Here is a 57,671-nt window from a genome sequence, read left to right on the forward strand (position 1 = left end):
AGCGCGGCCGAGCTCCCGCATCGCGTCTCGCAGAAATATGTCGAGGCGGTGCTGCGTCGCCATGCCGAACGGCTTCCAGGCATCACGCTGAACTATGGCCACCGGCTGGTCAGCTACGTCGAAAGCGACGACGGCATCGTCGGCGAGATCGAATGTCTTGACAACGGCAGCCGCTTTCAGGTCCGGGCCGACTTCCTCGTCGGGGCCGACGGGCCGCGCTCCCACGTCCGCCAGTCGCTCGGCATCGTCTATGGCGGCGAGACCGGGACGCAGCGCGACTTCATGGGCGGCCGCATGCTGGCTGTGTATCTCCGCTCGCCGGAGTTCTATGCGAGCATCCCGCACGCCAAGGCGTGGATGTACAATTGCTTCAATGGTGACCGCCGGGCCTTCATGGCCTCGGTGAACGGACGCGACGAATTCGCGTTTCACACCCAGCTGCGGCCGGGTGAAGACGAGAGTGCGATCACGGTCGACGAGGCCAGGGCCGCGTTCCAGCGCGCCTGCGGCGCTCCGATCGAATGCGAGGTGCTGTCCTTCCTGACCTGGACCGCAGGTCACGCGCTGGTCGCGAACGGCATGCAGCTGGGCAGGGTGTTCCTCGGCGGCGACGCGGCGCATCTGTTCACGCCGACCGGCGGGCTCGGCTACAACACTGCGATCGAGGACGCGGTCAATCTCGGCTGGAAGCTTGCAAGCGTCGTCAAGGGCGTAAGCCCGGTATCGATGCTCGACAGCTACGAGGTCGAGCGGCGTCCGGTGGCGCTCCGCAACACCGACTATGCCCGGCGCTTCGCGGACTCCCTTGGTCTCTTCGCGCCCGCGCCAGACATCGAGGACGCCACGGACGAAGGCAACGAAGCGCGGCGGACGGCAGGCATCTATCTCGAACAGCACGCCCGTGCCGAATTCAACATTCCCGGCGTCACCTTTGGCGGGCGTTACGACGGCTCTCCGATCATCGTCTCCGACGGCAGCCAGCCGCCGCCTGATGCTGCGAACGTCTACATTCCCAGCGCCTGTCCCGGTGGCCGCGCACCGCATGCGTGGCTGGAGAACGGTGTGTCCCTGTATGATTTGTTCGGATTCGAGTGGACGTTGCTCCAGTTCGGCGAGGTTGCGCCGGCGCCGGCTGCGGTCGCCGACACCGTCCGCGTGCTCGGGGCGGATGTGAAGCTAGTCACGCTGCCGGGATCCTTGCGCGAACTCTATGATGCCGACCTTGCTTTGATACGTCCCGACCAGATCGTGGCCTGGCGTGGCAGCGCGTCACAGGCCGGAACGATCGGGCGTGTCCTCGCCCGCGCGCTGGGGCACAGCGCAAGCGACGGCGCGCCGGCGGCTTCAGCCGGCGGTGTATGAACTGGTGCGCGGAGACTGAACGGCGGACGGAAGCTTGCTCGCGAAGGCGCGGGTCTTGGGCTGGACACGCGATCCGTCGATCACCTCGAGCCGGCCGCAGCGGTTCAGCGTGTGCAGCTTTCTGCCGGGCCACACCGGTCCGGGCTTCAAGGAATGGCGAACGATCTGCTTGAAGGCCGTCGGCGACAGCTCGATCACTTCCGCCAGCGCGAGCGCCGCACCGTATCCGTCGGCACAGTTCTGGACCGGGCGCCACAATTGGTCATTGATGGTCACGAAATTCCCCGCCGGCCGCGTGCTTGCACGGTCGATCAGGACCGGATTGCTGGCATGCGGCAACCAGGGTCCCAGGAGGTGCTCGGCGTAATAGATCGCCAGCGAGTCCGAATAGCCGCCGGTTCCGTCGCGCCAGGCGCCGAACAGATAATGCAGGCCCTTGTGCCGCGTGATCGTGACGTCGGCGAGCTCAAGGCCTGAAAGGAGCGTCGCGTGTCGTTCCCATTTGTCCGGGAACCGAACGCATTTGTAGAGGGCGACGTCCCCGTGGATCGAGCTCTCCGGGATCATCCACAAATCATCGCCGCCGTCTTCGATCAGGAAGGGATAGGAGAGGTGCCAGGGCTCCTCCAGCACGGGCACGACCTCGCCGGTCGGCCCATAGTCGCCGAACTCGATCGCCGAAATGATGCCTTTTCCGACCCGGTGATCGAGGTCTTCGAAGAAGACGAACGTTCGGCCCTGCCACGTGACGGGAAAGGGATCGGCGTAGAAGTGATTGCCGGGATCGGGAAGAATGTTCCAGCCTGGTCCAGACAGGTCGCCCGTCTGCCAGACGCCTGCGCCGTCGTTGAAACGCCATCCGACATGCCAATGCGGGGCGTAACAGCAGAGGCGATAAATCTCCTTGGCAATCGAGACGGCAAGGCCGCGCGCGACATAGCCTGCGGGACCCCGGCGCGGGCTATCTTCGGCGGGACGCGCCAGTTGCGGCACAATCCGCGGCCGTCCCGACAGGAGCGCCGACACCATGGTCAGCGTTCGCGCCATGACGGTTTCGAGTGCGCCGCTGAGGCCTGCGGCAATTTCTCCGGATGGATGGCCGCGATCGACGAGCGAGCCGTCGACTTCGTTGACGATGTCGATCACCGGCAGGTCGCCGGCCAGAATGGCGGCGAGCGCGGCGTTTTCGCCTGCAACCCCATTGAACAGCGGACGAAGATACAGCCGGGCGGAGCTGTTCGGATCGCGCGCGGCGCCGGTGAAGTCGACGACCACGTCGGCTGTCCCGGTGCGAACCTGCGTCTGTTCCGGAGCGATGTTCAGCCTGTTGGCGCCGCTGTGTTTGCCCTTGTGCAACACCAGGCGTTCGAGCTCGAACAGGGCGTCGAGACCTGTGGGGCGCGGCTCTGCCGTCGCCGCCCACGCGATTTGAACCGGAACCTGCCGGCCGTCGATCAACAGCGTCTCGCGGCCCATCCACCGCCGCGCATGCTCACGTTCACAGCGAAACTCGATGATCATGTCGAGCCAATCTATTCCAAGGTATCAGGTCAAATGACCTGGCCGAGAATCCGAACGTATTCCTCCACCATGGCATCTACCGAATAGCGCAGCCGCAGGCCTTTGGCGTTTTGTCGCAGTTCGTCGCTCAAATGTTGGTCCGTCAGCAGCCTGGAGACGGCTGCAGAAAGCTTCGCATGATCGGAGGCGTCGACGAACACTGCGGTCGGCTTTCCTTCGTAGGACAACACTTCGCGCAGGACGGGAAGATCGGTGACGACGGAGGGAACACCGGCGTTCGCAGCCTCGACCGCGGCCAGACCGAAGGTCTCGGCCTGTGTCGGGAATACGAACACGTCCAGGCAGGCCAGAAAGTCCGCCATCCGGCTGGGCGAGATTTCCCCGAGCAAATGCAGCCTGTCCGACACCTTCAATTCACTCGCCAGCAGCTTCAGCCGGGCCTCGTCGGCTCCCTGGCCGGCAAGCGCGAGGTGCCAGGACGGTTGATCCGGCAGCAGACGTATCGCCAGGTCGAGACGCTTGTGCGGATGCAGCCTCGCTGCGCAGCCGAGCAATATGCGATCCGGCGGCAGGTTGAACTTTTGTCGTGCGGCCTCCTTCGACAGGGTGAGGGCCTTGTCGTCGAAGCCGTGCGGGACATGCACCATGCGCGACCGGTAGGCCGCGGGGTAGCGCGAATATTCGCGCTCCATGTCCCGCGAATTGAGCGTGATGCGGTCGAAGAAGCCAAGGCTACCCATGACGATGTCGGCCGTGCGGACCGGCCAGCTCATCGACAGCGCAGATGAAACCTGATTGGCGACGACAGGTGCGCGGCTGACGAGGCGCGTCACGCCGCCGCCGATGACGTTGCCGAAATGCTGGAATGTCAGGACGGCGTCGGGCTTGATGGTGCTGATATGACGGCCGAGCGTCCACAGCATCCGCAGCAGTGCCACCGGATTGCCGGGCCGGCTCGGCGCGCAATAGAGCGTATCGGGCGGCTCGTCGAAGGAATCCGATTTACGGAAGAAGAAGAGATTGCTGACGCGGTAGCCGCGCGCGATCAGCCCGGCGCCAAGAAGCCTGGAGATCTCCTGCGCTCCGGCGTTCTCGGCCTGGGTTTGCGCGAGAAGCACGTGCAGCTTTCGTCCGCTGCGGTTCGACCGCGCGGGTGCCGTCGCGGTCGTCTCGCCCAATTCCTTATTCGGCTGATAGTGGAGCACCGATCCCGACCCGCTAAAGAAACGAAATCTTCACCTTCTTAACTCCGTACCTATCATGCGGGCATCGCGTGGACACCGACTAGCAACAAACGGAGTTAATGCCAGGCTTGGCAGTCGACATCGTTCCCGCAGCCATTTCACTGGTTCCCGAATGCTGCGCAGCGAGCGCGTTAACCAATCGATCTTGCGCGCGGCCAGCGCGAGGTCGCGGACCACAGGGCGACGGCGTGATTGAGGCCTAGTCGCTGGAGTCGGCGCCGCGCACTGCATAATTGCCGCGCTTCAAGGCGGAGAAGCGCAGCAGCACGAGGATCGAAGGATCCACCCCTGTTCGCCGGCGGCAGAGGACGTTCAGGGCAATGGTCGCGAGCGCCAGCGACACGGTCGCCGAAATCGCCGCGCCAAGCAGGCCGAGCCAGGGAATGAGGATGAGAAATCCCACGAGCCGCAGCGCGACATTGGCAGCAACGACCGGAACGTAGATCCGTTCGTGGCCGGTCAGCTGAAGGATTGCAGCAGACGGGCCGCCTGCGGCCTGGATGGCCGTCCCGATTGCGAGCACGATCAAGACCGAGTGCTGCGCGGTGAAATGAGGTCCGAACAGGTTGAGGAGATAGGGGCCGCCGATCCAGATCGTTGCGAGCCCGGCGACCACGCATAGCGCGGTCACCTCCGCCATCAGCTGCAAGGTTCGCTCGAACTCCTGGTGGTTCTTGCTGAAATACAGCGAGGGAAGCCGGCGGGCTCCGAACGTGTATAGCGCCGCAGACAGCATGGCGAAGATATTGGCAAGGCGCGATGCGGCAAAGTAGATACCGGCAGTCACCGGATCCAGCATCCAGTACACCAGAATGACGTCGAAATACTGGTTTGCGGCTTCAAGGATGGATGCAAGCCAGAAGTGCAGGGCGCTCGAGCGCCAGCGGGACGTTTCGGAGCGCGCCAGCGTACCGCGCAAATCCGGCAGCACGCGCGCGATCGAAACGATCTGCGCAACCAGGCCCACCGATATGGCAAGTGTCATCACCGCCATCAACTCGGCGGGATCGAGTTGCCGATGGCCCAGCAGCATGGCGAGCAGAAACAGGACGACGATGACTCGCCAGAAGAACTCGCGATTTCCTTCGCCCGTGAGAATGCTGACCAGCGAGCGTGCGATCTGGCTGCCGAGCATCACTCCGGCAGTCGCGGCCGTATAGGCCGACACCGCAAGTATGAGCAGCCACCCGTCGCCTCTCATGTCCGCCGCGATGGCGATCCCGATGATCACAATCAGCATTGCGACCGAGGTAATCTTGAAGCTCGATAGGAGGACACCTTTGGTGAGGTCCGGCCTGTCGCTGACCTGATACTCGTTCAGGAACCGCACCAGCAACGATTCCTGGCCGACCAGTCCCACGACGGCGGCGATCTGGGCAACCGAAAGCCAGGTCGCAAAGATACCGAAGCCATCGGGCGACATCGTTCGTGCCGCCAGCGAAAACAACGCAAACGCGAGCGCGCCGCTACCAACCTTGAGCAGGATGGTACCGACGACACCGCGCGTGACATCGCGCCGCATGAGCTGGAGGATAGATTTAATCATGGAAGTTTAAGGAGCTGCTCTCTCCTGAAGAGACATATTCCGAAATCGGTGACAACCTAGCATGCCGAAAAACCGCGAGTGTTAATGCGGCATCCAGGATATCGCCCCGCGACTCGATATCGCGATGACGCCTATTGCTCCACTGTGGAACATCGCCGTCCCCGTTGTCCCAAATAGAGCAGCGCCCAGCTCGGGCCGGTTGACGGCATTAGTGCCGCATCGACGGCCGATAATGGCGAGATCAGGCGCTTGAATGCGGAATGGCTCGCCGGGATCGACCGAAGAGTGCCGGAAGCCGGAATTTACCGAGAATCCCGAGCAAGAGGCGTGCCGACTTTCGTCTGGGCGGCCGGCTCCCCCGCTTCATTAACCTCGATACCGAGAAATGATCGCGTTTGGTCCTGCGATGCGACATCAGGCCGGAGAATTGCACGTGCGGCTTTGGTTGACCGTGGGAGCCTGGATCATGACGGCGGATAGAACTGTGACCGAGCCGATCGGCGCAGCTGGCTCTTCGACGATCGTTGCGGACATCGCGATCGTCGGTGGTGGCCTTGCAGGATCGCTTGCAGCGGCCGTGCTGGCGCGGGCAGGGCATCGCATCGCACTGATCGACAAGCGGGCGATCTATCCGGACGAGTTCCGGGTGGAAAAGATCGGCGGCCATCAATTGGCGATGCTCCGCAAGCTGGGCTTCCTCGACGCGCTCGAAAATGTCGCTTGTCGATATGATCAGGTGCTCAATATCCGGGAAGGCAAGGTGGTCGATGTCAGCGTCGGCCAGGCCTACGGATTTCCCTATGCCGATCTCGTCGCCATGGCGCGCAGCCGGATCCCCGATCCATCCGATCTGATCGTCGACGAGGTCACCGCGATCAGCTGCAGCGACGACATCCAGCATCTCGAACTGGCCTCCGGACGGCGCGTGACTGCGCGTCTCGTCGTTCTCGCCACGGGCATGGCGGCGGCTCTCGGTTATAAACTCGGTATCAAGCGGCAGATTCTGGCCGAACGCCATTCGGTTTCGTTCGGCTTCACGATCGCCCGCCGCGATGGCGCGCCGTTCGATTTCGAGGCGCTGACCTGCTATGGCGAGCGCACGGCCGACGGCATCGACTATCTCAGCCTGTTTCCGGTTCGCGCCGGCATGCGGGCCAATCTCTTCATGTTCCGCGACCCGACCGATCCGATCATGCGCGAGCTGCGTCGTGAGCCGGAAGCGACAGTTCTGCGTCTGCTGCCGGGATTGCGGCCCTATCTCGGCGATTTCCGCGTCACCGACCGTGTCCAGAACTGGGTGATGGATCTGACCGTCGTCGAGGGACATCTCCAGCCCGGCATCGTGCTCATCGGCGATGCGTTCCAGACCAATTGTCCTGCCGCCGGCACGGGCGTCGCGCGTCTGCTGGTGGACGTCGATCGTCTGTGCACCGAATATGCGCCGAAGTGGCTCGCGACCCCAGGCATGGACCAGGAGAAGATCACGCAGTTCTATTCCGATCGCGACAAGATCGCGGCGGATCAGCAGTCTCTGAAGATGGCGCGTTTCCGCCAGGCCCTGACGTCACGCAACGATATCGGCTGGGATGTTCGGCGCCGGCTGCACTTCCTGCGGCGCAGCCTGGCACACCGCGTCGATCAAATGCATCCCGGCTGGCTCGGGCGTGTTCGCGGGGCGTTGCGCGCCTGAGTTTCGCGGCCCTTCGCCTGCCGTCCTTCAGCGCGTGGGAGTTGGAGTGCGGGCGGGCAGGAGCCGCAAATCCGACAGCCGCTTGGCCGCCAGTTTGAGCCAGGGAGCCTGCTTTAGCGCGAACAGGGCGATGGCACCTGCGGTGCTGCCGGCTTTCGTGATCGCCCACATCGGCGAGGGCTGTCCGCCGAACAATTTCTTGTATGGCTCGTCACCAATGGTGAAATCGAGCATCTGATCGCCGCGCTCGATGCAATCCCGCGCTACCTGCTCGAACATCAGCGCGCCCAGGGACTGGCTCTTGTACCCGGCAATGTCGAAGGCGCTCATGATGATGAGGAAGCTGCCCTGATGGCAGAGGCCGAGCACGGCGGCGATCACTTCGCCGTCCATCTTCATGGCATAGAGACGCACAAAGGAGCCGAGACCACGAAGGGCCACGTCGGAATAGAAACCGAAATATTCGGGACGCTGGAGCAGATCTCCGTCGCCTTGCGCCTGAAAGCGCGGACCGCGAAACTTCCTCATCACATCCAGCGCTTCGAGCACGGAGGCGCTGTCGTTGCTGCATGAGAAGCTCAGCGCGCCCTTCTTCTGAAGCTGACGATATTTCTTTGCAAGCTCCTTCTGATAGGAGCGATCGATCGCACTGGCCCGCCATTGCTCGAACGGCGCGACGAGAACCGTCGCGTAGGCATTGGTGTCCATCGATACGCGGCGCGATGCGGCCAGGAGGTTCTCGATCGGAAGCCGCCCGTCGGGCAGCTTGGTCATCCGGAGCAGATCGAAAGGTCGAACGAGGCGCCGAATCTCCGCGCATGCGTCCGCGTCGTCGAGCAGTTGCGAAAACACTTTCTGGCTGCAAACCGGCGCCAGATAGTCGGAGACGCGGAGGTCGGCGAACTCGACGGTTCGGATCGGGCCGCGCCGGATCCGGAGCAAGGGCAGCACCATCGCAAGGGCGCCCGTCGCGCGGTGGCGGACCACGACGACCAGAGGTGTTGCACCCGCATCCGAAGCGAGCCTGGTGTAGAGGCTGTGCAGCCAGATCGGATGCTGGAACGCAGTGGCGGCCGAGCGATCAAACAGCTCGGCATATTCCGGAGACAGAAAGTCGAACGCCTGCTCGATGACGATGTCGAAGGTGTTGCTAAGCTTGTTCATGCGCAATCAGGGAAACCGGATAATTCGCGAAGTCGATCGAACCTGGCTCCGCTTTATAGCAGGGTCGTTACGGGCTAGACACCGGCGGTGTGCGATTTGCATTAACGCTCAACCACGTTCGTATCGTTACCAAATTCTTAAATCTCGGGGCCGTTTGGACTTGGTCTCGGGATGAGATTGTGCAGAGGCGGCCTGATGCCAGACAAGGCTCCGGGCAGCCGAAGTTCACTCGCCCCAACGAAACCGACAGCCGGCAGAGACATCCGTCGTTCGTGCGGCAAGCGACGATGCTCTCGGCCGGGCGTGGGCCTCCTGGCAGCTCGGCACGCAGCTTTCGACAGCGCCCAGGTCTGGAGACCGGACGTCAGGCGTGCCCTGGTGTCTCCGCCGCATCGAAGCGGTGCCCGCGGCTCGGCTGCATAGTTTTGCTGCACCACGATATGAATCGCGGCAGCTTTCGCTGCAATAACGCGCTTGACTTCACAACTGATCTCAACGACCGTATCACACAAGCGTTGGGCAGTTCGGCCCGTCAACGCAATGAGCTTCAACCATTTCCAACATCACGCCGGTTTCGCGTGCTCGGTTGGCGGCGAGGGCGCCCTCGGCTTAACAGCCGACGGGCGCCTTTTTATTTTGGAACGAGTGATGGCGCGGACGAACTATCGGATCGGCGTGATGCTGTCGACGACGGGATCCTACAGCGTCGTTGCGCGCTCGATGCTGAACGGGGCGCTGCTCGCCTTTCGCGAAATCAATGCGGGCCATGACGACATTGCGCTGGAGCCGGTCGTGGTCAATCCGGCCGGCGACCTTGCGAGCTATCGCTCGCTCAGCCTCCAGCTGCTCGGTTCCGGCGTCCGGCACGTGGTCGGCTGCTACACCTCGTCGAGCCGCAAGGAGGTGATTCCCTGCTTCGAGAAGTTCGACGGACTGCTTTGGTACCCGTCTCACTACGAAGGATTCGAGAGCTCCGACAACGTCATCTATACCGGCGCGGCGCCGAACCAGCACGTGCTGCCGCTCGTCGACTATCTGGCATCCCGCGTCGGCTCGCGCGCCTTCTGCGTCGGCTCCAATTACATCTGGGCCTGGGAAAACAATCGCATCTTCCGGGAGGCACTCGCCGCGCGCGGTGGCACCGTGCTTGCCGAGCGATATCTCTCGGTCGGCGACACCGAGGTCGACCAGGTGATCGCGGCGATCATCGATCAGCGTCCGGACTTCGTCTTCAACAATTTGATCGGCACCAGCGCTTACGCCTTCTTCCGGGCGTTCCGGGCCGCCTGCCGTGCGCGTGGCATCGATCAGGCGGCTGAAATCCCGGTCGCGAGTTGCACGCTGTCGGAGCCGGAATTGCCGGAGATCGGTCCGGATGCTGTCGATGGACATCTGTCCTCGAGTGTTTATTTCTCCTCGCTGAATTCGGCGGAAAACGGCGCCTTCATTCGCGCCTACACCTCGTCATTTCCGGATGGACCGGTCTCGTCGGCAGACGCCGAAGCATCCTACATCGCCGTCAAGCTGCTCGGCGCGGCCCTGTCACAAGCCGGCACCGACGACGCCCGCACGGTACGCGCCGCTGTGGCAGACCAGCGGCTGTGCGCTCCGCAAGGCGAGGTCCGCATCGACCGCCAGACCTTCCACGCCTGGCTCACGCCCCGGATTGGTCGGTCGACGGTCAGCGGGCAGTTCGAAGTCCTTCTGGAATCGCGCGAGCCGATCGCGCCAGATCCCTATCTCGTTCAGTCGTCGCCGCGCTTTGCCAGCGCCATGCGCTCTCCGCTTTTGAAGGTGGTGCAATCATGAGCTCCCGACTGTTACAGAACTTCAAGGGCGGCCGTGCCATCGTCGTTACCCGGCGAGGCGGATGGGAGAGCGCGCTCGAAACGACGCTGGCCAAGCTTGGCGTCTCCACCGAATATCCGGAGATCATCGACGGTCGTGCGCAGATTGATGTCGCAAGCCTTCAGGCCGAGCGGGACATCCTGTTCATCGACGGCGATCTCGAAGGCGCGGTAGCGATCGAGGTCAATCCCGGCTCGCGCTTGCCGCCGGTGCCGGTGATCGGCCTCGTCGGCGTCGAGGCGCCGAGCCGGCTCAAGGCGCTCGTCAATCTCGGCGCAACCTCGTTCCTGCGTAAGCCCGTGCACGGCGGCGCGGTCTACACGTCCCTGTTCATGGGCATCAACCAGTTCCTGCTGCGCGCCGAGATGTATGAGCGCCTTCAAGGCCTCGAGGAGCGCCGCCGCGGCCGGCGCGCGGTGATCCGGGCGGTCGTCCTGCTGATGCAGCAAGACGGCCTCGACGAGGAAGGAGCCTATTCCCAGCTCCGCCGCGACAGCATGCGCGCGCGGCAGAACATGGAACTCTATTGCGAGGAGTTTATGAGCAAGCGGGCGAAGCCGCCCGATACGTCCGGCCGCACAACCGGCATCACGCTGCAAGGCGGCAACAAGCAAGCCATCTAGGAGAAGCAAAAATGAGCAAGTCTGTATTGCGGGGGCTGCGTGCCGCAGCCCTCACGGGGACGCTTGTCCTCGGATCATCTCTGGCACTGGCGGCGGAAAATCCGATCAAGCTCGGCGTGCTTGAAGATCAGTCCGGCGATTTTGCCGCCGCGACGATCGGCAAGGTCCACGCCATCCAGCTCGCCACCGAAGAGATCAACAAGGCAGGCGGCATCATGGGGCGGCCGCTCGAGCTCGTCGCTTACGACACGCAATCCGACAACACCCGCTACCAGGAGTTCATGCGGCGCGTCCTCCAGCGCGACAAGGTCGACGTCGTGTTCGCGGGCTTCTCCTCGGCCTCGCGCGAGGCGTACCGTCCGATCGTCGACCAGTTCAATGGCTTCGCCTTCTACAACAATCAGTACGAAGGCGGTGTCTGCGACGGCCACATGATCGTGACAGGCGCGGTGCCCGAGCAGCAGTTCTCCACGCTCATCCCCTACATGATGGAGAAGTACGGCAAGAACGTCTACACGCTCGCTGCCGACTACAATTTCGGCCAGATCTCGGCGGAATGGGTGCGCAAGATCGTCAAGGAGAACGGGGGCAAGATGGCCGGCGAGGAGTTCATCCCGCTCGGCGTGTCGCAGTTCTCCCAGAGCATCCAGAATATCCAGAAGGCCAAGCCCGACTTCGTGGTCACCCTGCTGGTCGGCACCGCGCAGGCCTCCTATTACGAGCAGGCGGCCTCCGCCAACGTCAACCTGCCGATGGCCTCCTCGGTCAACGTCGGCCAGGGCTACGAGCACAAGCGCTTCAAGCCGCCGAGCCTGAAGGACATGTACGTCACCACCAACTACATCGAGGAGATCGACTCGCCGAAGAGCAAGGAATTCTACGCCAAGTTCAAGGCGAAATTCCCGAGCGAGCCCTATGTCAACCAGGAGGCGGAGAACTCCTATCTCGCCGTCTATCTCTACAAGCAGATGGTGGAGCGCGCGAAGTCGACCAAGCGCGAGGACATCCGCAAGGTGATCGCGCTCGGCGACGTCTGCATGGACGCGCCGGAGGGCAAGGTCTGCATCGACCCGAAGAGCCAGCACATGTCGCACACGATCTATCTCGCCAAGGTCGGCGCCGATCATTCGATCTCCTTCCCGAAGACCTGGGAGGACATCAAGCCGTACTGGCTGGGTGAGGCCGGCTGCGATCTGACCAAGAAGGATCCGATGGCCCAGTACACGCCGTCGAATCCTCCGCCGAAACCCTGACGGCGGCTGGTCGCTCCGGCGTTCCCCGCACGCCGGGGCGACCCTCGAACATCTGCGACGGCAATCTCGCGCCTTCCCACATTCTGGTTGTTTCATGAACCTTGCGACCCTCGTCTTCTCTGCGCTCTATCAATTCGGCGACGCTTTCGCGTTCCTGGTGCTCTCGGCCTGTGGGCTCGCGGTGATCTTCGGCATGATGGGCGTGATCAATCTCGCCCATGGCGAGTTCATCATGTGCGGTGCCTATGTGACGGCGGCCACCGTGCATGCCGGCCTGCCGTTGCCGCTCGGAATACTTGCCGGCACCATCGTGTCGGCGCTGGTCGGCGTCGTGGTGGAGCTGGTGGTCATCCGCCATCTCTACGACCGGCCGCTCGACACCATCGTCGCCACCTGGGGCCTCAGCCTGATCGCGACGCAGGGCACGCTGATCATGGTCGGTTCGACCATGGCGGGTGTCGGCACGCCGTTCGGCAGTTTTCAGGTCGGCGACTACTCCTATTCGATCTATCGCATCGTGCTGTTCTGCGCCGCGCTCGGTGTGCTGGCGGGGCTTTATGCACTGTTCAACTGGACGCGCTTCGGTGTGCTGGCGCGCGCCACCATTCAGGTCCCGCACATGGCCGCGGCGCTCGGGGTCGATACGCGTTTGATCTATAGCCTCACCTTCGCCTGCGGAGCGGGGCTCGCCGGCCTCGCCGGTGGTCTCTATGCCCCGACCATGACGCTGGTACCGACCATGGGAGCAACCTTCATCATGGAAGCGTTCGTCACCGTCGTGATCGGCGGCGCCGATGTCTTTCTCGGCACGGCGCCTGCAGGCGGCGTGCTTGCAATAGTGAAATCGGTGATGACGTCCTGGCAGGGACAGCTGTTCGGCCAGATCGGCCTCCTGGTTGCCGTCATCATCGTCGTTCGGGTGCTGCCGAAGGGCATTTCCGGCTTCGTGCTGCGCGAGCGCACCTGACGGGGGATGGCGTCGTGACCGGTTTTCTCTCGTTGTTTCGCCGTCTCGAAGGACCGCAGACCGTCGGTCGCGGTCCGGCCTTCTGGGGCTTGTTCGCCGTCGTGCTCGCAGTCGCACTGGTGTATCCGCTGGTGAGCGACGGCTACACCGTTGGCAACACGGTTTACTTCTTCGTCTGGGTCTTCATCGCTCTCAGCCTCTGCCTGATCTGGGGGTATGGCGGCTCGCTGTCCTTCGGCCAGACCGCCTTTTTCGGGATTGCGGGCTACGGCTATGGCATCCTCACCATCAATTTCGGCTCGGCCTACGGCTTCACGCTGGTGGCGCTGGTGGTGGCCGTCGCGATCGCTGCGCTGTTCGCGATCCTGCTCGGCTATTTCATGTTCTTCGGCCGCATCGCCGGTGTCTTCCTCGGCATCGTTACGCTGGCCGTGACGTTGATGCTGGAGCGATTCATGGCCCAGACCGCAGGGCCGGAGTGGCGTATCGGCAGCGCGCGACTGAACGGCTTCAACGGCATGAGCGCGATGCCGCCTCTGACCATCCCCTGGCCGGGTGAGCCGATCGTGCTGTTCGCGGACGTCGGCCTCTATTACTTCGTGCTCGGTCTTCTCATCTTCGTCTATCTGGGCCTGCGCATGCTGATGAACTCGTCGTTCGGCAACGTCATTGTCGCGATCCGGGAGAACCCGGAACGAGCGGAGATGCTGGGCTACGACGTGCGCAAATACCAGCTCATCACCTTCGTCATCGGCGCGGCGCTCGCAGGGCTCTCCGGCGTGCTCTACACGGTGTGGGGACAGTACATCACGCCCTCGAGCATGGGCATGACGGCGGCGGCGTTGCCGCTGATCTGGGTCGCCGTCGGGGGCCGCAGCGACCTGACTTCTACCGTGATCGGCACGCTGATGGTGCTGGCCGCGTTCCAGGCGCTCACGATCTATGGCAGCCAATATGCGCTGGTCTTCATGGGCGTGTTGCTGGTGCTCACGGTGCTGATCGCGCCGAACGGCCTCGTGCTCGGTGCGATGAACTGGCTCGGCAGGCTCGCCGCCCGCCTGACGCAGAGGATCGGCTGATGTCGCTGCTCGAACTGCGCAAGCTGAACAAGCATTTCGGCGGGTTACACGTCACTAACGCCGTCGACCTCACGCTTCAGACCGGCGAAATCCATTGCCTGATCGGCCCGAACGGCGCCGGCAAGAGCACGCTGTTCCGTCTGATTCTGGGTGAGCATCATCCCGGCAGCGGCGAAATTGTCTTCGCCGGCGAGAACATCACCTCTCTGAAATCCTTTGCGCGAATTCATCGCGGCCTCTCGGTCAAATTCCAGGTGCCCGGCGTATTCAAGGGTCTGTCGGTCCGCCAGAACCTCGAGATCGCACTTCAGATCCGTCATCGCGGCGCCGAGCTCGAAGCGGAGATCGACCGGCTGCTCGCCTTCCTCGGGCTCGGGTCCGAGCAGGCCCAGACTGCCGGCAATCTCAGCCATGGCCAGAAGCAATGGCTCGAGATCGGCATGGCGATCAGCCTGAAGCCGCGCCTGTTGCTGCTGGACGAGCCGACGGCCGGCATGTCGCCGGAGGAAACCCATCTGACCGGAGAGATGGTGCAGCGGCTCAATGCGGACGGCATGACGGTGCTCGCGATCGAGCACGACATGGCTTTTGTCCGCCAGGTCGCCCAGCGTGTCACGGTGCTGCATCTCGGCCAGGTCTTCGCGCAGGGCTCGATCGACGAGATCGTAGCGGATGAACGCGTGGCGGCGATTTATCTGGGGCAGGCCCATGCTTGATGTGCCACGCAAGGAGGTCATCCTCTCGACGCTTGCCTTGCGCGCCGGCTATGGTGGCAAGCCCGTGCTCCAGGGCCTCGAGATCGAGGTGCGGGAAGGCGAGATCGTCGCCGTCATCGGGCGCAACGGCGTCGGCAAATCCACGCTGATGAAAAGCCTGATCGGGCTCGTGCCGGCGATGAGCGGTTCGGTCGTCTATCGCGGCGAAGCGGTGGAATCCCTGCCGGCGCACAAACGGGCGCGCCTTGGCATGGGCTATGTGCCGCAGGGACGCGACGTATTTCCACGACTGACCGTCGGCGAGAACGTCGCGGTCGGCGCCGCGATCAAGGGCGGCGGCATTCCCGAAGCGGGCCGACGCAGGATCGTGGAGGCATTTCCGATCCTCGCCGAACGCTGGCACCAGCGCGCCGGCACCATGTCGGGCGGCCAGCAGCAGCAACTCGCGATCGGACGAGTCTTGATCGCGAACCCCAATCTCATCCTGCTCGATGAACCGTCGGAAGGTATCCAGCCCAACATCATCCAGGATATCGCGCGCAACATGGTCGAGCTCAACCGCAGCACGGGCGTGACCATCATTCTGGTCGAGCAGAACCTCGACATGATCCGCGCCATGGCGCAGCGCTGCTACGTCATGGACAAGGGCCGCATCGTCGCAAATCTCGACCGCGCAGCGCTCGACGACGAAGCGGAGATGCGGCGCCATCTCGCCGTTTGAACGCTGGCCTACGACAGAAGGAGAAAAGAAAATGTCCTGGCACAAAGATTCGATCATGGCTCGCAAGGGCGTGGCCAAGGGTGAGCGCGGCACTTCGCATACGATCACCGAAAGCGAGCAGGGCAAGTATCACTATGTCTACGGCCCCTACGTGAATCCGGTGCTGACCGTGGATCCTGGAGCGGTCGTCTCCGCCGAGACCCACGACGCCTTCGAGGGCGCCATCAAGCACGAAACCGACAGCCCGTCGAAGATTCTCAATTTTCCGTTCCTCAATCCGCAGAATGGACCGATCCACGTAAACGGGGCCGAGAAGGGCGACACGCTCGCGGTCTATATCGAGAGCATCGTGCCGCGCGGGCCGCAGCCATGCGGCACCACCGTGGTCATGCCGGACTTCGGCGGCCTCGTCAGCACGGGGCAGACCGCGCTGCTCAACCCGGCGCTGCCCGAACGGGTCAAGAAGCTGGAGATCGACGCCAAGACCGGCACCAAATGGAGCGACAAGATCACTTTGCCCTATGAGCCTTTCATCGGCACGATCGGAACGTCGCCGGAGATCGAGGCGATCTCCTCGCTCGTCCCCGATTATTACGGAGGCAACATGGACCTGCCGGACGTCGGCGTCGGCGCCATCGTCTATCTGCCGGTCAACACCAAGGGCGCGCTGCTCTATCTCGGCGACTGCCATGCCGCACAGGGGGACGGCGAGCTCTGCGGCGTCGCGATCGAGCATCCGACCGTGACCACGGTTCAGGTCGACCTCATCAAAGGCTGGACGATCGCCTGGCCACGGCTCGAGACCAAGGAGTTCATCATGACCATCGGCTCGGCGCGGCCGATGGAGGATGCAGCGCGCATCGCCTATCGCGAGCTGTGCCGCTGGATGGCGGCGGACTACGGTTTCGAGGAGATCGACGCCTACATGCTGTTGACCCAGGCCGGACGGGTGCGTCTCGGCAACATGGTCGATCCGAAATACACGCTCGGCGCCTCCATCAAGAAATCCTATCTGCGCTAACGGGGGACGTCGATCATGCCGTGCGTGCACAAGGTCGCCACTGTCCAGTTCGAGCCGACCATGTTCGAGAAGGAGCGCAACATCGCGCGCCTGCTCGAACTCTGCGAACAGGCGGCGGCAGCCGGCGCGAAGCTCATCGTCACGCCGGAAATGGGAACCACGGGCTATTGCTGGTTCGACCGCGCCGAGGTTCGGCCCTTTGTCGAGAAGATTCCCGGGCCGACCACCGACCGTTTTGCGGCGCTGGCGCGCAAGCACGACTGCTACCTCGTGGTCGGCATGCCCGAAGCCGACGTGGACGACATCTACTTCAACTCGGCCGTCTTGATCGGGCCCGATGGCATCGTCGGCCGCCACCGCAAGACCCATCCCTATATCTCGGAGCCGAAATGGGCGGCAGCGGGCGACCTGCACAACCAGGTGTTCGATACGCCGATCGGGCGGATTGCACTCCTCATTTGCATGGACATCCATTTTGTGGAAACCGCGCGGCTGATGGCGCTGGGGGGCGCGGATGTCATCTGCCATATCTCCAACTGGCTCGCGGAGCGAACGCCGGCGCCCTACTGGATCAGCCGAGCCTTCGAGAACGGTTGTTACGTGATCGAGAGCAATCGCTGGGGGTGCGAGCGCACCGTCCAGTTCAGCGGCGGGAGCTGTGTGATCGCGCCGGATGGCGGGGTGGTCACGGTCCTCGACAAGGGCGACGGGTTCGCCCTGGCCGAGATCGATCTCGACATCGCTCGTGTGCGCCGCGTGCTCGGCGAGCCGGTCTTCGTTCAGCGTCGGCCCGAGCTGTATCCGGAGTTGCTGACCGATACTTTCAGCTGGAATCCGCGCGAATTCTTCGGTCTCTATGGTCACGAGCCCTGGCCTGAAGGAATGCGCTCGCGCGTCAGCGTGGCCCAATTCGCGCCCGGCGACAGCGTTCCCGAAAATCTCGAGGCGATCGCGAATCTTGCCCGCCGGGCCAAAGCCGAGGGCGCGGATCTCGTGGTATTCCCGGAACTCGCGGTCACCGGCCTGGCAGGTCCGGCGAGATCGGCGCAGCCGATACCGGGACCTGCCACGGACAGCCTGCACGCGCTCGCTGCACAGCTCGAGATCTACATCGTTTGTGGGATGGCCGAACGCGCGGGCGATGCCGTTTACAACAGCGCCTGTCTGATCACGCCGGATGGAAGGATCACGCGTTATCGCAAGACGCATTTGACGGAAGAGGAGCGGAGCTGGGCCACGGCCGGTGATGACTGGGCTGTCGTCGATACGCCGATCGGGCGCATCGGCCTGCTGATCGGCCACGATGCGGCGTTTCCGGAAGCGGGGAGGGTGCTCGCACTTCGCGGCTGCGACGTCATCGCGTGCTGCGCAGCAGTCAAGGGCCCCTTCGGTTCGCCACATGCGGGGACGGCCGTTCTACAGTCGGCACCGATTCCGACCGGCGCCGATCCGCATCATTGGCATCACTTCCGCGTCCGCGCCGGCGAGAACAACGTGTTCCTGGCGTTTGCCAACGTGTTCAATCCCGGACGCGGCTATCCCGGGCTGAGCGGGGTGTTCGGCCCCGATACGTTCGAGTTTCCGCGCCGCGAGGCGATTGCAGCTGACGATACGGACCTTGCCACGGCGCTGGTCGACACTACCAATCTCGACAGCGTTTATCCGACCAATGTCGTGCGACGGAAGGATCTCGTTTCGATGCGGATGCCGCACAGCTACCGGGGATTGGTCAGGGCGGTGGCGAATAACTATTGAATGTGTGACACTAAAGAGAAGAAAAGGAGCCGATCATGGATCTAGGACTTTCGGGCGCCAAGGTTCTCGTCACCGGCAGTACCAAGGGGATCGGTCGCGCGATCGCCGAGACCTTTGCGGCGGAGGGCGCGAATGTCGGCATTTGTGCGCGCAATCAAGCGGATGTTGACAGCACTGTCGCAGCGCTCAAGAGCAAAGGCGTGGCCGCCTTTGGAGCCTCGGTCGACGTTGCCGATGGTGTGGCGCTCAAGGCCTGGGTGGTCGACATGGCGACCAAACTGGGCGGGATCGACGTCGTCGTGTCGAATGTGAGTGCGCTGGCTATCGGGCAGGACGATGAAAGCTGGGCAAGGGAATTTTCGACCGACATGATGGGCACGGTCCGGCTGGTCAATGCGGCCATGCCCTATCTGGAAAAGAGCGCCGCCGGTGCGATCGTCGCCATATCGAGCGTTTCCGGGCGGGAGGTCGATTTCGCGGCCGGCCCCTACGGCACCTTCAAGGCCGCCATCATCCACTACACGCAAGGTCTCGCCAATCAGCTTGCGCACAAGGGCATTCGCGCCAACACGGTCTCGCCGGGCAACACCTATTTCGAAGGCGGAGTCTGGAACACCATCAAGGACACCAATCCGGAGCTCTACAAGACGGCGCTTGCGCTCAATCCCACGGGCCGGATGGGGACCCCGCAGGAGATGGCCAACGCGGTCGTGTTTCTCGCAAGTCGTGCCGCGAGCTTCATCACGGGAACGAACCTCGTCGTCGACGGTGCCCTGACACGCGGTGTGCAGTTCTGAGATGTCACTGCCGCGTTGATCGCGGCGGTCGTCGCATGAATGTCAGGAGGCCGTCGGCCCGGATCGGCTCAGGCCAGATCCGGACCAAAGGCAGAGGCTTGTGCTTGCAAATCAGCCGCAGCTCAGCGGCAACGGCGCGTTGGGATGCAGGTAGTACCAGTCGTAGCAGTCGGGATAGGCGCCGTAGAATCCATACGCGGACCGATAGCGACCATACTGATGTAGTGCGTGGGGACTGAAGCCTGTGCCGCGGGAGGCGATGTGATCGCCGAGACCGAGATGGCCTCCGTCGAAGCGGTGTCCGCCACCGAACGCCGCGGTCCCGCCGGGATGAAATCCTCCGCCAAACCCGCCGGCATGTGCCATGCCGCCGAAATGCGCTCCCCCGCCAAAGCCCATATGTCCGCCGCCAAAGCCGCCGCCGCCAAAACCACCGTGGCCGCCTCCGCCACCGCCGCGCGCCTCGGCCACCCCGACAGTCAACGTCGAGGCAAGTGCCGCTGTGGCTAAAATCATCAATACTCGTTTCATGGGAGCACTCCTTTTCTATCGAGGTGCTCGGCGATCCCTGCAGTTCGCTTCAGCGTCGTGGTGTCGCCAAGCTTCGTGATGAAAGGAAGATAGGAACGGCGCTCGTCAATCCCACTAAATTCGGTTTCAGGAAGACAAGGGCCGATCGGCAAGGTGATGCGGTCGGCCGACCGAGGTGCCCGGTCGGCCGCAAAGCCGTAGCGATCAGAAGCTTCCGGTGCCCGGCTCACAAGGGACGTTGTCGCCGGTCCACGGCGCTGTCGCAAATGCGCCGACACGCGGCGCCGGAACGCAGGTGCGACCATCCCGATAGAGGGATGCGTTCGATGCGGCCGGATTGGCTTCCATGGAGGACGGTCGCACGACGGCGTGCCGTTCGCGTGCCATGACAGGTCCTCCCAGCATGGCGACTGCGATCAATCCGGTCGACAAGAGCTTGAGGGTAGACATTGTGGCTTCTCCTTTGATGACAGCAGGCAGACCAAGCCGGCTCGCGGAGGAGGTGCGAACGATCGCGACCCAACAAAACGCACGAAATGCTCACCGGAGTTCAACGGCCCGTGATCTCTATTCGCGTGGCAGCCACGATCGTGCGAATCCGCAATGTGCGCCGCAAAATCCCATCCTTGTGCGTAACAAGGACCCATCGAGAACATATCTATGGTGCATCGCGAGTCCCGGACGGAGATGGGAGATGACCACGACGACAGCACACCTTTCTGCTCACCCACCGTCGCTGGCCGCCCTCCCAGGCTTCCTGAATTGCTATTTAGTGGTGTTCCATCCTGAGCCGGACTATGTCACCGCAGGGCGAGCGGCTCATCGCATGCAGGCTCAGCGCGGCGCCTTCGGGCGCAATGGGCGTGGAATATGACGACAAGAGCCGCCGAGCCCATGCTTCGTCGCCGCAGGCCGAAGCGCCTCGCAGGAGGTGGGACCGGGACAATGACGCGGATTCTTCTGATCGAGGACGACGCCGAGACCGCCGAGTCGGTCATCGCCGAGCTTGCCGATCGTGGCTTCGAGGTTCAGTGGTCGCCCGATGGCATCGATGGTCTCGATCGGGCGCGCTCGTCATGTCCAGATGCCTTGATCGTCGATCGCATGCTGCCCGGAATGGACGGGCTGACCGTCATCGAGGCGCTGCGCAAGGACGAGGTCGGAACGCCCGTCCTGGTGCTGAGCGCTCTCGGCGCGGTCGATGACCGGGTGCGCGGCTTGCGCATGGGAGGAGACGACTATCTCACCAAGCCGTTCGCGCTCGTCGAGCTCGTCGCTCGGATAGAGGCATTGCTGCGCCGTCCGACCGACAGTCGAGAAACCACGCTGCGCGCCGGGCCGCTGGAGCTCGACCTGATCGACCGGACCGCGCGGCGCGGCGAGCGCGAGATCGATCTGCTGCCGCGAGAGTTCCGCCTGCTCGAATACATGATGCGTCGCAGCGACCAGTTGTTGACGCGCGCGATGCTGCTCGAGGAGGTCTGGAACTATAAATTCGTTCCTGCAACCACGAACCTGATCGACGTGCATATGGGCCGGCTCCGTCACAAGGTTGACGGCCCGGGGGAGGTGCAGCTCATCCATAACGTTCGGGGATCGGGATTCCTCCTGCGTGTGCGTCAATAGCCGCCGCGGCATCCCCAAATCGGGGAGCATGGTTTGCATGACTATCGAGCGTCGGATCGATGCGCCAGTTCCACTTCATTCGTTCGAACACGTTTCTCTGGGCCCTGGCGGTGGCGGCGGCCTTTGCGCTGTTCGTGGTCGGGCTGTTCGCGTTCATCTATTGGAAGATCGATGACTATCTGATCGTCCGGTCGGATCGGATGATCACGACCCAGATCGACTTCCTGGCCAGGCTGCCTTCGGCCCGCCGTGTCAACGCGATCACCGATCACCTCGAACAAGACTCCAGGGGCGTGCAGTACGCGGGACTGTTCGACGCCGCCGGAGCCCGGCTTGCCGGCAACATCGAGCGCGTGCCGCAGGAGCTCGAGCTCGACGGGGTGGTGCAGGGGGTGCGGCTCGATCGCATCACGCAATCGGCTGACCACGATCCGGTGATCAGAGCGGGGGCCAGGCGCCTGGAGGGCGGAGCCATCCTGGTCATGGGGAGAAATGTCGATGAGACGCGCGAGATATCGAGTGTCGTGGGGCAGGCTCTCGCGCTCGGCCTGCTGCCGGCGTTCTGCCTCTGCCTGCTGGCCGGAGCGGGGTTGAGCATCCGTGCCCAGAGGCGCGTGGAGGAAGTGAACCAGCGGGTCCGGCGGATCGTGGCCGGTGATCTGCGCGAGCGTTTACCACAGGACAATGTGGATGATCCGTTCGCGCGACTGGCCGGCATCGTCAATGGGATGCTCGACGAAATGGAGACGATGATCAACGCCCTGACCGGCGTCGGTAACGACATTGCTCATGATCTCAGGACACCGCTCACCCGTGCCCGGCTGGCGCTGGAGAGAGGCCGCACGCACGCGGCCACGCTGGAGCAACTCCATGAGGTCGTCGACAAGGCGGTCGCCGGGATCGATCAGTCGCTCGCAATCGTCACCGCGTTGCTGCGTCTGGCTGAGATCGAGAACAACCGCCGTATGGCCGGTTTCGGCGATGTCGCGCTCGACGAGATTCTGCGCGAGGTCTGCGACGTCTACGAGCCCATTGCCGAAGACAAGAACGTCGCGCTTGGCGTCGCCATCGATCGCAAGGTGCAGGTATGGGGCGATCGCGACCTGCTATTCGAGACGGTCGCCAATCTCGTGGACAATGCCGTCAAGTTCACGCCCGCGGGCGGAATGGTGAGGCTCGAGCTGGTGTCGGCCGACAAGACCGCGCTCGTGCGCGTGAGCGATACCGGACCTGGTATCAACGAGCAGGAGCGTGAGGCCGTGCTGCGACGCTTCTATCGCTCCGATAAGATGCGCCACACGCCCGGGGTTGGACTGGGACTGAGCCTGGTGGCTGCCATCGTCAAGCTTCACGGTTTCAGGCTGATCATTTGCCCGGCCCCCGGCGGGAGGGTCGAGATCCTTATCTCGACAGGAGCAACAAGGGACCGCGCCCCAGCACCTCAATCCCGGATCGCGCGTCACGCGAGGCTTGACCGGACGTGACGTCGGCGGTGATGCCCGACTCTCGGACCGCCTGAAAACGAATTCAGGATTCTCAAGTCCAATTTAGTGGCAGCTCCGCGGGAAGGCCTCTTACGCTTACTCGCCAAGTTCGAGCGCGGGAGCAGCGGATGCAAACTCGTCACGTGATCGTGAGAAACAAGACCTCGACGTTCGGCCGAACTCCGTCGGCAAGCGCGGTCAATGCCTACGCAGCAGCCATCAGGCGATACGATCTGCTGCAGCCTGATCAAGAGCAGCGGCTGGCACGTCGTTGGCAGGAAACGCGGGATCCAGACGCCGCCAACGTGCTCGTCACCAGTCACCTCCGCCTCGCAGCCAGGTTGGCGCGAGGTTACAGGGGATATGGCCTTCCGCTGGTTGATCTCATTTCTGAGGCAAATCTCGGGCTCGTGATCGCGGCCTCACGTTTCGAGGCCGACCGCGGCGCGCGGTTTTCCAGCTATGCAGTGTGGTGGGTCAAAGCGACCCTTCACGAGTACATCCTGCGGTCCTGGTCACTGGTCCGGATCGGTACAACGACGGCCCAGAGGAAGCTGTTCTTCAGGCTCCGCAGCGAGATGAGGAGAGCGACAGGCGGCGAGATGGCGGGCCTCACGCCGGAGGCGGCCAACATGATTGCCGGGAGGCTCGACGTTGCGACGCGCGACGTGATCGAGATGGACTCCCGCTTGAACGGCGACCTCTCGCTGAATGCGCGCGTTGGAGGCGACGAGGAGGGAGCCGAGTGGCAGAGCTTGCTGGTTGACGATGCAATCGACGCCGAGACGGTCATCGCCGAGCAGGAACAGACAGAGCGTCGCACCAACGCGCTACGCCTTGCACTCGATGTCCTTACGGAGCGCGAGCGGCGCGTATTGGAGGCGAGGCAGCTGGCTGAGAACCCCCGCACACTCGAACAGCTTGGTCGTGAACTCTCCATCTCGAGCGAGCGGGTCCGGCAGATCGAGATCTGCGCATTCGCAAGGGTCAGACGGGCCGCGGTACTGGCGGCGCAGAATGCGGCGCGTGCTTTCGGATCGAGTCGACGCGTATCTCCCGCGCGGTGCGATTATTCTCGTGGCGTTCCGGAATCCACTCTGGAAGAACTCACTTCTCTCTGAGCGATCGAGAACCGGTGATGGTCGCGGCCGAGCGCAGTCGTCCCGGCAAGAGGTGCTGAATTAGTTTTCATTTGAACAGATGCCGGCTCGTAATCATCTGTTCGAAGTCAGGCGCAATTGTCTTCAGGCAGAAGTCATCATGGGAATTGTTCGCTTCGCGCTGCGGTTTCCGCATACGTTCTACGTGCTTGCGGCGCTGATCCTGTTTCTCGGCGGCATCGCGATTTGGTCAATGCCGACGGACATCTTCCCCGAGATCCGCATTCCGGTCGTCACCGTCATCTGGAGCTACACCGGCCTCTCGACTCCGGAGATGGAGCAGCGTGTCAGCACGTACAGCCAGTATTCGATCAGCGCCAATGTCAGCGGCATCAAGAACATCGAGGCGCAAACGCTCAACGGCTTGTCGGTTCAGAAGATCTACTTCCAGCCGGACGTCAATCTCGATCTCGCGATCTCGCAGATCGTCTCGGCGACGAACGCCATCCGCGCGTTGATGCCGCCGGGTATTCAGCCGCCGGTCATCGTGCAGTTCAATGCCTCGAGCGTGCCGGTGCTGCAGCTCAGCCTCGAGTCCGACAAATTGAACGAACAGCAATTATACGATTTCGGCATCTACCGGATCCGGCAGCAGCTGGCTCCCGTCCCCGGGGTGACGCTGCCAACGCCTGCGGGCGGCAAGTATCGCCAGATCATGGTCGACATCGATCCGAACAAGCTGCTGTCGCGCGGACTGACGCCGCTCGACATCGTCAATGCGGTGAACACCCAGAACCTGACGCTGCCGACCGGCACGGCGAAGATTGGCGACACCCAGTACACCGTCCGGACCAATGCGACACCGGCCTCGATCAAGGATCTCAATATGATCCCGGTCAAGTTCGCGAATGGCGCCACGATCCTGCTGAAGGATGTTGCCCAGGTCCGCGACGGATCACAGGTGCAGCAGAACATCGTGCGCGAGGACGGTCATCGTTCGGTTCTGCTCAGCGTGATCAAGAACGGCAACGCTTCGACACTTGCCGTCGTCAACGGTGTCAAGCATGCCTTGAAGTCGATTCGGGCCTCGGCACCTGCCGGGCTGAAGATCAATGAGCTGTTCGATCAATCTGTCTTCGTCACTCATTCGGTCGACGGCGTGCTGCGGGAAGGCGCGATCGCGGCGGGCCTCACGGCGCTGATGATCCTGGTGTTTCTGGGATCATGGCGGTCGACGCTCGTCGTCCTGATCTCGATCCCGCTCGCGATGTTGTCCTCGCTCGTCGTTCTGCATTTTCTCGGAGAGACCCTCAACACGATGACGCTGGGGGGACTCGCGCTTGCGGTCGGCATACTGGTCGACGATTCGACGGTGACGATCGAGAACACGCATCGGCTCTGGACGGAGGAGGGGATGCCGCTGTCGGACGCAACGCTGCATGGCGCAGCCGAAATCGCGGTGCCGACGCTCGTCTCTACGCTCGCGATCAGTTGCGTGTTCACTTCGGTGGTGTTTCTGCAGGGACCGGCCAAGTACCTCTTCACGCCGCTTGGTCTGGCAGTGGTGTTCGCAATGCTGGCGTCATACGGACTGTCGCGGACGCTTACACCAATCACGATCGGTCTGCTGCTGAAGGGCGAGCGGCGCCATTCCAAGGACGAGAGCCCGTCTGGGATTTTCGCGAGGGCCTCCGCCATGTTCGAGCGTGGATTCGAGCGGCTGCGCGACGGCTATTCCGATCTGCTGATGGTTTTGCTTAGGCGCCGCAGCATCATCCCGGTGATGGCCGTGCTGATGCTGGCTCTCGGGGGCGTCATGTTCATCTACGTCGGCAGGGACTTCTATCCATTGATCGACGGCGGCCAGATCCAGCTCCATGTTCGCGCACCCGCCGGCACCCGCATCGAGCACACAGAGGCGATCTTCCAGGCGGTCGAGGACAAGATCCGCGAGGTCATTCCGGAAAAGGACCGGGCGCTGATCGTCGACAATATCGGACTCCCGGCGCGTCCCTATAATCTGGCATTCACCGACGGTTCGACGATAGGGGTGAACGACGGCACCATTCTCGTGTCGCTCAAGGAGGGACACAGGCCGACCGCGGATTATGTCAAGAAGTTGCGCCAGGTGCTGCCATCCGCATTTCCCGAGGACCTCTTCTATTTTCAGGCGGCCGATATCGTCACGCAGATCCTGAACTTTGGCCTGCCGGCGCAGATCGACGTCCGGACGGCCGGCTACGGCGCCAACAATCTGGCGGTGGCAAAGCAGGTGCAGAAGAGCCTGGCGGCGGTTCCCGGGATCGTCGATGCGCATCTTCAGCAGGAGGTCGACGCTCCCGCATTCTACGCTGACATCGACCGCACCCGCGCTGCGCAGCTCGGGCTCAATGCCAGCACGGTTGCGACAAACATCAATGTCAGCCTCAGCTCGTCGGCCCAGGTCTCACCCAATTTCTGGACCGATCCGACGTCGGGCATTCCATATTACCTGGCTGTGCAGACCCCCGAATACAGGGCCAATTCGCTCAATGCTCTGGGTAACACACCGGTTTCGGCCTCGCTCGCCGCGGGCGGGCAGACAGTGCCGGGCCTGCTCAGCAACGTCGCAACGTTCAAGCGGGGCACCGTGCCCACCAATTTGAACCAGGCCAATGTCCAGCCGGTGTTCGACGTCTATGCCAGCGTCCAGGGCCGCGATCTCGGCAGCGTGGCGGCCGATATCGACAAGGTGACCGCGACGCTGCAGAAGCAGCTTCAGCCCGGCAATTCGATCCAGGTTCTGGGCCAGATCCAGAGCATGCATCAGTCGTTTCGCGATCTCGGGATCGGGCTGCTGTTTGCAGCCATCCTGGTCTATCTGCTGATGGTCGTGAACTACCAGAACTTCGGCGATCCCTTCGTCGTCATCCTGGCGCTGCCGGCAACCTTCTGCGGTATCGTGACGATGTTGTTCATCACGGGAACGACGTTGAACGTGCCTTCGCTGATGGGTGCGATCATGGCGGTCGGGGTTGCGTCCGCCAATTCGATCCTGCTCGTGACCTTCGCGCGTGACGAACAGCTGAAGGGGCACTCGGCCCTCCAGGCTGCGTTGAGCGCGGGTCGCACGCGAATCCGTCCGGTCCTGATGACGGCCGCCGCGATGATCGTGGGCATGATCCCGATGGCGATCGGAGGCCCGGGCGAGGAGCAAAACGCGGCGCTCGCGCGTGCTGTTATCGGTGGGCTGCTGTTTGCAACGCCGACGACATTGCTGATCGTGCCCTATCTCTTCGCCATGCTGCGCAAGCGCAACGATGGCAGGCCTCATCACGGCGTATTCGAGGAGATACCGAAATGAGCGATGTTCGCGCGCGCACCGATGATGACGACGCAAGAGGCCGGCCTGATGCAGAGAGCTGCCGGATCGTGGAATTGCCCGGGAAGGGCGGGCGGCCGCAGCGCCGCTACGGCGGCGTGTTGCTCGGAGGTGGTGTGCTCCTGCTGCTCGCAGGCGGTCTTGGTATCGGCGGTTGGCGGCACTATCAGGCCGCGCGCGACGTCGCTGCAGTGACAGAGCAGAGCAAAAGCGCCGTTCCGGAGGTTCGGGTGGCCACGGTTCGCCCCAGCGGCGACATCATGAAGGTCACCTTGCCTGCGACGACGACGGCATTCGAGGCGGCAAACATCTTCGCGCGGACCAGCGGCTATATCGAGAAGCGCTACGTCGATATCGGCGATCGGGTGAAGAAGGGCGACCTTCTCGTGGAGATCACCGCGCCGGAGCTCGACCAGCAGATCGCGCAGGCCCAGGCGACGCTGGCGCAGAACCAGGCCTCGCTGCAGCAGGCGCAGGCGAGCCGGGAGCTTGCCGACGTCACCAATGCGCGGGATAGCAATCTGGTCAAGCAAGGCTGGCTGACGGCACAACAGGGTGACAACGACCGTCTCACACTGCGTGCCCAGCAGGCGGCCGTGAATGTGGCCCAATCGAACATCACGGCGCAGGAAGCGCAGATTCGCGTTCTTCAGCAGGAGAAGGCCTACCAGCGCGTGGTGGCGCCGTTCGACGGCGTGATCACGCAGCGCAATGTGGACAACGGCAGCCTGGTACTGGCCGGATCGACCTTCATGTTCACGCTGATGCATTCCAACGTGATCCGAACGCAGGTGTTCGTTCCACAGGACGAGGCCTTCGGAGTCACGCCGGGCGTTGATGCCGAGATCCGCGTCCCCGAGATTCCGGACCGGACGTTTCCGGGCAAAGTTACGCGCATCGCAACCGCGTTGCAGCCGGGAAGCCGAACGCTGCTGACCGAGATCGACGTCCCGAATCCGGATGGAGCCTTAAGTCCTGGCATCTATTGCACGGTCGAGCTGTCGATCCCGCGCAAGACGCCATCGATGACGGTCCCGTCCGATGCGCTGGTCTTCGATCAAAACGGACTTCACGTAGTGGTGGTGCGGAATGGCACCGTTCATCTGCAGAAGGTGTCGATCGCGCGGGATTTCGGTACGTCGGTCGAAGTGCGCGACGGCGTGCAGCTTGGCGAGCAGGTCGTGCTCAATCCGGCGGTCAATCTGGCGGAGGGCAGCAAAGTGGCCATCCGCAAGCAAGACGCGAGCTAGGGGCACGGGCATGATCCGGATCGTACCCGCCGCGCTGATTGTCCTGCAGCTGGGCTGTCTTCCGAGCGAGGCCCAGGTGGCAACGACCGGGAGCACGGCAATGAGTCTTCCAACCGTGCCGGGGGCTGTCGTCATCTCGCCGCTCAATAGCCCTGGCCCGTTTTCCGCAACGACCGAGCCCGGCGCACCCGATACGACGCTGGCGCCGGTTCCGCTCGCCTCTAATCCGACGACGCCGGGTACGGTTGTTGTCTGCGCGCCGCCGTCGAATTCTCCGACATTGGCGCCGGCGACACCGCTCGTATCGAGCACGGGCCTGCCGACGCCGGGCAGTGTGGCTCCAATACTGCCGGTCATGGGGCAGATCAGTAGCTCCACGGGCACAATTCCTGCGGCTGCGCCCGCAGGAGCGGGAACGACGGTCGCCTGCAGTTCGACGCCTGGAGGGCAGACGACGAGTGCTGCGTCTCTGCCGCTCTCGATCCCGCAAGTGCCGGCCAATCCGGTGCCTGGGACGATCCTGGAGGACACCAGCGGGGCTGGCGGCACTGGCATTGATCCAAATGCCGTCGTGCCTAGTCCGAACAGCTCCGCCTGCATGGAAGGGGTTTCGATGAACCTGGCGTCGCCTGCGACAGTGTTACCGGCCAATGCGTCGGGTGCCGCGCCAACGCCGGGAGTGTCGCCGATCCTGCCGCCGGGATGCTGACGGAAGCCCTGCCGCGTCGAATTGCTGAATAGCGGTAGGCTTCTTCCTTGAGGCCGGTCGCCGGGCGGCGGCAGCGGCGTAGCGAACAATTCGATATTTGTCGATCCCGGAAGGAAGAATGGCAGCTTCAGGGAGAGTTGCCATTCTTCCTTCCATCCGTGAGACAGAAAAGCCCGTGACCACGTGCGATCCTTTCAGCTCAGCACCGGCAGTTGCCTTGTGCCGAGGGGGCGTCGTCCAGTGCGCGCAATCAGTAGCCGGATGTCGGCTCGCAGGGCGGACGGCGCCATGGCGCGGATGCGTAGGCGCCGACGTCCGGAGCCCTCACGCAGCCGCGCTTGGCCGTGACCGGAATACGTTGCGTCGAGGCGTAGGCGTCGACATTCGTCCGCCGCGCGTTCGTATTGCCTTCGCGAGCCATCGCGGGGGAGGCAACCATGGCCGCGGCGATCAAGCCGGCGGAAAAGAGTTTCAGTGTAGTCATTGCAGGTCTCCTTGACAAAGCGACGCCGGGAACGTCTCGGCTCGCTGGCCAGACATGTGGATGCGAACGTCGGATGGGCAGTATCAATCGAACGATCATTTTCGTCTTTGCACGAAGTCATGGTCACGCATGGATTCCGAGGATTTCAGCAAAGGACTGTCGCTTCCGATCGGTCGCGCCCGCGACATCGTTCTTGTCTCATTGGCGCCAGTGGTGGTCGTGAACGTGAACCGCGCCGAACACGGGGGCGGCGCCGCCGGGACGTTCGAGCCCCATGCGTCCCGCCGGAGTCAACGCGCCGCCATTCAGCACGTCGCGATCGGGATACATCGAGGCAAAGGCAGCGGGCTCCTGGTCGGCGAAGGACCAGGCCGCGGACGCTGACGATGCCGTCGCTGTTGAGATCAGTGTCGCGGCAATCAGGATCTTGAATGCACTCATAGCGATTCTCCATTTCTTGGTGTGTGCGGAGAGTCGCTTGGCGGGGATCGCTGCTCGGCTGGTGGCGTTTCCGGAAGTGTCTTCTATACCAAGCTATATAAGCAGCGCGGTCGGCAAAGCTCGCTGGACATGCATCACTCTTGCGAGACGATGATCGAATGTCAGCGATGGCTGCGCCGTCGATGATTGCTAGTGCGCCGTCGAAACGGAGTTCTGTCGCCAATGTCATAATTGATCGCGCGATCGTGCATGGTCAGTTTCCGCGCGGCGTCCAGTTCTAGATGCAAGTCATGCAACATGTGGAGTGTGGATCATGAGACAGCTTTCGTTTCTCTGCATCGTCGCCTGCCTTGCGCTCTCAGGCGCGGCGTCCGCGCGGGGCGGCATTGGTTCGCACATGTCGATGACGAGCGGCGGGGCACTCGGCTCGAGTGCCGCTGTGCCGGGGACGAACTCGCTCGGCACGGCGCTGCCATCGTCCGAGAGCGGTAGTCGCGCGACGAAGGGGCCGTTGCTCGGCACGGACCCGACAATCGACAAGGACGACGCCCAGCTCGAGAAGATGCTCGAAGGATCGATCTGCCGCGGCTGCTGAGAACGCGATTGCGACGCTGCGGCGCTTTGTCGCCTGCACGGTGCAGGGCAGCGATCTCCCTGCGCGGATTTTCAAGGCCCTTCATTCGTGTAAGATGACCAGCACGGTCCCGAATACACAGAAGATGTCCCTCCTTTCACGCCGAGAACTGCTCGATAGGGCGGCGCGTATCACGGCGCTGGCCGCATGGCCCGGCTGTGCTGCCGCCGACGATTATCCCTCCCGTCCCATCAAGCTGGTCATTCCCTATACGGCTGGCGCCGCTGGTGATCAGATAGGCCGTCCCTGGGCCGACAGGATGGCGTCGCTGCTGGGCCCGATCTACGTCGAGAATATCGGCGGCGCTGGCGGCGCGATCGGCTCGGCCGCTGTGGCGCAGAGCGCCCCCGACGGTTATTCGCTTCTGCTCGGCAATGGTAGCACTCAGGTGCTGATTCCGTTGTCCTCGATACAGCCTGCCTACGACACGGTTCGTGATTTCCGTGCCATCTATCGCCTGATTACCAGCACGCTTGCATTCGCGGTTCATCCCTCCTTGCCCGTGAAGGACCTGCGGGAGCTGGTGGCCTTTGCGAGAGCCAATCCGGGCAGACTTTCCTACGGCACTCCGGGCGTTGGCACCGGCAATCATCTCGTTGGGGAGATGTTCAGGCTGCAATCCGGTCTCGCAGCAGACGTCGTCCACGTCCCCTATCGGGGCATGAGTGCCGCCACCAACGACCTGGTCAGCGGCCAGATCTCCGCCGTCATTGCCGTGGTGTCGAGCCAGATCCTGGAGTTGCACCTAGCGGGCAAGCTACGGCTGATCGCCGTGACGAGCGAACAGCGGTTGAGGGGCGCACCGGGAATTCCGACGGTCAGCGAATCCGGCATGCCGGGCCTCAGATATGCCGGTTGGTTTGGCTTGTTCGCCCCACGAGCAACCCCCGATACGATCGTGGAGCAGATCTCTACGGCAACCCGTACGGCGATGGCGGATCCGCAATTGCAGGAAAGCTATCGTTCGCAAGGTCTGGAGCCGGACATCGATTCGGGCCCCGACAAATTTCAGCGCCTCGTCGAGGACGAACTGGCCCGTCTTGCTCCCATCGTCAAGTCGATCGGGCTCAAGCGCGAGTGAGATAAGGCCAGGGCGTGTGCCACATGCGACGCCACCAGGAAGAGGTCAACTGGCTGCGAGCGATCCGGAACGGGGAGGTCCCAGTTCGGCAAGCAACTCCCTGGCAGTTTTGAGACTGCGCGTATGGAATCCCTCGGTAAACCGGTTGGAGACGGACGCAAGCGTGGCATAGGCGTCCTGGCGGCGGCCCTGCCTCTGCAATAACCTCGCAAGGCTGATTGCGGTACGCAACTCGTAACCCAGCGCTCCCTGTTGTTGCGCCACCTCAAGGGACTGTTCAAGGATCTGTTCCGCCTTCACGACGTCCGAACCGGCCTTCCGCGCCAGCGTTTCGGCTCTTACCCGCAGCATATCCGGCATTTCCATCAGGAAGTTGCAGTGCCGGGACTGAGCGATTGCCTGGTCGATCGTGTCCAGCGCTTCGTCGCCACGACCGGCGGCCGAGAGGGCTGCTGCAAGGGGCACGCAAAGGCCGGCGACCGCGCCGAAACGGTGGTACTGCAATTTCTCGACCGAGCTCCTCAGCATGGGGATCCCAGAATCGGTTGCGCCACGTGCCAGCAGCGCAATCCCCTTCATGGCTTCGCCAACGATCTGAAGGGCGACGAGATTGTGCTGGTGAGTTTCGGCAAGCAGTCCGTCAATGAGGTGCTCGTAGCTCGCCAGCTCCTCGGCCCAGTAGAAGACATCAAACGCCCAGAGCAGTGCTCTGCAGCGCATGATGGGATGGTTCACGGTGATCAAGTCGGCGACGGCCTTTTGCACCGTTGCCATGGCCTGGTCGGGATATCCTTGAAGCCATAGGATGCGGGCCAATGTGATCTGGGCACGGCCCGGATGATCGAGCGTCAGCTCCTCGTCGACGTCCAGGCCCGAACGCGACAAGGCCGCCTCGATGTACAAGCGAGAGGCGGCGACATCGCCGAGATAGTGGCAGGAGATGCCGAGCGCCACGCGCATCCGGGCCAGCGCTGCTCGATCATTGCTCTTGAGCGCAATGGCCTCACCTCTCCGGGCGGTGCCCAATGCGTCGTCAAACTTGCCGCTGAAGAGTTGCAGCAGGTGCAGCCGATCGATCAGGCGGACCTGGCTGGGGAGGTCGCCATGTCTCTCGGCCAACTCGAGCGCCGGGCTGAGACTGGCGATGCCGAGATCGTCGAATTGCCCAGCGAGCGTCCGGGCCCATCCCAATGCGGCATGAAGCGCGAGACCGTGCTTCACGCTTCCGGCCGTTTGGTCGAGCGCGTCGATGGCCCGCGTCGCCCAGAGTTGGCACTCGGTCAGAAGCGACAGCCTGAAGAACAGCGGGATCGACGCCGTGGCGAGAGCGATGCCGATTTCACGGTCGCCTTGAGCCGAGAAACACCAGGCCAGCGCGCTTCGTATGTTACCGAATTGATCGGCCACGGCCCAGAAATCCCTCTCGCCCAGCTTTTCGAGCAGAGCGAGAAAGTAGCAGGCGTGGCGTCGAGCCATCGCCTCGACGTCGGCGCTGGCAGCCAGTTTATCCCGTGCGTAGGCCCGGGTCGTGTCCGGAAGCCGGTATCGCGTCGATTGCGGACCTGTGTTCGATGCAAGGATCGACTTGGCGACGAGGCTGTCGATGATCGCCAGGACCGTGTTGTCGTCTTCCTCGAACCCAGCGGTCGACCGGGCGGCGTCCAGGGTAAAGCCGCCGACGAAGACGGAAAGCCTGCCGAGAATGACGCGTTCGGTTTCGGACAGAAGATTGTAGCTCCATTCGATCGTTGCGCGCAGCGTCCGGTGCCGGGGCAGTACGGTGCGCCGTCCCTCCCACAACAAATTGAACTGATTGTCGAGAAGCTGGACCATGGCTCCGGCGCCGTAGGTGCCCACGTGACCGGCGGTGAGCTCGATCGCAAGCGGGATGCCGTCGAGCCGACGGCAGAGGTTGCCGACGTCGGACGCGTTAGCATCCGTCAAGGCAAACTCGCCGCCGGCTGCAGTCGCGCGCTCCACGAAAAGCTCGACGGCGGGATAGGCGCGTGCACTCGCCGCGGTCAGAATGGCTTTCTCGGGCGGGCTCGCGAGGGGCGACAGGCGGTATGTGTGTTCGCCTTCGACGCGCAGGAGCTCCCGGCTGGTGGCCACGATGTGCAAATCCGGCGCTTCCTTGTAGAGCCGTTCGGCCAATGACGCCGCCGCCTCGATGACATGCTCGCAGCAATCCAGGATGACCAGCATGCGCTTGTCACGCAGGAAGGCGACGAGGCTGCTGGCGGCATCGTTAGGCCCCGCCGCCAGCCCAAGCGAAGACGCCGCGATGGCCGGTACGAGAGCGGCATCGCTGGTCTCGCCGAAGCTGACGAAGTAGACCTGACCGGCGAATTCCGCGAGCAGCGCGTGGCCCGTGGAAACCACGACCGTCGTCTTGCCGATGCCGCCAGGGCCGACGACCGTGACAAAACGCTGGGCCTTGAGTCTGTCCGATATGTCCTGGACGCTCTGCTCGCGCCCCACAAACTGCCGCGGATGGATCGGCAAATTGTGGGAGTAATTGGATCGAGCGGGCGCGGGTTTTTGCTGGTCCGGGCTCGAGAGCGAACCAACAAAACAGTAACCCTGTCCCGAAATCGTGGTCAGATATTTGGCGCCGGCATGGCCGTCTCCGAGCGCCTTGCGGAGTGCTGCGATATAAACACGCAAGCTGTTCTCGTCGACACCGCCGTCCGGCCAGGTCTTCGCTATCAAATCGCTCTTGCGGACCACATTGCCGGCTTGCCGGATCAGCGCGAGCAAGATGTCAAATGCGCGGGCCGACAGCTGGATCGGGCTGCCGTCTCGTTCGATCCGCCTCTGCAGGGCGTCGAGGCGAAACGGCCCGAAAACGAAGGTATTCCGGACGGAGCTCTCTTGGATCGCAGCGCCGGCAGGGATTGTCGTGCTCTTGGTTCGCCAACAGGAGGCCATTTTGGGGATATTGACCCGACAAAGCACTCGTCACGTTCTATGACTGGGAAGTGCACCAAGCTGTGTGAACCCGGTCGCGCCCGCGAACGTAGCATCCGACTGTATCCCGGTAAAGGATCGCCAGCGCGGCATACCACCTCGACTTTGGCGAGGGTGCTCTCACGAGTTCGCGGAGTTTTTTTCAGAAAACGACCTTCGATTATGGAAACGCACCAGAAGGTCCGGCCTTCGGGAGATCATGACTTGAAAGTGCGGCGCCACCGTCCGGGACTTAGGCCGGCGTGTTGCTTGAAAGCCGCATTGAGATGGCTCTGGCTCGAGAAGCCGCACAGCGTGGCAATCTCCGTCAATGTGAGGTTCGACTGTTCAAGGAAGTTCTTGGCCACGCTTACCCGCTGCGCAATCAACCATCGATGCGGTGACATGCCGGTCGAATAGCGAAAAGCGCGTGCGAACTGGGTGATGGACAGGCCGCACTCCTGCGCCAATTCGGAAAGCGAGACGTCCATGCGCTCACTCATCATGTCTTTTGCACGTCGCTCCTGCCATTGCGCAAGTCCCGCGGCACGGGGGAATAGGAAGCGCGCGCTGCCGTAGCGCCCGAGCGCATGTGCACATGCCGCATTCAACAGCTCGTCGAGCAGCAGGCTAGTCGTCGCATGCGGGTCTCCCAAGGCGGCCAGGCCGGCTCGTGCAAGATGTCTCATCACGCCGTCGTCGCCGCCGATGCCGGGCTTGTGGACGAGCTCCGAGACCGCGCCGCTGTCGTTCTGCTCGGCGAAGCTATTGAGCGTTGCAAGCGGAAGATAGAAATGGACGACGTGAGAGGGGCCGCGCACGAGTGCTCGCGGATCCTGTCTCAGATCGAAAATGTAGGTCTTGCCAGCGTCCCAGCTTTCGACCTGGACGGGACGGCCATTGTACCAGCATTCGTGATCGGTGATGTCCTTGAGAAATACCGATGCGAGGAATGCGTCGTCATATCCCAATGAGGCGCTCTGCTCGATGGGTTGGTCGAACCGGAGTTCGGTGACCGCAAGAAGGCCGCGGCGTAAGGTGCGGTGAACATGCGTCGGCGGCTCGGGCATCCCGAAGCAGTCGGCGAACTCCGTACCATAGGCGTGGGCGCCCCTCGGCCTTGATGCTTCAGGTAGCTCGCTCATCGGCTTGCCTCCGTGTGCGTGAGACGGGCTATTCTACTCCGATGACCGCTGGTTTGAGAATATCCGCCAGTCCGATCCGGTGGAGCAGTTCCGCGCGTTTCCCGTCGGCGACTGCGTCGACGGCTGCAGCTCCATCATCGTCGGGTCCGAAATGCACCCTCAACGGACGCTGCCCGAACGGCATGTTCACGACGTCGGTTATTGCGCGAGCGACGTCTTGCGGAGCAGGATCGCGGGGCGAAAGCTCGGCAAGTCCCGCCAACGTGGTTTCGCTCACGTCGGCGGTCGGACCATCTGCGTATTCTTCGGCTCGCATGGTGTCCGCCGGCCGGCCGGTGCGAACGTAATGGCCGGGTCCGAGCGCGCTGGGAACCACGATGGTTGTCTCGATTCCCCAACGTGCGAGCTCGCCGGCATAGCAGAGCGCCAGTGCGTCAAGGGCAGCTTTCGACGACGCGTAGACTCCCTGGAAAGGTACGGCGCCGCCCCGCGCGCTGCTCGACGTGATCCATATCAGCTGGCCCTGGCCCTGCTTGCGTAATTGCGGTAGTGCCGCGCGATTGAGGCGCTGTGCGCTCAGCACGTTGGTCTCGTATAGCCCGGCGAGCTGCTGCGGCGTAAAGGCCTCGGTCGGGCCGTAAACCACTTGGCCCGCATTGTGCACGACCACGTCGAGGCCGCCGTTTTCGGCGATGATGGTTTCGATGGCCGAGTTCAATGAGCTTTCTGAGGAGAGGTCGAACTCGATGACGCAAAGGCCGGTGCCATGGTCGTGGAGATCCGCTCCGATGTCCTTGGCGGTGGCCGCGTCCCGCGCTGACACGTAGACTGTGTGGCCGGCCTGCACCAGTTCCCTGCAGGTGCTCCGTCCGATGCTGTTTGCTGCCCCTGTGACGACGATCACCTTGCTCATTCGGTCCCCAATGCATTCCGTACTCCGCAAAGACGGCATCACCGTCGCGATACCGCTCGTTCCCCAGATATCGGGCGCTGCCTCTCTGTGCGGAAAGCACCTGAAATAGCGCCTCGCGCGGCACGGGTCTTTCGAGCGCGACGATCGATTTTCAAAACGCACGAATTATTTCCAGAACGCCCGAAGGCGCTCCGCGTGTATTGCCGGAATATTTGAAACCGGCAGTCCGGACGTGCCTTCGCGAAACTGACGGTTTGTTTGGAAAGATCGGTGCCGCGGCGACCCGCTAAAGCGACTCTGTGTCGTTCGAGCCGAGCGCTGCCCGCGTTGGATCGCCGGACAGTTCGAGCGGTGGTGGAAGGAGACTTGATGAATCAGCCAGGTAGACTAAAGGGTCCGGGCCTTGGGTCGCTCGTTTTGATTGCAGTCGTTGTCGGCGGCAGCGCTGCTGCGTTCGCATATACGGCAGGGTGGCTCTCGCCGGGGCGTCTCACTCCGGAGCGGATGATCGCGGCGCTGACTCCCCCGAGCGGTGCGCCCCTCGGACACCGAAGGAATCATGCCAAGGGAATCTGCTTCACCGGCGCGTTCGAGGCGAATGGAAATGGTGTGGAACTCTCCCGCGCGAAGGTGTTCGTGCAGGGCCGTTATCCGGTCCTTGGGCGTTTCAACCTCGGCACGGCCGATCCGAACGCCGTAGATGCGACCGTGCGCGTGCGCGGCATGGGGCTTCAGATCTCGGCAGCAGATGGCGAGGAGTGGAGAATGGCGATGATCAACCCGCCGTTCTTTGCGGTTTCGACACCTCAGGCCTTTCACGACCTGCTGGTTGCGTCCGGCAAGAAGGATCCGGAGGCGATGAAGGCGTTCAGTCAGGCGAATCCGGAATTTGCCGCTTTCGCAGCCTGGGCCAAGGCGGCGCCCTGGACGGGCAGTTACGCGGAAGAGCCCTATAACAGCCTCGACAGCTTCGTCTTCGTAGATGCAAAGGGCGACGAGCGCGTCTTACGATGGTCGCTACGGCCTGCGGCGGAACGGATTCCGGTTTCGCAAGCCGACCTTGAAAAGGCCGGCCCGGATGTCCTCGAGCAGGAGATCGAGGAACGGATTCGGACTGCTGGCCCGCAACGATGGACCATGGTCACGACCGTGGCTGAACCGGGCGATCCGACTGCCGATCCGAGCAGGGCGTGGCCGGAAGAGCGCCGCGCGGTACAGGTCGGAACGCTCGTCGTGCAGCGGATCGAGCCGGAGCGGGATGGCCCGTGCCGTGACATCAACTTCGATCCGACAGTCCTTCCGCAGGGCATACGGGTATCGGATGACCCATTCCCGGCGGCACGCTCATCGGTGTACCGCAGATCCTACGATTTGCGTGCGGCCGAGGCGAAGGACTATCCGCGAACCGAGGCGGTGCAGCAATGACCGACGCTCCCCGTCGTTTTGCCCTGATCCAGCGGCTGGTGCACTGGTTCATGGCGGCGTGCATCTTCGCCATGCTCTTCATTGGTGCGGGCATGGTATCAACCGTCGCGCCGAAATATCTGCCTCTCGTCCTGATCCACAAGACGCTCGGGGTGGCTCTCCTCGCTCTCGTCCTGATCAGGCTGGCGCTGCGGCTTTATTACGGTGCCCCGCCGTTGCCGGCCGATCTCCCATGGAGCATGAAGCTCGGGGCGAGATTGTCTCACCAACTCCTCTATGGCTTGATGATCGTCATGCCGTTGCTTGGTCTCGGCATGCTCTGGGCTGCGGCCTATCCGGTCGTCCTCTACGGCGGGATTCAGATTCCGGCGCTGCTGTCGCAGAGCGACGGCGTGCACACGCTGCTCTGGAACGCCCATTTCTATCTGGGCTTCACGTTCTTTGCCCTCGTGCTGCTGCATCTGGCGGCGGCGCTGTTTCATGCACTGATCCGCCGCGACGGCGTATTCGGGACGATCTCGCTTCTGCCGTCGCGGGACAGGATGACCCCCGTGGAATGAACCGGCTGCGCGCCGGCAGGCCGTCGCGCGCGTGCAATTCGAGAATGGTCTTTCAGGTAGGAAAGACCACTGGCGCGAGGGGCGGCTAGATGTCCATACCTCCATCAAGGATACCGACCATGACCAACGCAGACCTCCAGAGCCCGACCGATCTCGGAGCTAACGCGAACCGGGACGTTCCAGCCGCGCTGAGAGCGCTGCTGGCGGACGTCTTCGCGCTTTACCTGAAGACCAAGAACTTCCACTGGCACGTATCGGGCAGCCACTTTCGCGACTATCACCTTCTGCTCGACGAGCAGGCCGATCAGATCTTCGCCATGACCGACGACATCGCCGAGCGCGCGCGCAAGATCGGCGGGACCACGCTGCGCTCGATTGGTCACATCGCGCGCGAGCAGCGCATTCTCGACAACGATGCGGACTATGTCGATCCGCTAGACATGCTCGCCGAGCTGCGCAGCGACAACCAGCAGCTGACCCGGGAAATGCGCCGGGTGCACGAGCTTTGCGACGAATACAGCGATGTCGCGACCGCAAGCCTCCTGGAAAACTGGATCGACGAAACGGAGCGGCGCGTCTGGTTCCTGTATGAGACCAGCCGAAACGGGCCGAACTCGTAAGCGCGGTCGTGCCGTTCGGCCAGGAGGCGGATGAAGGATGAGCAGCCTCTCGAAGCTCTCGGCGAACGGCGGCATGACGGCGGAGCGCCTGCTGCTGCGAGAGTTCGCGCATCGGATCGACGACGAGCTTGCGTCGGCGATTGATCTGGTGTCGAAGGCCGCCAGTCGCTGCGACGCGAGGGAAGCGAGGGCGACGCTCGCTTTCCTGCAGGAACGGCTGGAAAGTCACGTGCGGCTTCATCACGCGCTACAGATGCCGCAGTTCACCACGATCGTCGATCTGGCGGCCTATCTTCAGCAATTATGCCGCTCGATCAGCCGTTCCAGCCTCGAAGGCGAGGGTATTTCGCTCTCGCTCTTGCTGCATCCGTTGAAGATGAGCTCCGAGCGTTGCTGGCTGCTGGGGATGATCGTCTTCGAGCTGGTTACCAGTGCGGCGGGCCGCGTATCTCACGGCGGAACTGGCGCGATTGATCTCGAAATGTGGGTGACGACTACGTCAGTCGCATGCTCCATCACGGACAACGGCTCGTCTGACGAGGGACGGCCTCAGCAAAAGGAGCGCGCCATCGTCGAGGCACTTCTCGAGCATCTGAACGGGACGGTCGATGTTCACGCCGGACCCGGAGGCACCACGACCGTCGTGAGCCTCCCACGTTGGTCGTGAATCGCGCAAACCGATCCGCACCGTGCGGATGAGCTAGTACCGCTGCGTCCTCGAAAGATTGCTGCTGGCCGGTTTCGCTAGGCTTGCTTCCTGGCCGGCGGACCGGTCCTGCGAACAAGGGTCAAACCATGACGGATATCTCGAACTCGAAGGCATCGCTCGGAAGGGCCATTCACGCGATTGCTGGAAAATGGGGCTGGTTCGTTGCGCTGGGTGTCGGCGAGCTGATTTGGGGATTCATCGCGTTCGGACTGGCCCTCAGGAGCCGCGCCTCCCGTCCATCGGCCCAGCCAGCGGTGGTGTGAGCCATGATGGCGAGCTCGACATTCACGCGGCATCAGGAGATCGCTTGGCGCGGTGGTCACACGAGGTCTACCTCGCGCTTCGTTGCCGAGGAGACCGCCATCGCACTCACCTACAATGGCTCCACCCATGCAGTGATGATGGGAACGCCGGCGGACCTGGAGGATTTCGGCGTCGGCTTCAGCCTCACCGAGGCCATCGTCGAGCATCCGGGCGAGATCAGGGATATCGATCTGGTCCCGAACGAACTCGGGATCGAGGTGCGGATGTGGCTCGATGGCGACCGTGCGGCATCCCTGGCTGCGCGGCGCCGGGCCATCAGCGGCCCCGTCGGATGCGGACTATGCGGCATCGAGAGCCTCGAACAGGCACGCCGTGCACCGTCGCGCGTGGCCGACCGGGGTGCCACGTTCTCAGGAGAGGACTTGCTGACGGCCATCCGGGCGCTGTCTCCGCTTCAGATCCTGTATCAGCAGACGCGAGCCGTCCACGCAGCGGCCCTTTGGCATCCGTGCCTCGGTATCGCTGCGATCAGGGAGGACGTCGGCCGACACAACGCGCTCGACAAGGTCGCTGGCGCCATCACGCGCGAGGGCAGGTCGGCCGGCGATGGTGTCGTGCTGCTGACCAGCCGCGTTTCGGTCGAGATGGTGCAGAAGGCCGCCATGATCGGCGTGCCGGTGGTCGTGGCCGTTTCCGCGCCCACTGCACTCGCCATTCAGACCGCGGACGAGGCCGGAATCACGCTGGTCGCGATCGCTCGCGACGACGGGTATGGCGTGTTCACGCATCCGCACCGTGTTCTATTGCCCGAAGATGCCGCCTCGCGCACGGACCTCTGACCGCGAGGGCTGACGACAATGGCGGTGCAGGCTGCAGCACGGGAGCCGGTGGCCGGGACGGACGCCGGGGTCTACGTTTCGGAACAATCCCTTCTCGTCGCAGCGCTGCTGAGCATGTCGGGCGGTTATCTCGATGCCTTCACCTGGCTCTCGCTCGGCGGCGTCTTCGCAAGCTCGCAAACCGGCAATGTGGTCTTTCTCGGGCTCTACGCCGCATCCGGACAAGGGCAACATGCGGCCCATCACCTCGTGCCGATCGCCGGCTTCCTCCTGGGCGCTTCATTGGCGATCCGCATTCGTGCGCCGCTGCTCTGTCTCGCCGGTGAGATCGTTGTCCTGGCCGCGGTGATGCTGCTGCTTCATCGCATCCCGACTGCGGTCGCGATTCTCGGAATGTCCTTTGCTGCCGCGCTGCAGTCAGCCAGCTTCAGGCAGGTCGAGCGCTGGAAGTATCTCTCGGTCACGGTCACTGGCAACATGCTTCGCGCCATCGATCAGTTCGTTGTGACAACCGATCGGGAGGCCGCGCGCGGCACAGGCGCCATGCTGACGCTCTGCCTGATGTTCCTGTTGGGGGCCGCCGTCGGCGGCTGCACAACGCGGTTGCTCGGCGCGTGGAGTCTTGCCTTGCCGATCGCCTCGTCGATCTGCGTTCTCTGGCTCTGTCGCCGGCATCGCCCTCCGCCCCGAAGCTGAGCCATCATTTCCCGCCATCGGCATGCGCAGCGGTCGTCGCCCGCCAGCCCGAGGCACCCAACATGCCATTCGACAAAAGGACGTTCGTTCGAGGAAGCGGGCGCCCGATGCGGTGCCTAGTCTTCCTGTCAAGGTCGACAACATCCAGCAGCCGGCTGCCCGCGTGCCGTGGGCGGCGAAGCGAGCCTGAGCGAACGGGAGTCTCCGATGGATCTGACAGCCCTTCTTCTATCGCGGCTGCAATTTGCCTTCACCATCTCGTTTCACATCATCTTCCCGGCCTTTACGATCGGGCTGGCCGCCTGGCTCACTGTGCTCGAAGCGATGCACCAATACAGCGGCAAACCCGTCTATCGGATCCTCTTCGAGTTCTGGCTGAAGATATTCGGCGTAGCCTTCGGCATGGGTGTCGTCTCGGGGGTGGTGATGGCGTTCCAGTTCGGCACGAACTGGAGCGTGCTCTCGAAGATGTCGGGGCCGATCCAGGGACCGCTTCTGTCCTACGAAACGTTCACCGCCTTTATGCTGGAAGCCAGCTTCTTCGGCATCCTCATCTTCGGGCGGACGCGCGTGCCACCCTGGTTCTACCTATTCTCCACCGCCATGGTGGCGCTTGGAACGACGCTTTCGGCGTTCTGGATCATGGTGAACAACAGCTGGATGCAGGTGCCAACCGGCTATGTCATGCAGAACGGCCAATTCGTGCCCGTGGACTGGGCGCAGATCATCTTTAACCGGGTGGTTTGGGTCAGGTTTCCGCACATGTTGCTCGCCTCCTATCTCACCGGCGCGTTCTGCGTCGCGGCAACCGGCGCGTGGTATTTGCTGCGGCGGACCTATCGTGCGGAGGCCCGGGTCATGCTGAGCATGGGGCTTGCGCTCGCTGCCGTGCTGCTTCCGGTTCAGCTCTTCATCGGGCATCTCGTCGGCGACTATGTCCACGACCTTCAGCCGGCCAAGTTCGCTGCCATCGAAGCTCGTTGGCACGACGAGCAACCCGCCTCGGAGGTCCTGATCGCGATTCCAGATTCGGGCACGGAGTCGAACAAATACGCCATATCAATTCCGATTCTCGGGAGCATCATCGGAAGCCTCAGCCTGACTTCGAAGGAGGTCGGCCTGACCAGCTTCGCGCCGCAGGATCGGCCGCCCGTGTTGATTCCGTTCTTCGCCTTCCGGATCATGGTCGGCTGCGGTCTCGTCATGCTGGGGCTGGCTTGGCTCGGGACCTGGCTCGGCCTGAAGCATCGCCTCGAGCGCAGCCGCCTCTTGCTTTGGGGCATCTTCCTCAGTTTTCCGCTGCCATGGATAGCGATCCTCACCGGCTGGTACACGGCGGAGGTCGGCCGCCAGCCATGGACGATCTACGGCGTGCTGCGGACTGCTGATGCCGTGACGCCGTTCCTCACGGCCTCCGCCGCGATGATGTCGCTGATCTTGTTCGTCGCGGTTTACGCCTTCATCTTCTCGTTCGGGACCTACTACATCTATCGGCTGCTGCGGGCCGGCCCGCCGGGACTTGGCGGCAAGCCGCTGGACATCCCGGCTCCAAATCGGCCGATGTCGCTTGCCGACCAGTTGCCGACGACGCGCAGCTATCTCGAAGCGGGAGAATAGGCATGGTGATGTTCTGGGTTGCTCTTCTCGCCATCAGTATCCTGATCTACCTGCTTCTGGACGGCTTCGACCTCGGCGTCGGCATGCTGTTCGGTCTGACCAGCAGCAAGTCCAAACGAGAGGCCATGCTGGGCACCGTCGCCCCGGTCTGGGACGGCAATGAAACCTGGCTGATCGTCACAGGTGTGATCCTGTGGGGCTCGTTTCCCCTGGTCTATTCGATGTTGCTCCCGGCTCTCTATATCCCGGTTGTCGTCATGTTGCTGGGACTGATCCTGCGGGGAGTGGCATTCGAATTTCGTGGCAAGGCATCACGCTCGCGCTGGATCTGGGATGTCTGCTTCGCGACAGGCTCGTTTGCCGCATCCTTCATGCAGGGAGCGATGGTGGGCGCGATCGTGGAAGGACTGCCATTCTCGAACGGGGACTATACCGGCGGGACCTTCGGCTGGCTGACGACCTTTGCCGTCCTGTGCGGGATCGGCCTCTGCTTCGGCTATGCGCTGCTCGGCGCCTGCTGGCTGGTGCGGAAGAGCGAGGGTCCCGTGCGGGACATGGCGCGGCGCCAGATCCCGCCGCTCGCGATAAGTGTGCTCGCATTCCTGGTCATCGTCTTCGTCCATGCGCTCGCCGAGCATCTTCCGATTTTGCACCGATGGATCGATCGACCCTATTTATTCGTGTTTCCGCTGATCGGCGCCGGTGCGGCCGCAGTGCTCGCCAGGAGCATCCTGAACCACGACGACTACTGGCCGTTTCACATGGTGTCGCTGATCTTCGTGGCGGCGTTCGGAACGCTCGCCCTCTCATTCTGGCCCTACATGATTCCGTTCGTCGTCACGATCGAGGAGGCCGCAGCTCCTCATGCGAGTCTCGCGTTCATGTTCTGGGGCGCCGGCCTGTTCGTCTTCCCGCTGATGCTGCTCTATATGGCGATCGGTTATCGCATCTTTCGTGGCAAGTCCGTCTCCGCGGCTGATCACTACTGACGGCGGCGCTCATCGCGAGGATGGTGTTCGCCAGGATAAGAATAAGGCGCCGTTTCCGGCGCCTTATTCGTTCGGACCCCTTGTTCAGGATTTCGGCATGATGCCGGGGCTGTTGTCCGGCCATTGCGCGATCAGCTTCTCGTCGATGTTGAAATGCTGGGCGACCAGTTTGGGCGGCGTATGCGTCAGCCAGTTGGAGAGCGACACCTCCTCGTAGCGAGGTGCGCGGAATACGCCGACGAACTGCAGCTCAGTGTCGCCGATGTTTTCCACATAGTGACCGAGGTTACGCCGGACATAGCCGATGTCGCCGGCGGCGAAATTCGTCGTCAGAGCATTGGGACCGGTATCGAACACGGTCATCCGCGCCTTGCCCTTGATGTAGTACTGCCACTCGTCGGCATTCGGATGCCAGTGCATCTCCCTGACGGCCCCCGGCGGCATCGTCACCAGCGCTGCGGCGACGGTGGTGGCTACCTTGAAGGTGGTGCTATCGGCGACGCGAATGGTCCCGGCCGAACTCTCCTTGACTGGAGCCGAGCCGGCCAGCGAGTGGACGAAGGGGTAGGGCGGCGCTTCGGCGTGCCTGGTGGCGGCCGCGCGATCTGCGGCGAGATCGCCGGGCACTGTGCCCTGGAAGATCCAGCGGTCGTGAAGTGGAATCTTGGCGAAAGCGTTAGCCGGGACGCCGAAGTTCTTCGCCAGCACTTCGGGGGGCGTGTGCGCGAACCAGTCCGTCACCAAGAGCGTGTTGAATTCGTTGGCATGGCCGTCGTCGAAGCAGATCACGAATTCGCAGCCGTCGGGACCCAGTCCCTGCAGCGAATGCGGCGCGCCCGGTGGAAAATACCAGAGGTCGCCGGATTTGAGGTCGGCGACATAGGGGCGACCTTGCGTATCGAGCACCGTGATGCGGCAAGCGCCGTAGGTCATGATTGCCCATTCGGCGGCCTGATGCCAGTGCAGCTCGCGAATGCCGCCGGCCGACAGCCGCATGTTGACGCCGGAGATTTCCTTCGAGATGGCGAAATCCGCGACAGTGACCTGGCGCGCCCAGCCGCCATCCTGGATGCGTCTCGGTGCATTGTTGAACGAGGCCCAATCCATCGGCAGGCCGCCGACGTCGGTCGCGGGCGGGGTTTGCGCCGAAGGAAACTGGCTGGCGAGCGCCGGGTTCTGTGGACCCGGATCGGTCAGGCTTCCAGGACTCGTGGCGTTCACGGCGCCTTGCGGCGGCTCGTCCGGATTGCCGAAGGTTGCGGCCTGCGCGCTGGAACCGACCATGGCGGCGCCCGCCGCCGACATCGCCAGCAAGTCACGTCGTGAGAACATGTTCGATTGCTCCTGAAAATTGTCGCGAGCCCTGCGTCGCGATGGGCTCCAGACACCAGCCTAGTTTCTGGGTGCCGGCTCAGCTTCCGGGAACGACGTTCCTTTTTCCGGAATGCACTGACTGCTTCAGCCGGCCGGTCTGGTCCGAACCTGTGCAATTGAGAAATTCGAATTCCGATTTGAAAAGACGCCTCTGCCGTCGCGCCCCTTAACTGACTGGCGAATTCACATCGAGAGACATCGAGATGACCACGAAATCGGTTCGTCCCTACCGTGAACCTGCCGGCGGATGGGGAGCCCTGAAGGCGTTGAGCGAAGCCCTGCTGGTGCAGCGGGTGCCGCTGAAGGGGGCGGCAACGCTGAGCCGCATGAATCAGCCGGAGGGCTTCGACTGTCCCGGCTGCGCCTGGCCCGATCCGAAGCACACCTCGTCATTCGAGTTCTGCGAGAATGGCGGCAAGGCGATCGCCTGGGAGGCGACGTCCAAACGCTGTACGCCCGAGTTTTTCGCCGAGCATACCGTCACCGAGCTCGCGACCTGGAGCGACTACGATATCGAAATGGTCGGGCGGCTCACGCATCCGATGGCTTATGACGCCGCCTCCGACCGCTATCTCCCGGTCGAGTGGAGCGATGCCTTCGACATGATCGGCCGAGAGCTGAAGGCGCTGCCGGACCCGAATATGGCCGAGTTCTATACGTCCGGGCGGACCTCGAACGAGGCCGCCTTTCTCTACCAACTGTTCGTGCGCGAATACGGCACCAATAACTTCCCCGACTGCTCCAACATGTGCCACGAGGCGACCAGCGTCGGTCTGCCGCAATCGCTCGGTGTCGGCAAGGGCACCGTGCTGCTCGAGGATTTTGACAAGGCCGACTGCATCTTCATCTTCGGCCAGAATCCTGGTACCAACAGCCCGCGCATGATGACGAGCCTGCGCAACGCAGCCCGCCGCGGCGCGTCGATCATCTCGTTCAACCCGTTCCGCGAGCGGGCGCTGGAACGCTTCCAGGCGCCGCAGAGTCCGATCGAGATGATCACTCTGGGCTCGACCACGATCAGCTCGAAGCTGTTCCAGGTGCGGGTCGGCGGCGACGTCGCGGTTCTCAAGGGGATCATGAAGGTCCTCGTTGAAGCGGACGAAGCGGCCCGCGCCGCCGAGCAGCCGGAGGTTCTGGATTGGGACTTCATTCGCGGGCACACCGCCGGCATCGAAGCGCTGATCGACGACCTCAAGCGCACGCAATGGCCCGACATCGAACGCCAGTCCGGCCTGACGCGCGAGGACATGGAATATGCGGCCGCCGCCTATATGAAGGCGGATCGTGCCATCCTCGTCTACGGCATGGGCATCACGCAGCATCAGCGCGGTGCGCATAATGTGCAGCAGATCGCCAACCTCGCGCTCCTCCGCGGCAATGTGGGACGAGAAGGCGCCGGGGTCTGTCCGGTCCGCGGTCATTCCAACGTGCAGGGCGATAGGACCGTGGGGATCACGGAGGTTCCCAAGGCGGACTTCCTCGATCGCCTGGAGCAGCGATTCGGCTTCAAGCCGCCCGCTGCGCCGGGGCACAACGTCGTCACCGCGCTGGAGGCGATGATCCGCGGCGAGGTGAAGGTCTTCTTCGCAATGGGCGGCAATTTCGCCGCGGCTATCCCGGACTGGCAGGCGACGCAGGCGGCATTGCGCAAGCTCGACCTGACCGTCCACGTCTCCACCAAGCTCAACCGCAGCCATCTGATCCACGGCCGCTCTGCCTTGATCCTGCCGTGCCTCGGTCGCACCGAGATCGACATCCAGGAAGCGGGACCGCAGTCGATCACGGTCGAGGACTCCATGTCGATGGTCCACGCCTCCGGCGGCCGCAACAAGCCGGCATCGGAGCATCTGCTCAGCGAAGTCGCGATCGTCGCGGGGCTCGCCAAGGCGACTCTCGGCGAGCGCTCAGTGGTCGACTGGGACGGGTTCGTTGCAAACTACGACCTCATCCGCGATGCGATCGAAGCGGTCTTTCCGATTTTCCAGGGCTACAATGCCCGCATACGCGTTCCCGGCGGCTTTCATCTCACCTCGACGGCACGGGAGCGGATCTGGGCGACGCCGTCCGGAAAGGCCAACTTCCTCGTCTTCGAAGGCTGCGGCGAGGACCCCGCGCAGGGCGATCCCGATTTCCTGTGGCTCAGCACCATCCGCAGCCACGACCAGTACAACACAACGCTGTACTCAATGTCGGACCGCTATCGCGGCGTCTTCGGCCAGCGCGACGTTGTATTCCTCAACGAATACGAGATGAAGAAGCGTGGGTTTGCCGATGGCGACCGCGTCGACCTGGTAACCGTATCGACCGACGGCGCCGAACGGATCGTACGTAACTTCCGCGTGGTGGCCTATTCCTTTCCGACCGGTTGCTGCGCCGCCTATTATCCCGAGACAAATCCGCTGGTGCCGCTTTATGCCCGCGATCCGATCAGCTTCACGCCGTCATTCAAGGGCATCCCGATTCGCCTGGTGCGTTCGACCGAGAGCCAGCCTTAGAGGGTAGCAGCCGCCAGACTGCGGTTACGCGTCGGCACGGAGACCGGATTACGACGAAGGCGCGGCCGTCGAGGTCGGCAGCGTAAACCAGAAACGAGCGCCGCCCTCAGAGCCATGGCTCTCGGCGCCGATCCGGCCTCCATGCGCCTCGACGATCGATCGGCAAATGGGCAGTCCCATGCCCATGCCGCTCTCCTTGGTCGTGAAGAAGCTTTCAAACAACCGGTCGACATGTTCGGTGGTGATACCGGGACCATTGTCCTCCACGGAGCAGCACAAGGTGCTGGGGTCCTGCATCGTCGTGGTGATGACGATGCGGCGATCATCGCGTCCGGCCTGCGTCATTGCCTGCACGGCGTTGATTGCCAGATTGACGATGACCTGCTGAAGCTGGGTGCGGTCACCGAGTGCCTGCGGGGCCGACGGATCAGGCCGGTGCAGGATCGTCACTGCATGGGATTCCAGCTCATGCCGAAGAAAGACAAGTGCCTCCCGGACGATGTCGTCGACGGTCAAACGTGCCGGCTCCGGCGCCTTCCGGGACGCCATTCCGTGAACGCGCGCCACGATGTTCGCGGCGCGGCGGGTATCGGCAATCATGTTTTCGATTGCGCTACGCACCTCGACGAGGTCAGGGACGGGCCTGCTCAGCCATCTCAACCCCGCAGCGCCGTTGGTTGCGATGGCCGCCAGGGGTTGGTTTACCTCGTGGGCGATTGAAGCGGTGAGTTCGCCGAGTATCGAGACGCGCGCTGCATGCGCGAACTCCGCCTGTACCTGCCGAAGCCTCTCTTCGGCGCGAATGCGCTGCGAGATGTCAATCGTGCCGACAAGACTGATCTCGAGATCGTTGATTGGGCCGACGCGCGCCGTCGTGAACAGGACGTCGACGACGCGGTCGTCCCAGGTCACCATCCTGGTTTCTTCTTCGAAGTTTGTTTCACCACGAAATCGGGACTCCATGGCTCGCCGGAACGTATCCGGACGCACCTTCCAGGTGTCGGCCATGGAACGTCCTGCATAACCATTGGCACCTCCGCCTCCGAACATCTGAACGGCGCGGTCATTGGCCTCCTGAAACGAGAGTGCGTCCATGCAGGTCTGGAGAAAATTCGGATGGTTGTCGAAATAGGCGCCGAGATCCTTGACTCCTTCGGCCCGCAATTTTCGGAACAGCACCACCAGCCTGCTGCCGTCGAGCTGGCGGAGAGCGATCGGCATGCGGCTGAACAGATGGCGGTAGCGCTGCTCGCTCCGCTCCAACTCGGCATGGGCCTTCTTCTGGGCGGAGATACCCATGGCCGCGCCGACGAATGTCAGCGAAGCAGTCAGAAAAGCGGCAAAAGCGACTGCGGTGACATTGTATCCGAGCAGAGAGCAGGCGAACGACACCAAGGTCAAGGCAAGGGTGCCCAAGGCGCACAGGAGAACGCAATCCTGTTTGGTGTGGATCGGCAGCAGGCGGCGCCATCCTCGCCGGGGCTGTACGGGTTGGGAGCGGTCCAGGCATTCAGACGTCATCCCTAAGATTTACCGCCGTACGGAACAGACGTCTTTGCATCTTCGCTGGCGCTTTGCGAAAACGCACGGCGTCGTGATCGGAGCTGAGATTTGACGGGCTCTAGCCAGTGGCAATTGTCTCTGGCTGGAACTCTACGTCATCGCGACCGCCGGTCGCGTCACGCCGAACCGCTGCTCGAATTCGGCGACGTTGACGATGCCGCGCCGGTGAGTGCCGTCGCCTATCTTGCGATCGCCGTCCCAGGCTTCGACCTCGAAGACGACGCTCTTGGTCTCGACCGTGACGACCCGCGCCACCGCGCGCACCTTCCGGCCGACGGGCGTTGCCGCCAGATGACGGACGTTGACCATCATCCCGACGCTGACATGCCCGGCCGGCAGAAACGACTGGATCGCAGATCCCGCCGCCATCTCCATGTGCAGGATCATCGTCGGCGTGCCGTACACTGCCGGCATGCCGGCCACCACATGGCCCACAGTCATCTCGGGGGTGACGGTCACCAGCTTTTCCGCCGTCATGCCGGTGGCCACCCCGTCAAGCGGACTCATGGCTCAATCCTGTATCTGAGTCGGTCGGGGACGGGCTCGGTGTTTCGGTCGCACGCGGCTTGGATCCGGTGAACCAGTTGCCGAGCTTGTCAAGATAGAGATAGACCACGGGCGTGGTGTAGAGCGTCAGGATCTGCGAGAGCATCAGGCCGCCGACGATGGTGTAGCCGAGCGGCTGGCGCAACTCCGCGCCGGTACCGGTACCGGTACCGAGCATCAGCGGCACGCCGCCGAGCAGCGCCGCCATCGTCGTCATCAGGATCGGGCGGAAGCGGAGCGTGCAGGCCTGGTAGATCGCCTCCTCGGGGCTCAGTCCGTGCTCGCGCTCCACCTCGAGGGCGAAATCGACCAGCATGATGCCGTTCTTCTTGACGATGCCGATCAGCAGGATGATCCCGATGATGGCGATGACGCTGAGATCCATGTGCACCGCGAGTAGCAGCAGCAGCGCGCCGATGCCGGCCGAAGGGAGCGTCGACAGGATCGTGATCGGATGGATCAGGCTCTCATAGAGCACGCCGAGAATGATGTAGATCACGATCAGCGCCGCGCCGATCAATAGCGGCGTGCCCGACAGCGAAGACTGGAACGCCTGCGCATTGCCCTGGAACGAGGTCGACAGCGAAGCGGGCTTGCCGGTGTCCTTCTCGATCTTCTGGATCGCGGTCACCGCATCGCCGAGCGCAGCGCCGGGCCGCAGGTTGAACGAGATCGTGACAGAGGGAAACAGGCTCTGGTGATTGATCAGGATGGGCGCAGGCTTGATGACGGCGTGGACCAGCGTGCTCAGGGGGACCTGCTGGCCGGTAGCCGAATTCAGGTAGATGTCCTTGAGCGCCTCCGGTCCGTACTGGAAGCGTGGATCGACCTCCATGACGACGTGATATTGGTTCAGAGAGGTGAACATGGTGGAGACGATGCGCTGGCCGAAGGCGTCGTCGAGAGCGTTGTCGATCGTCGTCGGCAGGATACCGAAGCTGGAGGCGACTTCCCGATTGACGGTGACCTCGAGCCTCGGACCGGCATTGGCCTGGTCGCTTGCGACGTCGGTGATGACGTCGAGCGCACGGAGCCTCTCCAGGAAGATCGCCGACCAGTGGGTGAGCTCGTCGGAATCCGCGTCCGTCAGGGTGTATTGATACTGCGTCTTCGACAGGCGGGCGCCGATGGTGATATCCTGCGCCGCCTGCATGTAGAGCCTGATACCCTGGATGTGGGCGAGCCGGGGCCCGAGGCGCTCGATCACCTGATCGGCGCTTGCCTTGCGTTCGGGCTTGGGTTTCAGGACGATGAAGATGCGTCCCTGGTTGAGCGTTGCCGTCGGCCCCCCCGGACCGATATAGCTCGCCACCGACTGGATCGCCGGGTCCTTCGAGAGAATGTCGACAATCGCCTGCTGACGTTCGGACATCGCGGGGAAGGAGATGTCCTGGGCAGCCTCGGTGATACCGACGATCTGCCCGGTGTCCTGCTGCGGGAAAAAGCCTTTCGGGATGATCACGTAGAGATAGCCGGTCAGCGCGATCGTCGAGAGCATCACGAGCAGTGTCACGAAGCGATGGCGCAGCACGACGCGAAGGCCCCGCGCGTAAAGCGCAAGCAACGCATCGAAGCCGCGTTCGAGCAGCAGATAAAGCCGGCCGTGCTTTTTCCTCGACTGATCTTTCAGGAGTCGCGCGCACATCATCGGCGTCAGGGTGAGCGAGATCACCAGCGACAGTAGCAGCGAGGCAGTGATCGTGACTGCGAATTCCTGGAACAGCTTTCCGACATACCCGCCCATCAGAAACAACGGAATGAAGACCGCGATCAGCGACAGGGTGATGGAGACGATGGTGAAGCCGATCTCGCTGGAGCCCTTGAGCGCCGCGTCCATCGGCGTCATGCCCTGCTCGAGATGACGTACGATGTTCTCGATGACCACCACGGCATCGTCGACCACGAACCCGACCGCGATCGACAGTGCCATCAGCGAGAGATTGTCGAGGCTGTAGCCGAGCACGTAGAGGACCGCGAACGTGCCGATCAGCGCCAGCGGAACCGTGATCGCCGGGATGAGGGTAGCCCAGAAATTCCGCAGGAACAGGAAGATCACCATCACCACCAATGCGACCGTGAGCATCAGTGTGAACTGGACGTCGGACACCGCGGCGCGAATGGTGGCGGTGCGATCCGCGGCGATCGTCACCTTGATCGCTGGCGGAACGGAAGCTTGCAGTGTCGGCAGTAGTTTCTTGATGCGGTCGACCGTCTCGATCACATTGGCGCCAGGGACACGCTGGACGGCGAGAATGATCGCGGGCTCCTTGCCGTACCAGCCGGCGAGAAGGTCGTTTTCGGGGGCCTCGATCGCCGTGCCGATATCGCGTATGCGCACCGGCGAGCCGTTGCGATAGGCGATGATGAGGTCCTCGTAGGCCGATGGTTTCAGGAGCTGATCGTTGGTGTTCAGCGTGTAGGTGACGCGCGGGCTGTTGAGCGTGCCCTTCGGCAAGTCGACATTGGCGCCGGCGATCACACTGCGGACGTCTTCGAGGCCGATGCCGCGGGCGGCGAGCGCCTGCGGATTGACGCGGACGCGGATCGCGGGCTTCTGCTGGCCGCCGATCCCGACGAGACCCACGCCGGGCACCTGCGAAATCTTCGGCAGCAGGATGTTTTCCGCGTAGGCGTCCACCGTGGTCAGCGGGAGCGAATCCGACGTTAGCGCGATCAGCATGATCGGCGTCTCCGCGGGATTCACTTTTCGGATCGTCGGCGGGTAGGGGATGTTCGGCGGCAGAAAGGGGCTGGCGGCGTTGATCGCGGCCAGCACGTCGACCGCGGCGCTGTCCACCGTGCGCGACAGCTCGAACTGCACTGTGAGCTGTGCCACGCCGAGCGCGCTGGACGAGGTGAGCTGGGTGATGCCGGGAATCTGGCTGAGCTGCTGTTCGAGCGGTGTGGCCAGGGACGATGCGATGGTGCCCGGATCGGCGCCGGGCAGTTGCGCCGAGATCTGGATTGTCGGGTAATTGACGTTTGGCAGGGCGCCGACCGGCAGCAGCGGATAGGCGGCAAGGCCGAGCAGCAGCAGACCTGCCATCAGCAGAGCTGTCGCGATCGGTCGCAGGATGAAGGGCGCGGAAAGGTTCATGGGAGCGCGTCCTGCACGGCGCTTTGCAGATCGGCTTCGCGCGCCGCCTTGCCGTGCAGCTCTCGGACGCGGCTTCCTTCCGTCAGCCGATACTGGCCATCGACCACGACGACGTCGCCCGATTTCAGGCCCTGGTCGATCAGAGCCTGCCCGTCGCTGATCTCGACGACGTGAACGGGACGCAAGGCGGCCGTCTGATCGGCAGACACGACGTAGACATAGCTGCCGTTCGGACCTTGCTGAACTGCCGATCCAGCCACTGTCAGGGCATCCTTGCGCGTTTCCAGCAGCAGACGCGCGTTCACCAACTGTCCCGGCCACAGCCGGTGCTCGTGGTTGGGGAATTCCGCCTTGAGCTGGACGGTGCCAGTGGTCCCCGCGATCTCATTGTTGACCAGCAGCAGCGTGCCTTCGTCGAGCTTCATCTTGTTGTCCTGACTGTAGGCGATGACCTTCAACGCTCCCTTTGCGGCGTGCTCTTGGATTGCGGGCAGATCCGTCTGCGGCAGGTTGAACAGCAGCGAGATCGGCTCGATCTGGGTGACGACCACGAGACCGTTCGGATCGGTCGGATGAATCACGTTGCCGACGTCGATCTGGCGGACGCCCGTGATGCCGGGAATGGCCGAGGTCAGACGCGTGTAGCTGAGCTGGACGTTGGCCTGATCGATTTGCGCCTGGTCGGCCTTCACGGCGGCCTTGAGCTGCGCGACCTGCGCGGTCTGCGTATCGATCAGTTGCGGCGTAGCATAGCCCTTGTCGCCGAGTTGATTGTAGCGAGACAGGTTCGCCTCGGCATTTGCGAGCTGCGCCTGATCCCTGTCGCGATTGGCGGTGAGCTGTTCGATCTGAGCCTGGTACGGCCGCGGATCAATCTGGGCGAGCAGATCGCCGGCCTTGACGGTCTGTCCCTCGGTAAAGGCGATCTTGACGATCTGTCCCTGAATCTGGCTGCGCACGACATCGGTGTTGTAGGCGATCACCGTGCCGATGCCGCGCAGATAGATCGGAACATCCTTGCCCCTGACGGTGGCCGCAACCACCGGCACGGCGGCGGGCACGGGCGCGGCGGCGACGACCGGCTGCCGGTCCGTGCCGAAAAACCAGAAGCCCGCTCCGACGAGGATCGCGGCGAGAGCGAGCAGGGCGATGGTGAGGTTTCGTTTCACGGTGTGGTCCTCGATGAGTCAGGGATTGCCGAAGCCGTTGGTGGCCCCTGCGCTGCCGAGCGGGGTCGGGCCGGGCACCGGCACGGACGGGCTGATTCCGGCGCCGCCGAGCTCGGTCGAGCCGAGCGGAATGCCGACGCGTCCGACTGATGATGATGAGGGCAGAGCGGACGGAGGTGTCGCCCCGCTCGTGCAAGTCGTCGATGAGCCGCCGGATAGTCCGCCGCCGTCAAAGAGGGCGCCGGATGAGCCGGCATTGCCGGAGCCGGCGCAGTTCGTCATGCCTTGCAGGGGATTGAGCGGGGACACACCGGGCGTTGCAATTTCGGTCGAGCCCAGCGGAATGCCTTCAGGCCGGCTCGATGCCGGATTCAACGGTGAGGTCGCGCCCATGCCGGGCGAAGGTTGCACTCCCGGCAAGGCCGTTTGCGCCACCGCGGCAGCCGCGACGAACCATAGGATGCCGGCTAGCAACACCGCGCTCGGACACACCGATCGGAAACGACGCGATCTGGTGCGGGTTGTGTGACCGCCGCCCGACGAGAGCTGTTCTCGCATGATTAGCTCCGGATACTTTCATCTGCACCGGAGGATAGTGAGCGGCGGATGCACCGGTATTCCCTGAATGCACGTCCCGCTGTCTGGCCGCACGATCCAGACCCATACCTGTCGGGATCACTGGGCCTGTTTCTGCAGGATCAGCTTTGCCCGAAAAAGCTGCCGGCGGCACGTGGTGATGTAGCCGGAGCGATCCGCGGCACGCGCGCGATCGAGTGCATCGAGCGCGACCTGAAGGTGCACGCCGCTGGATCCTTCGGCCTGCGCCAGAGATCGGGGCGTCGGTTGATGGCCACGCAGCGCACTGAGGCTTTCGGGGGCCCAGCCGTCGGCGCCGGCGTTCTTCTCGATGGTTGCATCCAGCTGGGCCTGCACCCGCGCGATCGAACGTTCGCAGGATGCCGCATGAGCCGGGGATGCCGCATGAAGCAGGACGGAGAGGACTATTCCGATCCGGATGAGTGAGGTTGATGTCGTCATATGCCGGTCCTTTATGCGATCGCCGATCGAAAGTGGGAGGCTCTTGAGTGACAGAATTGATACCAGCCGTCTTTCGCGTATGAACGTCGTCCGCCTGGCCTACGCACGGCGCGAAGCGGTCTCGGTATCGGACGGTGCCTAGATCGACATGCCGCCGGAAACCTCGATGCGCTGGGCATTGACCCAGCGGTTGTCCTCGGACAGCAGCGAAGCAATCATCGGACCGATGTCGTCGGGCACGCCGGCGCGCCCCAGCGCCGTCATGTCGGCCACGCGCTTGTTGATGTCAGGATTGTCGCGAACCATGCCGCCGCTGAAGTCGGTGGTGATCGCGCCGGGAGCCACGACATTGACGGCGATGCGGCGTGGTCCCAGCTCTTTCGCCATATAGCGCGTCAGCACCTCGACCGCGCCCTTCATGGACGCGTAGGCGGCGCTGCCTGGTATCACGATGCGCGTGAGACCCGTCGAGACGTTGACGATCCGTCCGCCATCATGAGCGGCAGCAGTTTCTGGGTCAACAGGAAGGCACCCTTGAAGTGGACGCTGTAGAGTGCATCCAGCTCGTCTTCGCTGGTTCCGTCGAAAGTGCCGTGATGTGAGGCGCCGGCATTGTTGATCAGATAGTCGACCCGGTCGGTTCCGAACTGTTCGAGCGCCTGTTGGATCTCTCGTGCGAAGTCGCCGAACGAAGCCGCTCGGCCGACGTCCAGCTGAAGGGCAATTGCCCGACGACCGGCACGGACGATCTCGTCGACGACCTTGCCTGCCTCTAGGCGGTTCGTCTGATAGGTGATGATCACATCGATGCCGCGACGGGCGAGGCCCAGGGCGGTGCTGCGGCCCAATCCCCGGCTGCCGCCGGTCACGATGGCAATTCTGGTCTTCCCGATATCATGAATATCTGCACGCATGGTGTGTCTCCGCTCCAAATGCGTGGCTCACTTAGGTCGCGCTCGAGGGGCGCGCGAGGGGCGTTCTCGGTTAGGGGCGCGTCCTGGCGTGCGAAGTGGCAAGGGCACGTTGTTTGACGAAATACGCAGGCAAGCGTCGAAACTAGTGTCGCCTCATTCCAACCCGGAGTGATCCTGACATGAAACCTCTCAACGCCTGCCTCGCCTTCGCAGCCGCCCTTTCGCTATTCTCGACCGTCGTCCCGGCACGCGCCGAACCACCGAAGAACATCGTTCTAGTGCACGGCGCCTGGGTGGATGCGTCCGGCTGGAAGCCTGTTTACGAGATCCTGACCAAGGAAGGCTTCCGCGTCACAATGGTGCAGGAGCCCGAGACCTCGTTCGCAGATGACGTCACGGCGGCCAAGCGGGTACTCGATCTTCAGGATGGCCCAACGCTCCTCGTCGGCCACAGCTACGGCGGCTCGATCATCACCGAAGCCGGAGTCCATCCCAATGTCGTCGGTCTCGTCTATGTCGCCGCGCACGCGCCTGACGTCGGCGAAGATGAATCCGCGCTGGGCAAGAAGACGCCGAGCGTGCTCGGAAAGACCGAGGGCGTCATCAAGGTCACCCCCGACAAGTTCACCTATCTCGATCCCGTGCAGTTCCCGAAATTATTCGCGCCCGACCTGCCGCGCGAGCGAGCCGAGTTCGTGGCGCGCTCCCAGGTCCTGGCGGCGACGCAGGTGTTCAGCACAC

Annotated in this window: 49 protein-coding genes and 1 pseudogene (2 of these 50 only partly in view); 31 read left to right on the forward strand and 19 right to left on the reverse strand. The window is 63.1% G+C overall.

Annotated features, from left to right (window positions below; genetic code table 11):
- Window positions 1-1,362: the 3' portion of an FAD-dependent oxidoreductase gene (locus CV770_RS00270; protein ID WP_104460937.1), read on the forward strand. It extends 360 nt beyond the left edge of the window; 1,362 of the gene's 1,722 nt are visible here — the last part of the coding sequence; its start codon lies beyond the left edge, outside the window; the stop codon is at window positions 1,360-1,362.
- Here the strand turns inward: CV770_RS00270 and CV770_RS00275 are convergent.
- The 3 genes from CV770_RS00275 to CV770_RS00285 all read right to left on the reverse strand — a co-directional run bounded on the left by CV770_RS00275 (window position 1,345) and on the right by CV770_RS00285 (window position 5,673).
- Window positions 1,345-2,883 (reverse strand): glucosamine inositolphosphorylceramide transferase family protein, encoded by a 1,539-nt coding sequence (locus tag CV770_RS00275; protein ID WP_104460938.1) that lies wholly within the window; start codon window positions 2,881-2,883, stop codon window positions 1,345-1,347. The two genes, CV770_RS00270 and CV770_RS00275, sit on opposite strands and share 18 nt — an antisense overlap.
- A gap of 29 nt (window positions 2,884-2,912) precedes the next feature.
- Complete coding sequence (locus CV770_RS00280; protein ID WP_104460939.1) at window positions 2,913-4,088, reverse strand: glycosyltransferase family 4 protein; 1,176 nt, start codon at window positions 4,086-4,088, stop codon at window positions 2,913-2,915.
- 238 nt (window positions 4,089-4,326) lie between these two features.
- Entirely contained in the window at window positions 4,327-5,673 is a 1,347-nt protein-coding gene (locus CV770_RS00285; RefSeq protein ID WP_104460940.1) for a lipopolysaccharide biosynthesis protein, read from the reverse strand.
- Window positions 5,674-6,139: 466 nt separating this feature from the next.
- On the opposite strand from CV770_RS00285, the gene CV770_RS00290 reads away from it, so the two are divergent.
- Window positions 6,140-7,363, forward strand: a complete 1,224-nt coding sequence (locus CV770_RS00290; protein WP_201759640.1) for an FAD-dependent oxidoreductase — start codon at window positions 6,140-6,142, stop codon at window positions 7,361-7,363.
- A 27-nt stretch (window positions 7,364-7,390) separates the two neighbouring features.
- Here CV770_RS00290 and CV770_RS00295 read toward each other — a convergent pair whose 3' ends face one another.
- Window positions 7,391-8,527, reverse strand: a complete 1,137-nt coding sequence (locus CV770_RS00295) for a GNAT family N-acetyltransferase (protein WP_104460941.1) — start codon at window positions 8,525-8,527, stop codon at window positions 7,391-7,393.
- Between the two features lie 648 nt (window positions 8,528-9,175).
- On the opposite strand from CV770_RS00295, the gene CV770_RS00300 reads away from it, so the two are divergent.
- The 10 genes from CV770_RS00300 to CV770_RS00345 all read left to right on the forward strand — a co-directional run bounded on the left by CV770_RS00300 (window position 9,176) and on the right by CV770_RS00345 (window position 19,307).
- Window positions 9,176-10,336: a transporter substrate-binding domain-containing protein gene (locus CV770_RS00300; RefSeq protein WP_091952690.1), complete on the forward strand. Its 1,161-nt coding sequence runs from the start codon at window positions 9,176-9,178 to the stop codon at window positions 10,334-10,336.
- A complete protein-coding gene (locus tag CV770_RS00305; protein ID WP_028142502.1) occupies window positions 10,333-10,998 on the forward strand; it encodes an ANTAR domain-containing response regulator in 666 nt (221 codons plus the stop codon). Before CV770_RS00300 ends, CV770_RS00305 begins: the two co-directional genes overlap by 4 nt.
- Window positions 10,999-11,009: 11 nt before the next feature.
- The gene (locus CV770_RS00310) at window positions 11,010-12,251 is read left to right on the forward strand and encodes an urea ABC transporter substrate-binding protein (RefSeq protein WP_104460942.1); all 1,242 of its coding nucleotides are present in this window, start codon (window positions 11,010-11,012) and stop codon (window positions 12,249-12,251) included.
- A gap of 94 nt (window positions 12,252-12,345) precedes the next feature.
- Window positions 12,346-13,218: an ABC transporter permease subunit gene (locus CV770_RS00315; RefSeq protein WP_091952686.1), complete on the forward strand. Its 873-nt coding sequence runs from the start codon at window positions 12,346-12,348 to the stop codon at window positions 13,216-13,218.
- Between the two features lie 14 nt (window positions 13,219-13,232).
- Window positions 13,233-14,297 (forward strand): branched-chain amino acid ABC transporter permease, encoded by a 1,065-nt coding sequence (locus CV770_RS00320; protein WP_104460943.1) that lies wholly within the window; start codon window positions 13,233-13,235, stop codon window positions 14,295-14,297.
- Window positions 14,297-15,013 (forward strand): ABC transporter ATP-binding protein, encoded by a 717-nt coding sequence (locus tag CV770_RS00325; protein ID WP_038947971.1) that lies wholly within the window; start codon window positions 14,297-14,299, stop codon window positions 15,011-15,013. The genes CV770_RS00320 and CV770_RS00325 overlap by 1 nt, the downstream gene beginning before the upstream one ends.
- Window positions 15,006-15,734 (forward strand): ABC transporter ATP-binding protein, encoded by a 729-nt coding sequence (locus CV770_RS00330; protein ID WP_104460944.1) that lies wholly within the window; start codon window positions 15,006-15,008, stop codon window positions 15,732-15,734. Before CV770_RS00325 ends, CV770_RS00330 begins: the two co-directional genes overlap by 8 nt.
- Before the next feature lie 31 nt (window positions 15,735-15,765).
- A complete protein-coding gene (locus CV770_RS00335) occupies window positions 15,766-16,755 on the forward strand; it encodes an acetamidase/formamidase family protein (protein ID WP_104460945.1) in 990 nt (329 codons plus the stop codon).
- 15 nt (window positions 16,756-16,770) lie between these two features.
- On the forward strand, window positions 16,771-18,510 hold the full coding sequence (locus CV770_RS00340) for a nitrilase-related carbon-nitrogen hydrolase (protein ID WP_104460946.1): 1,740 nt from the start codon (window positions 16,771-16,773) through the stop codon (window positions 18,508-18,510).
- 35 nt (window positions 18,511-18,545) lie between these two features.
- Window positions 18,546-19,307, forward strand: a complete 762-nt coding sequence (locus CV770_RS00345) for an SDR family NAD(P)-dependent oxidoreductase (protein ID WP_104460947.1) — start codon at window positions 18,546-18,548, stop codon at window positions 19,305-19,307.
- 111 nt (window positions 19,308-19,418) lie between these two features.
- On the opposite strand, the gene CV770_RS00350 is transcribed toward CV770_RS00345, so the two are convergent.
- Both CV770_RS00350 and CV770_RS00355 read right to left on the reverse strand, forming a co-directional pair.
- Window positions 19,419-19,823: a hypothetical protein gene (locus CV770_RS00350; protein WP_347337516.1), complete on the reverse strand. Its 405-nt coding sequence runs from the start codon at window positions 19,821-19,823 to the stop codon at window positions 19,419-19,421.
- Window positions 19,824-20,042: 219 nt separating this feature from the next.
- Window positions 20,043-20,288, reverse strand: coding sequence for a hypothetical protein (locus tag CV770_RS00355; protein ID WP_091952674.1), 246 nt, complete (start codon window positions 20,286-20,288; stop codon window positions 20,043-20,045).
- 495 nt (window positions 20,289-20,783) lie between these two features.
- On the opposite strand from CV770_RS00355, the gene CV770_RS00360 reads away from it, so the two are divergent.
- The 6 genes from CV770_RS00360 (at window position 20,784) to CV770_RS42030 (ending at window position 29,368) form a co-directional block, all read left to right on the forward strand.
- Window positions 20,784-21,464 (forward strand): response regulator transcription factor, encoded by a 681-nt coding sequence (locus tag CV770_RS00360; RefSeq protein ID WP_091952673.1) that lies wholly within the window; start codon window positions 20,784-20,786, stop codon window positions 21,462-21,464.
- Window positions 21,465-21,523: 59 nt separating this feature from the next.
- On the forward strand, window positions 21,524-22,948 hold the full coding sequence (locus CV770_RS00365) for a sensor histidine kinase (RefSeq protein WP_104460948.1): 1,425 nt from the start codon (window positions 21,524-21,526) through the stop codon (window positions 22,946-22,948).
- 128 nt (window positions 22,949-23,076) lie between these two features.
- Window positions 23,077-24,069: an RNA polymerase sigma factor RpoH gene (rpoH, locus tag CV770_RS00370; RefSeq protein ID WP_104460949.1), complete on the forward strand. Its 993-nt coding sequence runs from the start codon at window positions 23,077-23,079 to the stop codon at window positions 24,067-24,069.
- Between the two features lie 139 nt (window positions 24,070-24,208).
- A complete protein-coding gene (locus tag CV770_RS00375; protein ID WP_104460950.1) occupies window positions 24,209-27,391 on the forward strand; it encodes an efflux RND transporter permease subunit in 3,183 nt (1,060 codons plus the stop codon).
- On the forward strand, window positions 27,388-28,659 hold the full coding sequence (locus CV770_RS00380) for an efflux RND transporter periplasmic adaptor subunit (protein WP_104460951.1): 1,272 nt from the start codon (window positions 27,388-27,390) through the stop codon (window positions 28,657-28,659). The genes CV770_RS00375 and CV770_RS00380 overlap by 4 nt, the downstream gene beginning before the upstream one ends.
- A gap of 100 nt (window positions 28,660-28,759) precedes the next feature.
- Window positions 28,760-29,368: a hypothetical protein gene (locus tag CV770_RS42030; RefSeq protein WP_161499966.1), complete on the forward strand. Its 609-nt coding sequence runs from the start codon at window positions 28,760-28,762 to the stop codon at window positions 29,366-29,368.
- 250 nt (window positions 29,369-29,618) lie between these two features.
- On the opposite strand, the gene CV770_RS00390 is transcribed toward CV770_RS42030, so the two are convergent.
- On the reverse strand, window positions 29,619-29,852 hold the full coding sequence (locus CV770_RS00390; RefSeq protein WP_038947981.1) for a hypothetical protein: 234 nt from the start codon (window positions 29,850-29,852) through the stop codon (window positions 29,619-29,621).
- Between the two features lie 198 nt (window positions 29,853-30,050).
- On the reverse strand, window positions 30,051-30,293 hold the full coding sequence (locus CV770_RS00395; protein WP_028142517.1) for a hypothetical protein: 243 nt from the start codon (window positions 30,291-30,293) through the stop codon (window positions 30,051-30,053).
- Window positions 30,294-30,606: 313 nt separating this feature from the next.
- On the opposite strand from CV770_RS00395, the gene CV770_RS00400 reads away from it, so the two are divergent.
- Entirely contained in the window at window positions 30,607-30,888 is a 282-nt protein-coding gene (locus tag CV770_RS00400) for a hypothetical protein (protein ID WP_104461055.1), read from the forward strand.
- 124 nt (window positions 30,889-31,012) lie between these two features.
- The gene (locus CV770_RS00405) at window positions 31,013-32,008 is read left to right on the forward strand and encodes a Bug family tripartite tricarboxylate transporter substrate binding protein (RefSeq protein WP_104461056.1); all 996 of its coding nucleotides are present in this window, start codon (window positions 31,013-31,015) and stop codon (window positions 32,006-32,008) included.
- A 45-nt stretch (window positions 32,009-32,053) separates the two neighbouring features.
- On the opposite strand, the gene CV770_RS00410 is transcribed toward CV770_RS00405, so the two are convergent.
- The 3 genes from CV770_RS00410 to CV770_RS00420 form a co-directional block, all read right to left on the reverse strand.
- A complete protein-coding gene (locus CV770_RS00410) occupies window positions 32,054-34,939 on the reverse strand; it encodes an ATP-binding protein (RefSeq protein WP_104460952.1) in 2,886 nt (961 codons plus the stop codon).
- A 236-nt stretch (window positions 34,940-35,175) separates the two neighbouring features.
- Window positions 35,176-36,102: a helix-turn-helix domain-containing protein gene (locus CV770_RS00415; protein WP_104460953.1), complete on the reverse strand. Its 927-nt coding sequence runs from the start codon at window positions 36,100-36,102 to the stop codon at window positions 35,176-35,178.
- 28 nt (window positions 36,103-36,130) lie between these two features.
- Complete coding sequence (locus CV770_RS00420) at window positions 36,131-37,015, reverse strand: SDR family NAD(P)-dependent oxidoreductase (RefSeq protein ID WP_104460954.1); 885 nt, start codon at window positions 37,013-37,015, stop codon at window positions 36,131-36,133.
- 369 nt (window positions 37,016-37,384) lie between these two features.
- Here CV770_RS00420 and CV770_RS00425 point away from each other — a divergent pair, with 369 nt between their 5' ends.
- The 9 genes from CV770_RS00425 (at window position 37,385) to cydB (ending at window position 44,734) form a co-directional block, all read left to right on the forward strand.
- Window positions 37,385-38,440 (forward strand): catalase family peroxidase, encoded by a 1,056-nt coding sequence (locus CV770_RS00425; protein WP_104460955.1) that lies wholly within the window; start codon window positions 37,385-37,387, stop codon window positions 38,438-38,440.
- The gene (locus tag CV770_RS00430; protein ID WP_104460956.1) at window positions 38,437-39,000 is read left to right on the forward strand and encodes a cytochrome b; all 564 of its coding nucleotides are present in this window, start codon (window positions 38,437-38,439) and stop codon (window positions 38,998-39,000) included. The genes CV770_RS00425 and CV770_RS00430 overlap by 4 nt, the downstream gene beginning before the upstream one ends.
- Before the next feature lie 119 nt (window positions 39,001-39,119).
- On the forward strand, window positions 39,120-39,620 hold the full coding sequence (locus CV770_RS00435) for a Dps family protein (protein ID WP_201759641.1): 501 nt from the start codon (window positions 39,120-39,122) through the stop codon (window positions 39,618-39,620).
- A gap of 73 nt (window positions 39,621-39,693) precedes the next feature.
- On the forward strand, window positions 39,694-40,287 hold the full coding sequence (locus tag CV770_RS00440; protein ID WP_161499967.1) for a histidine kinase dimerization/phosphoacceptor domain -containing protein: 594 nt from the start codon (window positions 39,694-39,696) through the stop codon (window positions 40,285-40,287).
- A 128-nt stretch (window positions 40,288-40,415) separates the two neighbouring features.
- On the forward strand, window positions 40,416-40,592 hold the full coding sequence (locus tag CV770_RS43110) for a hypothetical protein (protein ID WP_245323135.1): 177 nt from the start codon (window positions 40,416-40,418) through the stop codon (window positions 40,590-40,592).
- Window positions 40,593-40,595: 3 nt separating this feature from the next.
- The gene (gene fdhD, locus CV770_RS00450) at window positions 40,596-41,432 is read left to right on the forward strand and encodes a formate dehydrogenase accessory sulfurtransferase FdhD (RefSeq protein WP_104460959.1); all 837 of its coding nucleotides are present in this window, start codon (window positions 40,596-40,598) and stop codon (window positions 41,430-41,432) included.
- Window positions 41,433-41,450: 18 nt separating this feature from the next.
- Window positions 41,451-42,128 carry a YoaK family protein gene (locus CV770_RS00455; RefSeq protein WP_104460960.1) on the forward strand — a complete coding sequence of 226 codons (678 nt, stop codon included), beginning with the start codon at window positions 41,451-41,453 and terminating at the stop codon, window positions 42,126-42,128.
- A 207-nt stretch (window positions 42,129-42,335) separates the two neighbouring features.
- On the forward strand, window positions 42,336-43,745 hold the full coding sequence (locus CV770_RS00460) for a cytochrome ubiquinol oxidase subunit I (protein WP_091952643.1): 1,410 nt from the start codon (window positions 42,336-42,338) through the stop codon (window positions 43,743-43,745).
- A gap of 2 nt (window positions 43,746-43,747) precedes the next feature.
- Window positions 43,748-44,734: a cytochrome d ubiquinol oxidase subunit II gene (gene cydB, locus CV770_RS00465; protein WP_104460961.1), complete on the forward strand. Its 987-nt coding sequence runs from the start codon at window positions 43,748-43,750 to the stop codon at window positions 44,732-44,734.
- 84 nt (window positions 44,735-44,818) lie between these two features.
- Here the strand turns inward: cydB and CV770_RS00470 are convergent, their stop codons facing one another.
- Complete coding sequence (locus tag CV770_RS00470; protein ID WP_104460962.1) at window positions 44,819-46,066, reverse strand: oxalate decarboxylase family bicupin; 1,248 nt, start codon at window positions 46,064-46,066, stop codon at window positions 44,819-44,821.
- A 245-nt stretch (window positions 46,067-46,311) separates the two neighbouring features.
- Here CV770_RS00470 and CV770_RS00475 point away from each other — a divergent pair, with 245 nt between their 5' ends.
- Complete coding sequence (locus CV770_RS00475; protein ID WP_104460963.1) at window positions 46,312-48,603, forward strand: FdhF/YdeP family oxidoreductase; 2,292 nt, start codon at window positions 46,312-46,314, stop codon at window positions 48,601-48,603.
- Window positions 48,604-48,651: 48 nt separating this feature from the next.
- Here the strand turns inward: CV770_RS00475 and CV770_RS00480 are convergent, their stop codons facing one another.
- From CV770_RS00480 to CV770_RS00510, 7 genes and pseudogenes are all read right to left on the reverse strand, one after another.
- Window positions 48,652-49,995, reverse strand: coding sequence for a sensor histidine kinase (locus CV770_RS00480; protein WP_245453646.1), 1,344 nt, complete (start codon window positions 49,993-49,995; stop codon window positions 48,652-48,654).
- Between the two features lie 261 nt (window positions 49,996-50,256).
- On the reverse strand, window positions 50,257-50,673 hold the full coding sequence (locus tag CV770_RS00485; protein ID WP_104460965.1) for a thioesterase family protein: 417 nt from the start codon (window positions 50,671-50,673) through the stop codon (window positions 50,257-50,259).
- Entirely contained in the window at window positions 50,660-53,809 is a 3,150-nt protein-coding gene (locus tag CV770_RS00490; RefSeq protein ID WP_104460966.1) for an efflux RND transporter permease subunit, read from the reverse strand. Before CV770_RS00490 ends, CV770_RS00485 begins: the two co-directional genes overlap by 14 nt.
- Entirely contained in the window at window positions 53,806-54,978 is a 1,173-nt protein-coding gene (locus tag CV770_RS00495) for an efflux RND transporter periplasmic adaptor subunit (protein WP_104460967.1), read from the reverse strand. The genes CV770_RS00490 and CV770_RS00495 overlap by 4 nt, the downstream gene beginning before the upstream one ends.
- Before the next feature lie 18 nt (window positions 54,979-54,996).
- On the reverse strand, window positions 54,997-55,536 hold the full coding sequence (locus CV770_RS42035) for a hypothetical protein (RefSeq protein ID WP_161499968.1): 540 nt from the start codon (window positions 55,534-55,536) through the stop codon (window positions 54,997-54,999).
- Window positions 55,537-55,653: 117 nt separating this feature from the next.
- Window positions 55,654-56,016: a hypothetical protein gene (locus CV770_RS00505; protein ID WP_104460968.1), complete on the reverse strand. Its 363-nt coding sequence runs from the start codon at window positions 56,014-56,016 to the stop codon at window positions 55,654-55,656.
- 138 nt (window positions 56,017-56,154) lie between these two features.
- Window positions 56,155-56,930: pseudogene (locus tag CV770_RS00510) on the reverse strand (SDR family NAD(P)-dependent oxidoreductase).
- Window positions 56,931-57,109: 179 nt separating this feature from the next.
- On the opposite strand from CV770_RS00510, the gene CV770_RS00515 reads away from it, so the two are divergent.
- Window positions 57,110-57,671, forward strand: partial view of an alpha/beta hydrolase gene (locus CV770_RS00515; protein WP_104460969.1) — the 5' portion only. The gene runs 224 nt beyond the window's last position; 562 of the gene's 786 nt are visible here — the first part of the coding sequence; it begins with the start codon at window positions 57,110-57,112; its stop codon lies off the right edge, out of view.

Source organism: Bradyrhizobium sp. AC87j1, assembly GCF_002936975.1.
Lineage (GTDB): Bacteria > Pseudomonadota > Alphaproteobacteria > Rhizobiales > Xanthobacteraceae > Bradyrhizobium > Bradyrhizobium shewense.

Excerpts from the sequence above, each read along its gene's own strand:
- CV770_RS00275 (WP_104460938.1), bottom strand. The coding sequence starts at position 2,883 with ATGATCATCGAGTTTCGCTGTGAACGTGAGCATGCGCGGCGGTGGATG.
- CV770_RS00285 (WP_104460940.1), bottom strand. The coding sequence starts at position 5,673 with ATGATTAAATCTATCCTCCAGCTCATGCGGCGCGATGTCACGCGCGGT.
- CV770_RS00290 (WP_201759640.1), top strand. The coding sequence starts at position 6,140 with ATGACGGCGGATAGAACTGTGACCGAGCCGATCGGCGCAGCTGGCTCT.
- CV770_RS00295 (WP_104460941.1), bottom strand. The coding sequence starts at position 8,527 with ATGAACAAGCTTAGCAACACCTTCGACATCGTCATCGAGCAGGCGTTC.
- CV770_RS00300 (WP_091952690.1), top strand. The coding sequence starts at position 9,176 with ATGGCGCGGACGAACTATCGGATCGGCGTGATGCTGTCGACGACGGGA.
- CV770_RS00305 (WP_028142502.1), top strand. The coding sequence starts at position 10,333 with ATGAGCTCCCGACTGTTACAGAACTTCAAGGGCGGCCGTGCCATCGTC.
- CV770_RS00310 (WP_104460942.1), top strand. The coding sequence starts at position 11,010 with ATGAGCAAGTCTGTATTGCGGGGGCTGCGTGCCGCAGCCCTCACGGGG.
- CV770_RS00315 (WP_091952686.1), top strand. The coding sequence starts at position 12,346 with ATGAACCTTGCGACCCTCGTCTTCTCTGCGCTCTATCAATTCGGCGAC.
- CV770_RS00325 (WP_038947971.1), top strand. The coding sequence starts at position 14,297 with ATGTCGCTGCTCGAACTGCGCAAGCTGAACAAGCATTTCGGCGGGTTA.
- CV770_RS00330 (WP_104460944.1), top strand. The coding sequence starts at position 15,006 with ATGCTTGATGTGCCACGCAAGGAGGTCATCCTCTCGACGCTTGCCTTG.
- CV770_RS00335 (WP_104460945.1), top strand. The coding sequence starts at position 15,766 with ATGTCCTGGCACAAAGATTCGATCATGGCTCGCAAGGGCGTGGCCAAG.
- CV770_RS00340 (WP_104460946.1), top strand. The coding sequence starts at position 16,771 with ATGCCGTGCGTGCACAAGGTCGCCACTGTCCAGTTCGAGCCGACCATG.
- CV770_RS00345 (WP_104460947.1), top strand. The coding sequence starts at position 18,546 with ATGGATCTAGGACTTTCGGGCGCCAAGGTTCTCGTCACCGGCAGTACC.
- CV770_RS00350 (WP_347337516.1), bottom strand. The coding sequence starts at position 19,823 with ATGATTTTAGCCACAGCGGCACTTGCCTCGACGTTGACTGTCGGGGTG.
- CV770_RS00355 (WP_091952674.1), bottom strand. The coding sequence starts at position 20,288 with ATGTCTACCCTCAAGCTCTTGTCGACCGGATTGATCGCAGTCGCCATG.
- CV770_RS00360 (WP_091952673.1), top strand. The coding sequence starts at position 20,784 with ATGACGCGGATTCTTCTGATCGAGGACGACGCCGAGACCGCCGAGTCG.
- CV770_RS00365 (WP_104460948.1), top strand. The coding sequence starts at position 21,524 with ATGCGCCAGTTCCACTTCATTCGTTCGAACACGTTTCTCTGGGCCCTG.
- rpoH (WP_104460949.1), top strand. The coding sequence starts at position 23,077 with ATGCAAACTCGTCACGTGATCGTGAGAAACAAGACCTCGACGTTCGGC.
- CV770_RS00375 (WP_104460950.1), top strand. The coding sequence starts at position 24,209 with ATGGGAATTGTTCGCTTCGCGCTGCGGTTTCCGCATACGTTCTACGTG.
- CV770_RS00380 (WP_104460951.1), top strand. The coding sequence starts at position 27,388 with ATGAGCGATGTTCGCGCGCGCACCGATGATGACGACGCAAGAGGCCGG.
- CV770_RS42030 (WP_161499966.1), top strand. The coding sequence starts at position 28,760 with ATGAGTCTTCCAACCGTGCCGGGGGCTGTCGTCATCTCGCCGCTCAAT.
- CV770_RS00390 (WP_038947981.1), bottom strand. The coding sequence starts at position 29,852 with ATGACTACACTGAAACTCTTTTCCGCCGGCTTGATCGCCGCGGCCATG.
- CV770_RS00395 (WP_028142517.1), bottom strand. The coding sequence starts at position 30,293 with ATGAGTGCATTCAAGATCCTGATTGCCGCGACACTGATCTCAACAGCG.
- CV770_RS00400 (WP_104461055.1), top strand. The coding sequence starts at position 30,607 with ATGAGACAGCTTTCGTTTCTCTGCATCGTCGCCTGCCTTGCGCTCTCA.
- CV770_RS00405 (WP_104461056.1), top strand. The coding sequence starts at position 31,013 with ATGTCCCTCCTTTCACGCCGAGAACTGCTCGATAGGGCGGCGCGTATC.
- CV770_RS00410 (WP_104460952.1), bottom strand. The coding sequence starts at position 34,939 with ATGGCCTCCTGTTGGCGAACCAAGAGCACGACAATCCCTGCCGGCGCT.
- CV770_RS00415 (WP_104460953.1), bottom strand. The coding sequence starts at position 36,102 with ATGAGCGAGCTACCTGAAGCATCAAGGCCGAGGGGCGCCCACGCCTAT.
- CV770_RS00420 (WP_104460954.1), bottom strand. The coding sequence starts at position 37,015 with ATGAGCAAGGTGATCGTCGTCACAGGGGCAGCAAACAGCATCGGACGG.
- CV770_RS00425 (WP_104460955.1), top strand. The coding sequence starts at position 37,385 with ATGAATCAGCCAGGTAGACTAAAGGGTCCGGGCCTTGGGTCGCTCGTT.
- CV770_RS00430 (WP_104460956.1), top strand. The coding sequence starts at position 38,437 with ATGACCGACGCTCCCCGTCGTTTTGCCCTGATCCAGCGGCTGGTGCAC.
- CV770_RS00435 (WP_201759641.1), top strand. The coding sequence starts at position 39,120 with ATGACCAACGCAGACCTCCAGAGCCCGACCGATCTCGGAGCTAACGCG.
- CV770_RS00440 (WP_161499967.1), top strand. The coding sequence starts at position 39,694 with ATGACGGCGGAGCGCCTGCTGCTGCGAGAGTTCGCGCATCGGATCGAC.
- CV770_RS43110 (WP_245323135.1), top strand. The coding sequence starts at position 40,416 with ATGACGGATATCTCGAACTCGAAGGCATCGCTCGGAAGGGCCATTCAC.
- fdhD (WP_104460959.1), top strand. The coding sequence starts at position 40,596 with ATGATGGCGAGCTCGACATTCACGCGGCATCAGGAGATCGCTTGGCGC.
- CV770_RS00455 (WP_104460960.1), top strand. The coding sequence starts at position 41,451 with ATGGCGGTGCAGGCTGCAGCACGGGAGCCGGTGGCCGGGACGGACGCC.
- CV770_RS00460 (WP_091952643.1), top strand. The coding sequence starts at position 42,336 with ATGGATCTGACAGCCCTTCTTCTATCGCGGCTGCAATTTGCCTTCACC.
- cydB (WP_104460961.1), top strand. The coding sequence starts at position 43,748 with ATGGTGATGTTCTGGGTTGCTCTTCTCGCCATCAGTATCCTGATCTAC.
- CV770_RS00470 (WP_104460962.1), bottom strand. The coding sequence starts at position 46,066 with ATGTTCTCACGACGTGACTTGCTGGCGATGTCGGCGGCGGGCGCCGCC.
- CV770_RS00475 (WP_104460963.1), top strand. The coding sequence starts at position 46,312 with ATGACCACGAAATCGGTTCGTCCCTACCGTGAACCTGCCGGCGGATGG.
- CV770_RS00485 (WP_104460965.1), bottom strand. The coding sequence starts at position 50,673 with ATGAGTCCGCTTGACGGGGTGGCCACCGGCATGACGGCGGAAAAGCTG.
- CV770_RS00490 (WP_104460966.1), bottom strand. The coding sequence starts at position 53,809 with ATGAACCTTTCCGCGCCCTTCATCCTGCGACCGATCGCGACAGCTCTG.
- CV770_RS42035 (WP_161499968.1), bottom strand. The coding sequence starts at position 55,536 with ATGCGAGAACAGCTCTCGTCGGGCGGCGGTCACACAACCCGCACCAGA.
- CV770_RS00505 (WP_104460968.1), bottom strand. The coding sequence starts at position 56,016 with ATGACGACATCAACCTCACTCATCCGGATCGGAATAGTCCTCTCCGTC.